This window comes from Comamonas nitrativorans (assembly GCF_042654765.1).
In the GTDB taxonomy this organism is placed as follows: Bacteria; Pseudomonadota; Gammaproteobacteria; order Burkholderiales; family Burkholderiaceae_C; genus Comamonas; species Comamonas nitrativorans.
This window is the reverse complement of sequence record NZ_JBHSEW010000001.1, coordinates 476,530-525,555: the sequence shown is the minus strand read 5'-3', so window position 1 is coordinate 525,555 and position 49,026 is coordinate 476,530. Positions and strand designations below refer to the sequence as shown.

The 49,026-nt window shown below is 63.1% G+C and carries 41 protein-coding genes and 1 pseudogene; 20 read left to right on the top strand and 22 right to left on the bottom strand.

Annotated features, from left to right (window positions below; translation table 11 throughout):
* A pseudogene (locus ACFO3A_RS02525) lies at nt 1-243 on the top strand (integrase core domain-containing protein); the annotation flags it as partial.
* A 3-nt stretch (nt 244-246) separates the two neighbouring features.
* On the opposite strand, the gene miaB reads toward ACFO3A_RS02525, so the two are convergent.
* From miaB to modA, 5 genes are all read right to left on the bottom strand, one after another.
* A complete protein-coding gene (gene miaB / locus ACFO3A_RS02520; RefSeq protein WP_377723686.1) occupies nt 247-1,593 on the bottom strand; it encodes a tRNA (N6-isopentenyl adenosine(37)-C2)-methylthiotransferase MiaB in 1,347 nt (448 codons plus the stop codon).
* 219 nt (nt 1,594-1,812) lie between these two features.
* Nucleotides 1,813-2,679, bottom strand: coding sequence for a formate dehydrogenase accessory sulfurtransferase FdhD (gene fdhD, locus ACFO3A_RS02515; RefSeq protein WP_377723684.1), 867 nt, complete (start codon nt 2,677-2,679; stop codon nt 1,813-1,815).
* A gap of 76 nt (nt 2,680-2,755) precedes the next feature.
* Nucleotides 2,756-3,877: a molybdenum ABC transporter ATP-binding protein gene (gene modC, locus ACFO3A_RS02510; protein ID WP_377723682.1), complete on the bottom strand. Its 1,122-nt coding sequence runs from the start codon at nt 3,875-3,877 to the stop codon at nt 2,756-2,758.
* A complete protein-coding gene (modB, locus tag ACFO3A_RS02505) occupies nt 3,874-4,551 on the bottom strand; it encodes a molybdate ABC transporter permease subunit (RefSeq protein WP_377723680.1) in 678 nt (225 codons plus the stop codon). Before modB ends, modC begins: the two co-directional genes overlap by 4 nt.
* Nucleotides 4,552-4,629: 78 nt before the next feature.
* Complete coding sequence (gene modA, locus ACFO3A_RS02500) at nt 4,630-5,370, bottom strand: molybdate ABC transporter substrate-binding protein (protein WP_377723678.1); 741 nt, start codon at nt 5,368-5,370, stop codon at nt 4,630-4,632.
* Between the two features lie 204 nt (nt 5,371-5,574).
* Between modA and ACFO3A_RS02495 the strand changes: the two genes are divergently transcribed.
* The 6 genes from ACFO3A_RS02495 (at nt 5,575) to ACFO3A_RS02470 (ending at nt 10,742) form a co-directional block, all read left to right on the top strand.
* Entirely contained in the window at nt 5,575-6,039 is a 465-nt protein-coding gene (locus ACFO3A_RS02495; RefSeq protein WP_377723676.1) for a hypothetical protein, read from the top strand.
* Between the two features lie 82 nt (nt 6,040-6,121).
* Nucleotides 6,122-6,940, top strand: coding sequence for a DUF3108 domain-containing protein (locus tag ACFO3A_RS02490; RefSeq protein WP_377723673.1), 819 nt, complete (start codon nt 6,122-6,124; stop codon nt 6,938-6,940).
* 15 nt (nt 6,941-6,955) lie between these two features.
* Entirely contained in the window at nt 6,956-7,252 is a 297-nt protein-coding gene (locus tag ACFO3A_RS02485; protein ID WP_377723672.1) for a BTH_I0359 family protein, read from the top strand.
* A 67-nt stretch (nt 7,253-7,319) separates the two neighbouring features.
* Nucleotides 7,320-8,168, top strand: coding sequence for a formyltetrahydrofolate deformylase (gene purU, locus ACFO3A_RS02480; protein ID WP_377723670.1), 849 nt, complete (start codon nt 7,320-7,322; stop codon nt 8,166-8,168).
* Nucleotides 8,168-9,079 (top strand): LysR substrate-binding domain-containing protein, encoded by a 912-nt coding sequence (locus tag ACFO3A_RS02475; protein ID WP_377723668.1) that lies wholly within the window; start codon nt 8,168-8,170, stop codon nt 9,077-9,079. Before purU ends, ACFO3A_RS02475 begins: the two co-directional genes overlap by 1 nt.
* Nucleotides 9,080-9,245: 166 nt before the next feature.
* Nucleotides 9,246-10,742, top strand: a complete 1,497-nt coding sequence (locus ACFO3A_RS02470; protein WP_377723666.1) for an FAD-linked oxidase C-terminal domain-containing protein — start codon at nt 9,246-9,248, stop codon at nt 10,740-10,742.
* Between the two features lie 78 nt (nt 10,743-10,820).
* On the opposite strand, the gene ACFO3A_RS02465 is transcribed toward ACFO3A_RS02470, so the two are convergent.
* Together ACFO3A_RS02465 and ACFO3A_RS02460 are read right to left on the bottom strand one after the other, a co-directional pair.
* Nucleotides 10,821-12,815 carry a TonB-dependent copper receptor gene (locus ACFO3A_RS02465; RefSeq protein WP_377723664.1) on the bottom strand — a complete coding sequence of 665 codons (1,995 nt, stop codon included), beginning with the start codon at nt 12,813-12,815 and terminating at the stop codon, nt 10,821-10,823.
* A gap of 264 nt (nt 12,816-13,079) precedes the next feature.
* Complete coding sequence (locus tag ACFO3A_RS02460) at nt 13,080-13,508, bottom strand: hypothetical protein (protein ID WP_377723661.1); 429 nt, start codon at nt 13,506-13,508, stop codon at nt 13,080-13,082.
* A 300-nt stretch (nt 13,509-13,808) separates the two neighbouring features.
* Here ACFO3A_RS02460 and ACFO3A_RS02455 point away from each other — a divergent pair, with 300 nt between their 5' ends.
* Complete coding sequence (locus ACFO3A_RS02455) at nt 13,809-16,148, top strand: TonB-dependent receptor domain-containing protein (RefSeq protein ID WP_377723659.1); 2,340 nt, start codon at nt 13,809-13,811, stop codon at nt 16,146-16,148.
* Nucleotides 16,149-16,643: 495 nt separating this feature from the next.
* Here ACFO3A_RS02455 and ACFO3A_RS02450 read toward each other — a convergent pair whose 3' ends face one another.
* From ACFO3A_RS02450 to ACFO3A_RS02425, 6 genes are all read right to left on the bottom strand, one after another.
* On the bottom strand, nt 16,644-18,302 hold the full coding sequence (locus ACFO3A_RS02450) for a P-loop ATPase, Sll1717 family (RefSeq protein WP_377723657.1): 1,659 nt from the start codon (nt 18,300-18,302) through the stop codon (nt 16,644-16,646).
* Nucleotides 18,303-19,249: 947 nt separating this feature from the next.
* Nucleotides 19,250-20,251 (bottom strand): alpha/beta hydrolase, encoded by a 1,002-nt coding sequence (locus ACFO3A_RS02445; protein WP_377723655.1) that lies wholly within the window; start codon nt 20,249-20,251, stop codon nt 19,250-19,252.
* Between the two features lie 71 nt (nt 20,252-20,322).
* Complete coding sequence (locus tag ACFO3A_RS02440; protein ID WP_377723653.1) at nt 20,323-21,948, bottom strand: PepSY-associated TM helix domain-containing protein; 1,626 nt, start codon at nt 21,946-21,948, stop codon at nt 20,323-20,325.
* Nucleotides 21,945-22,292 (bottom strand): hypothetical protein, encoded by a 348-nt coding sequence (locus tag ACFO3A_RS02435; RefSeq protein WP_377723651.1) that lies wholly within the window; start codon nt 22,290-22,292, stop codon nt 21,945-21,947. The genes ACFO3A_RS02440 and ACFO3A_RS02435 overlap by 4 nt, the downstream gene beginning before the upstream one ends.
* Nucleotides 22,273-22,563, bottom strand: coding sequence for a hypothetical protein (locus ACFO3A_RS02430; RefSeq protein ID WP_377723649.1), 291 nt, complete (start codon nt 22,561-22,563; stop codon nt 22,273-22,275). Before ACFO3A_RS02430 ends, ACFO3A_RS02435 begins: the two co-directional genes overlap by 20 nt.
* 97 nt (nt 22,564-22,660) lie before the next feature.
* Nucleotides 22,661-24,817 (bottom strand): TonB-dependent receptor, encoded by a 2,157-nt coding sequence (locus ACFO3A_RS02425; RefSeq protein WP_377723647.1) that lies wholly within the window; start codon nt 24,815-24,817, stop codon nt 22,661-22,663.
* 356 nt (nt 24,818-25,173) lie between these two features.
* Between ACFO3A_RS02425 and putA the strand changes: the two genes are divergently transcribed.
* The 8 genes from putA to tdh all read left to right on the top strand — a co-directional run bounded on the left by putA (nt 25,174) and on the right by tdh (nt 36,359).
* On the top strand, nt 25,174-29,013 hold the full coding sequence (gene putA, locus ACFO3A_RS02420; protein WP_377723642.1) for a trifunctional transcriptional regulator/proline dehydrogenase/L-glutamate gamma-semialdehyde dehydrogenase: 3,840 nt from the start codon (nt 25,174-25,176) through the stop codon (nt 29,011-29,013).
* Between the two features lie 81 nt (nt 29,014-29,094).
* Complete coding sequence (locus tag ACFO3A_RS02415) at nt 29,095-30,255, top strand: branched-chain amino acid ABC transporter substrate-binding protein (RefSeq protein ID WP_377723640.1); 1,161 nt, start codon at nt 29,095-29,097, stop codon at nt 30,253-30,255.
* Between the two features lie 187 nt (nt 30,256-30,442).
* Nucleotides 30,443-31,372, top strand: coding sequence for a branched-chain amino acid ABC transporter permease (locus ACFO3A_RS02410; RefSeq protein WP_377723638.1), 930 nt, complete (start codon nt 30,443-30,445; stop codon nt 31,370-31,372).
* Nucleotides 31,369-32,475, top strand: a complete 1,107-nt coding sequence (locus ACFO3A_RS02405; RefSeq protein ID WP_377723637.1) for an ABC transporter permease subunit — start codon at nt 31,369-31,371, stop codon at nt 32,473-32,475. Before ACFO3A_RS02410 ends, ACFO3A_RS02405 begins: the two co-directional genes overlap by 4 nt.
* Nucleotides 32,472-33,332 carry an ABC transporter ATP-binding protein gene (locus ACFO3A_RS02400; protein ID WP_377723635.1) on the top strand — a complete coding sequence of 287 codons (861 nt, stop codon included), beginning with the start codon at nt 32,472-32,474 and terminating at the stop codon, nt 33,330-33,332. Before ACFO3A_RS02405 ends, ACFO3A_RS02400 begins: the two co-directional genes overlap by 4 nt.
* On the top strand, nt 33,329-34,078 hold the full coding sequence (locus ACFO3A_RS02395; protein ID WP_377723633.1) for an ABC transporter ATP-binding protein: 750 nt from the start codon (nt 33,329-33,331) through the stop codon (nt 34,076-34,078). Before ACFO3A_RS02400 ends, ACFO3A_RS02395 begins: the two co-directional genes overlap by 4 nt.
* A gap of 16 nt (nt 34,079-34,094) precedes the next feature.
* Nucleotides 34,095-35,300 carry a glycine C-acetyltransferase gene (locus ACFO3A_RS02390; RefSeq protein WP_377723631.1) on the top strand — a complete coding sequence of 402 codons (1,206 nt, stop codon included), beginning with the start codon at nt 34,095-34,097 and terminating at the stop codon, nt 35,298-35,300.
* Nucleotides 35,301-35,321: 21 nt separating this feature from the next.
* Nucleotides 35,322-36,359 (top strand): L-threonine 3-dehydrogenase, encoded by a 1,038-nt coding sequence (gene tdh, locus ACFO3A_RS02385; RefSeq protein ID WP_377723630.1) that lies wholly within the window; start codon nt 35,322-35,324, stop codon nt 36,357-36,359.
* Nucleotides 36,360-36,485: 126 nt separating this feature from the next.
* Here tdh and ACFO3A_RS02380 read toward each other — a convergent pair whose 3' ends face one another.
* Together ACFO3A_RS02380 and ACFO3A_RS02375 are read right to left on the bottom strand one after the other, a co-directional pair.
* The gene (locus tag ACFO3A_RS02380; RefSeq protein WP_377723628.1) at nt 36,486-36,893 is read right to left on the bottom strand and encodes an FKBP-type peptidyl-prolyl cis-trans isomerase; all 408 of its coding nucleotides are present in this window, start codon (nt 36,891-36,893) and stop codon (nt 36,486-36,488) included.
* A gap of 50 nt (nt 36,894-36,943) precedes the next feature.
* Complete coding sequence (locus tag ACFO3A_RS02375) at nt 36,944-37,672, bottom strand: YggS family pyridoxal phosphate-dependent enzyme (protein ID WP_377723626.1); 729 nt, start codon at nt 37,670-37,672, stop codon at nt 36,944-36,946.
* A 40-nt stretch (nt 37,673-37,712) separates the two neighbouring features.
* On the opposite strand from ACFO3A_RS02375, the gene ACFO3A_RS02370 reads away from it, so the two are divergent.
* The 3 genes from ACFO3A_RS02370 to ACFO3A_RS02360 all read left to right on the top strand — a co-directional run bounded on the left by ACFO3A_RS02370 (nt 37,713) and on the right by ACFO3A_RS02360 (nt 40,930).
* Entirely contained in the window at nt 37,713-38,756 is a 1,044-nt protein-coding gene (locus ACFO3A_RS02370; protein ID WP_377723624.1) for a type IV pilus twitching motility protein PilT, read from the top strand.
* A 55-nt stretch (nt 38,757-38,811) separates the two neighbouring features.
* Nucleotides 38,812-39,945, top strand: coding sequence for a PilT/PilU family type 4a pilus ATPase (locus ACFO3A_RS02365; protein ID WP_377723622.1), 1,134 nt, complete (start codon nt 38,812-38,814; stop codon nt 39,943-39,945).
* A 61-nt stretch (nt 39,946-40,006) separates the two neighbouring features.
* The gene (locus ACFO3A_RS02360) at nt 40,007-40,930 is read left to right on the top strand and encodes an NAD(P)-dependent oxidoreductase (RefSeq protein WP_377723619.1); all 924 of its coding nucleotides are present in this window, start codon (nt 40,007-40,009) and stop codon (nt 40,928-40,930) included.
* A gap of 14 nt (nt 40,931-40,944) precedes the next feature.
* Here the strand turns inward: ACFO3A_RS02360 and ACFO3A_RS02355 are convergent, their stop codons facing one another.
* Together ACFO3A_RS02355 and lysS are read right to left on the bottom strand one after the other, a co-directional pair.
* Nucleotides 40,945-41,640, bottom strand: coding sequence for a mechanosensitive ion channel family protein (locus tag ACFO3A_RS02355; protein WP_377723617.1), 696 nt, complete (start codon nt 41,638-41,640; stop codon nt 40,945-40,947).
* Between the two features lie 81 nt (nt 41,641-41,721).
* The gene (gene lysS, locus ACFO3A_RS02350) at nt 41,722-43,269 is read right to left on the bottom strand and encodes a lysine--tRNA ligase (RefSeq protein WP_377723615.1); all 1,548 of its coding nucleotides are present in this window, start codon (nt 43,267-43,269) and stop codon (nt 41,722-41,724) included.
* Nucleotides 43,270-43,546: 277 nt separating this feature from the next.
* Here lysS and ACFO3A_RS02345 point away from each other — a divergent pair, with 277 nt between their 5' ends.
* Complete coding sequence (locus ACFO3A_RS02345) at nt 43,547-44,107, top strand: YggT family protein (RefSeq protein WP_377723613.1); 561 nt, start codon at nt 43,547-43,549, stop codon at nt 44,105-44,107.
* Nucleotides 44,108-44,739: 632 nt separating this feature from the next.
* On the opposite strand, the gene ACFO3A_RS02340 is transcribed toward ACFO3A_RS02345, so the two are convergent.
* From ACFO3A_RS02340 to ACFO3A_RS02320, 5 genes are all read right to left on the bottom strand, one after another.
* On the bottom strand, nt 44,740-45,432 hold the full coding sequence (locus ACFO3A_RS02340; RefSeq protein ID WP_377723611.1) for a hypothetical protein: 693 nt from the start codon (nt 45,430-45,432) through the stop codon (nt 44,740-44,742).
* 229 nt (nt 45,433-45,661) lie between these two features.
* Complete coding sequence (locus tag ACFO3A_RS02335; protein ID WP_377723609.1) at nt 45,662-46,570, bottom strand: DUF3944 domain-containing protein; 909 nt, start codon at nt 46,568-46,570, stop codon at nt 45,662-45,664.
* A gap of 36 nt (nt 46,571-46,606) precedes the next feature.
* Nucleotides 46,607-47,566: a GTPase family protein gene (locus ACFO3A_RS02330; protein ID WP_377723607.1), complete on the bottom strand. Its 960-nt coding sequence runs from the start codon at nt 47,564-47,566 to the stop codon at nt 46,607-46,609.
* A 43-nt stretch (nt 47,567-47,609) separates the two neighbouring features.
* The gene (locus ACFO3A_RS02325) at nt 47,610-47,948 is read right to left on the bottom strand and encodes an SHOCT domain-containing protein (protein WP_377723605.1); all 339 of its coding nucleotides are present in this window, start codon (nt 47,946-47,948) and stop codon (nt 47,610-47,612) included.
* A 24-nt stretch (nt 47,949-47,972) separates the two neighbouring features.
* The gene (locus ACFO3A_RS02320) at nt 47,973-48,917 is read right to left on the bottom strand and encodes a helix-turn-helix transcriptional regulator (RefSeq protein ID WP_377723603.1); all 945 of its coding nucleotides are present in this window, start codon (nt 48,915-48,917) and stop codon (nt 47,973-47,975) included.
* Nucleotides 48,918-49,026: the final 109 nt, after the last annotated feature.

The following is a 49,026-nucleotide window of genomic DNA, read 5'->3' as shown; positions in this document are numbered from 1 at the left end:
TGGACTAATGGACAGGTCGAGCGGATGAACAGAACCATCAAGGAAGCCACCGTCAAGCGATTCCACTACGACGACCATGCACAGCTACGCCGACACCTGTGCGACTTCATTGACGCCTACAACTTCGGCCGCCGACTCAAGACGCTCAAGGGCCTGACACCTTACGAATTCATCTGCAAGCAGTGGACAGATGAGCCCGAACGCTTCACGATCAATCCTATCCATCAAATGCCGGGACTGAACATCTTACAACGCAGGCAGCAGCGTCTCGGCGGTGCGCACCTCGCCGCGCAGGGTGTAGGTCATGGCCTCGGTGATGTTCACGTCGATCAGCTGGCCGATCAGGCGTGCGCTGCCGGGGAAGTTGACCACGCGGTTGCACTCGGTGCGGCCCATCAGCTCGCCGTTGTCGCGCTTGGAATAGCCTTCCACCAGCAGGCGCTGGGTGGTGCCCACGCGCTCTTCGCTGATGTCCCTGATGTTCTGGTTGATGACCGCTTGCAGCTCTTGCAGGCGGCGCAGCTTGACCTCGTGCGGCGTGTCGTCGTGCAGGTTGGCGGCGGGCGTGCCGGGGCGCGGGCTGAAGATGAAGCTGAAGCTGTTGTCAAAGCGCACGTCGGCGATCAGCTTCATCATCTTCTGGAAGTCGTCCTCCGTCTCGCCGGGGAAGCCGACGATGAAGTCGCTGCTCATCGCCATGTCGGGGCGGATGGCCCGCAGCTTGCGCACCGTGCTCTTGTATTCCATAGCGGTGTAGCCGCGCTTCATGGCCATCAGGATTTTGTCGCTGCCGTGCTGCACGGGCAGGTGCAGGTGGCTGACCAGCTTGGGGATTTTGGCGTAGGCCTCGATCAGGCGCGGCGTGAACTCGTTGGGGTGGCTGGTGGTAAAGCGCAGGCGCTCGATGCCGGGGATGTCGGCCACGTACTCCAGCAGCAGGGCAAAGTCGGCCACTTCGGCGGTGTCGCCCATGGGGCCACGGTAGGCGTTCACGTTCTGGCCCAGCAGGGTGATTTCTTTCACGCCCTGGTCGGCCAGTCCGGCGATTTCCACCAGCACGTCGTCCAGCGGGCGGCTGACTTCCTCGCCGCGCGTGTAGGGCACCACGCAGTAGCTGCAGTATTTGGAGCAGCCTTCCATGATCGAGACAAAGGCGCTGGCCCCTTCCACCCGCGCCGGAGGCAGGTGGTCGAACTTCTCGATCTCGGGAAAGCTGATGTCCACCTGCGGCTTGCGTGCGTTCTTGCGGGCATTGAGCAGTTCGGGCAGGCGGTGCAGGGTTTGCGGGCCGAACACCACGTCGACGAACGGGGCACGCTGGATGATGGCATCTCCCTCCTGGCTGGCCACGCAGCCGCCTACGCCGATCAGCGTGCCCTTTTCCTTCAGGTGGCGCACGCGGCCCAGGTCGGAAAAGACTTTTTCCTGCGCCTTTTCGCGCACCGAGCAGGTGTTGAACAGGATCAGGTCGGCCTCGTCCGGGTTGTCCGTGGGTTCGTAGCCCTCGGCAGCTTGCAGCACGTCGGCCATCTTGGCGGAGTCGTACTCGTTCATCTGGCAGCCAAAGGTTTTGATAAAGACTTTTTTCGACATAACAGGGGGAAGAATTTTTTAAGAAAAACGGCGTCTGGCGCTTATTGGGCAAGCGCTAGTAGCTATGAAAATGAAATTCAGGCCGCCAGAACACGGCGCAGACAGGGCCGGGACGGCCAGGGACAGCGGGCATGGTGTGTATCCAGGGGCTGAAAAGAGGGGCGAAGGGCGCAATTTTAGGCGCTGCCCGCTGCGGTCGGTCAGAGCGTAAACACGTTCTCAGGCTGGGGGTATGCCGCCGGGGGCGTAGAGCGTGGCCAGGGGGGCGCGGCATTGCCCCCACAGGCGCAGCTGCGCCAGTTGCGCCATGCGCACGCCCATGGCCGTGGGTGCGGAGAGCGTGGCCAGTGCGGCAATGCCCACGCGGGCGCATTTGCGCACCAGCTCGTGGCTGCCCCGGCTGGACAGCAGCACGAAGCCCGGCGTGCCCAGCAGATCGGCCTGGGCCAGTTGGCCGATGAGCTTGTCCAGCGCGTTGTGGCGGCCCACGTCCTCCATCACGCACAGCAGCTCTCCGGCCAGATTGGCCCAGGCGGCGGCGTGGGTGGAGTGGGTTTGCCGGTGCAGCGGCTGGTTGGCGTGCAGTGCCTGCATGCCGTGCAGCACCGTGGTCGCATCGACCTGCGCCAGCCACGGCGGGGCGGGCAGGGGCGGGCAGTCCAGGTCCAGGCCGACAAAGCTTTCCACCCCGCAGATGCCGCAGCCGGTGCGCCCGCTCAGGCTGCGGCGCTTGGTTTGCAGGCGGGTCATGCAGCGGGTGGCGATGTCCAGCGTGACCTGCACGGCGTCGATGCCGTCGGGCAGGCCGGTGCTGCCGCCGGGCAGGGGCTGCACCTGGATGTCGTAGCAATCGGCGGGCTGGTCGATGATGCCTTCGGTCAGGGCAAAGCCCAGGGCCAGGGCGGGCAGGTCGTCCGGCGTGACCATCATCACCGCGTGGCTGATGCCGTTGAACACCAGGGCGACCGGGACTTCGCCGGCCAGCATTTGCAGCATGGACGATTCGATGTGCGGCGCTTGCAGTCCGTACTGGGTGACGGCGGTGTGCATGGTGCTGGGTGGGAGGGCGGGGGCATCGTCGGACATAGGGCGCCGATGATAGGGGGTTCCGCAATCGCCTGCGGCCGCCCAGGCGCTGTGCTGGCTAGAACGTGTTGGCGGTCTAACGCAGCAGTGCCACGCCCTTGACGTGGGCCAGCACGGCCTGCCCCACGGCCAGCTGCAGGGCGCGGGCCGAGCGGCTGCTGACCTGGGCCAGCAGGGCGCTGCCGCCCACGTCCAGCGCCACCAGCACCTGGCCGGGGCCGTCGTCGCGCAGCGCGGTGATGGTGGCGGGCAGGCTGTTGAGCAGGGTGCTGTCCGTCAGCGGCGTCAGGCTCAGGCTCACGTCCCGCGCGGCAATGCACAGGCGCACCGGGCTGCCGATGGGCAGGGGGGCGACTTGCGGCCCCGTCGGCAGCAGCAGCTGCCCGCCGGCAAAGCCGATGGTGCAGAGGTGGTCGCTTTCGTCCTCGTCGTTGTCCCGGGCCAGCAGCACGCCTTCCAGCACCGCCGTGGCGTTGCCGGTCAGGGGCTGGTCGATGTGGCTGAGGATGTCGGTCGCGCTGCCGTGGCGCAGCGCCTGCCCGCGCTCCAGCAGCACGACGTGCTGGGCCAGCCGCAGCACCTCCTCCTGCGCGTGGCTGACGTACAGCACGGGGATTGCCAGCTCGCGCTGCAAGGTTTCCAGATAGGGCAGCACCTCGGCCTTGCGCGAGGCGTCCAGTGCGGACAGGGGTTCGTCCATCAGCAGCAATTGCGGGCTGGTCGCCAGGGCGCGGGCAATGGCCACGCGCTGGCGCTCGCCGCCCGACAAGGTGCTGCTGCTGCGCTGCAAAAGGTGGCCGATGCCCAGCAGCGCCACCACCTGCTCTAGCGCCACCTTGCGCCGTGCGGGCGGCGTGCGCCGCAGGCCGAACTCCAGGTTGCCCTGCACGTTCAGGTGGGCAAACAGGCTGGCCTCCTGAAACACATAGCCCAGGGCGCGGCGGTGCGTGGGCAGCCAGGTCTGCCGGGCATCGTCCTGCCACACCTGGGCGCCGATGCGCACGTGGCCCGCCGCCCGTTCCAGCCCGGCAATGGCCCGCAGCATCGTGGTCTTGCCGCAGCCCGAAGGACCGTACAGCGCGGTGAAGCCCCGGGTGGGCAGTTGCAGTTGCACGTCCAGCGTAAAGCCGTGGCGCGGCAGGCGCAGGGCGATGTCGATGGTGTCCCCGATGGCGTCGTCGTTCATGTTGCTGCTCATGCCCGCTCCTGCCGGGGCTGCAACCAGTGCAGGGCCATCAGCACCACGAAGGCGAACACCAGCATCCCCAGCGCCAGCGCGTGCGCCTGGCCGTACTCCATTGCCTCCACATGGTCGTAAATCTGCACCGACACCACCCGCGTGCTGCCGGGAATGTTGCCGCCCAGCATCAGCACCACGCCGAACTCGCCCACCGTGTGCGCAAAGCACAGCACGGCAGCGGTCATGAAGCCGGGGCGAGCCAGGGGCAGCACGACGTTGCAGAAGGTGTCCCAGCGCCCCGCCCCCAGGGTGGCGGCCACTTCCAGCGGGCGGCGCCCTAGGGTTTCAAAGGCCCGTTGCAGCGGCTGCACGGCAAAGGGCAGGGAATAGACCAGCGAGCCGATCACCAGCCCGCTGAAGGTAAACGGCAGGCGCGGCCAGCCCAGGCGGTCCATCAACCCGCCGATTGGCCCGTGCGGGCCGAGAAACACCAGCAGGTAAAAGCCGATCACCGTGGGCGGCAGCACCAGCGGCAGCGCCACCACGGCCCCGATCGGGCCGCGCCAGCGTGACGGCGTGTGCGCCAGCCACCACGCCAGCGGCGTACACAGCACCAGCAGCAGCACGGTGGTGACGCCGGCCAGCCTGAGCGTGAGGGCGATGGCTTGCCAGTCCTCGGGGCTGAAAATCATATAGCTGTTACCGCTGATGAATAAAGGTTTTCATAATGAAAATACCTTGAAAATCAATCAATACGTGCGTAAGCAGCTTTAAAAAGCATAGCCGTAGGATTGCATGATGGCGCGTGCCTGCGGCCCCTTCAGGTAATCCAGCAGCGCCTGCGCAGCCGGGTTGCTGCTGGCGCGTTGCAGCACGATGGCATCTTGGCGGATGGGCGAATACAGCTCTGCGGGCACGATCCAGGCCGAGCCGGATTGCAGCTTGCCGTCCTTCATCACCTGCGAGGCGGCGACAAAGCCCAGCTCCGCATTGCCCGAGGCAGCGAACTGGTAGGTCTGCCCGATGTTCTCGCCCAGCACGGTGCGCTGCGCGACGCTGTCGGCCAGATTCAGTTTCTGCAAGGTCTCCTGCGCGGCCGCGCCGTAGGGGGCCAGCTTGGGGTTGGCAATGGCAATGTGGCGCCAGGTGCCGGTTTTCAGCACCTCGCCCGCGTTGTCCACGTAACCGGCCTGGGCGCTCCACAGCACCAATTGGCCCTTGGCGTAGGTGAACTGGCTGTCGGCCACGGCCATTTTTTCGTTGGCCAGCTTGGTCGGGGTGCTGGCGTCGGCCGACAGCAGCACGTCGAACGGCGCACCGTTGTTGATCTGGGCGTAGAACTTGCCCGTCGCCCCGAACGAAAGCTGCGCTTCGTGGCCCGTGGCCTTGGCGAACAGGGGCGCAATCTCCTGCATCGGGGCGGTGAAATTGGCGGCGACGGCAACCGCGACGGTATCGGCCTGGGCTGTGCCGAAAATGAGACAAAGAGCCAATCCGGCAAAACGACGCATGACAAACCTTTCCAAGTGAGGATGGGAGGGCAAAGTCTATCGGGTAAACCCCTTGCGCCGGCAGTGGTAGGCTTGGGCGGACTTGCGCTGGATCATTGGCCCTAGTATTTGCCACAATAGCGCCCATATGATGAAAGGCGACAAGCCTCGTTCCGGACAGCCAGCGCCTGCGCTGGACGCCGAAACACAGAAGAAAGCACCCCAGTGAATACCCAAGCATCCATCCCCTCCGAACTCCCGGCTGACCAGGCTCCCCGGCGCTACATGGGGCGCCCCGAAACCGAAGGCGTCGCCGCCAGCGGTCAGGCCGCACGCACCGAAGGCTTTGGCGACGCGGTCGAAATCTGGCTGCACATCCCGCCCAACACCCAGTCCCTGCTGCTGGTCGAGGCGCTGGGGGTTGCCACCGGCCCGGAAATCACCACCCAGCAACGCACCGACATCGAGCGCGTGGGCTGGTGCGAGGAAGTGGCCTACCACGCCGGTTACGACCAGTACTGGAAAATGCCCACTTTCGGCGCCATCCTGAGCATGCCCAAGCACTACAAAATCCCCATGCCCCAGGCGAACCATGTCAAGGTGCAGTCCAAGCTGGTCAAGCAGGGCGAATCCCGGGGGTTCTGGATGCGTGTGCGGCTGCGCGGCAGCGAGGAACTGGCGCAGGAGTAAGCTGCTCAGCCCCCCAACAGGCACCTGCGGGTGCCTTTTTCATGCAGGGATTCCCTGCTTTTTTAAGGAATGGAGTGCCGCCATGCGGGTTTTGACTTCTTGGATGCGGCCCCTGGCCCTGGCTTTGGGGCTGGCTGCCGCCGGGGCGTGCGCTGCCCCCGCCGTGCAGGTGACGACGGCCCAGGGCGCGGAGCAGGGCGGTGCCCCGGCATGGCAGGCGCCGCCCAATGCGCAGTTGCCGTTTGCCGTGACCGGCAAGGCCAAGGGCTTTGCCTTCAACGCCAGCGCCCAGTTGCAGTGGCAAGTGGCGGATGGGCGCTACGAAGCGGTGCAGGAAGTGCGCATGCCACTGCTGGGCGGGCGGCGCCAGTCGAGCGTCGGTCAGGTAACGGAACACGGCCTGCAGCCCGAGGTCTTCATCGACCGCGCCCGCAAGGAATACCGCGTCAGCTTCGATGCCGCTGCCGGGCAGATCGTCTTCAGCCGGGGCAGCGCCCCTGCGCCGTGGGCTGCCCTGACGCAGGACCGGGTCAGCGCGTTCTTCCAGGTTGGCGGGATGCTGGCCGCCGCGCCCCGGGCCTACCCGGGCGGTACGCGCATCACCGTGCAGGCGGCCAGCAACAAAAGCGTCAAGCCCTGGGTGTTTGTCATAGATCGTCAGGAAACCCTGCAATTGCCGGCCGGGCCGGTGGCGGCGCTCAAGCTGCTGCACCTGGATGCCGATAACGCAGAGGCAGGGGCGCAGGCCAGTCACTCGGCCTTGTGGCTGGCACCGCAGTGGGGTTATTTGCCCGTGCGCATCCGTATGGAGGAAAGCGCGAATGACAGCCTCGATCTGCAACTGCAAACTGTGCCGCAGGAACTTCGCGGTATGTCAAGCACCCAACCCGTAACACGATGAAAGGAGGGCCACATCATGCAAATGCTGTACGACTCGGACACTTTCGTGGTCCTGCACATGCAGCCCGACCTGGGGCTGCCGGAAAAGATCATCCTCTCGGACGGCACCACCGAAACCCCGGCCCTGCCGCGCCACGGTTTCGAGATCGTGGACAAACGCTCGGGCAAGGAGGTGTACCTGGACGGCGCCTGGGCCGAACTGTTCCAGCGCCAGATTCACGCCTGGCAGAACGAATCCCCCTCCGAGGAAGAGGTCGAGGCCACGCTGGAGCGCTATGCCAGCCTGGCGCAAAACCCGGTGCTGATCCATTGATCTATCGATTTGACCGCAGCCCCCCAGCGGGGCGCGGCCCCCGCATTGCTGCGACAATTGGCCGGTTATGACCCACGCCTACATCCTGACCCTGTCCTGCCCCGACCGCCTGGGGCTGGTGCATACCGTCTCCGGCTTCCTGCTGGAGCAAAGTGCCAACATCGAAGAAGCGGCCCAATACAACGACCCGGCCACCGGCCTGTTTTTCATGCGCGTGCAGTTCGCCTGCAGTGCGCACGACCTGGCCAGCCTGAAAACGGCGTTCGCCGCCCTGGCCGAGCCGCTGCAGATGCGCTGGAGCATCCACCCCGAGGCCGAGCGCATGAAGACCGTCATCATGGTCAGCCGCCAGGGCCACTGCCTGAACGACCTGCTGTTCCGCTTCAAGTCCGGGCTGCTGCCGGTGGACATCCGCGCCATCATCAGCAACCACCGCGACTTCTACCAGCTGGCGGCCAGCTACAACATCCCCTTCCACCACATCCCCGTCACCGCTGCCACCAAGGCCCAGGCCGAGGCCCGCCAGCTGGAAGTGATCGAGCAGGAGGGCGCAGAGCTGGTCGTGCTGGCCCGCTACATGCAGGTGCTCTCCAACGACCTGTGCCAGCAGCTGCAGGGCCGGGCGATCAACATCCACCACAGCTTTTTGCCCAGCTTCAAGGGCGCCAAGCCCTATTACCAGGCGCACGAGCGCGGCGTGAAGCTGATCGGCGCCACGGCGCACTATGTCACCGCCGACCTGGACGAAGGCCCCATCATCGAGCAGGACGTGGCCCGTGCCGACCACACCGACACGGTGGACGACCTGACCGCCCGTGGCCAGGACACCGAAAGCCAGGTGCTGGCCCGCGCCGTACAGTGGCACAGCGAGCGCCGGGTCATCCTGAACGGCCATAAAACCGTGGTGTTCCGCTGATGACTACGCCCCGCGCCGGCCGCCCCAGTTTCGATAGCCGTGCAGCGCGGCGTATTCCTCCCATCCAATGCCTGCTGACGTTCGAGGCCCTGGCGCGGCTGCGCAGCGTGACGCTGACGGCCGATGAACTCAGCGTCACGCCCAGCGCCGTCAGCCACCGTGTGCGCCAGTTGGAAGAAGTGCTGGGCACCCAGCTCTTTGGCCGCTCCGATTTTTCCCTGACGACCGAGGGCATCAACTACCTGCAACAGGTGCGCGAGGGCTTGGGAGCGCTGCAACGCTTTCCCAACCTGCCGCTGTCGTCCGGGCGCAAGCGCCTGAAAATCGCCGTCACGCCCACCTTTGCCCGGTGCTTGCTGATCCCCAAACTCTCGCAATTCACCGCTGCGTACCCGGAAATCGACATCGCCCTGCAGGTCGCCATTCCGCTGCTGGACGTGGTGGCCGAGGATGCCGACCTGATCGTGCGCTACGGCACCGGCCACTATGCCGACGTGGAACACATGGAAGTGGCCCGCGACGTCTACACCCCCCTGGCCTCGCCCGCCTTCCTGCGCCAGTACGGCCCCATCGATACGCCCGAAGACCTGGACGGCCTGCCCCTGCTGCGCAGCCCGCTGGAGCCGTGGCAGCCCTGGTTCAAGGCGGCGGGCCTGGACTGGGCCGAACCGCTGGAGGGTTCGCAATTCAACGACGTGGGCCTGCTGTGCGACGCCGCCGCCGGCGGCCTGGGCGTGGCCCCGGTGCGCCTGAAACTGGGCACGCCGTGGCTCGATCACGGCACGCTGGTGCGGCTGTTCGACCTGGACGTGCCCAGCGCCAACGCCCATTACCTGTGCTGGCGCACCGGCACCATGGATCGCTGGGAATGCAACGCCTTTGCCGAATGGCTGGTCAAAGCCGTTAATTGAAAACGGGAGCTGCTTGCGCTGATGTTCATTGATTTTCAGGGATAAAAATACCTGAAATCGTTTATTCATCAGCGGAACAAGCTCCTGTTTTGAATACATCCGCTTTCACGGCCTGCTGCAAGAAAGTTCACGCCGGCCTGCAGGGTGCATCGTCTACAGTCACGCCATGATGACCGCTACCGAAACCCCTACGGCGTCCGAGCGCTCGGCCCGCCAGACCGAAGTGGTGCAGGCATTGGGCCAGCACCTGCCGGCGCACACCCTGCTGTGGCAAGCCGAAGACACCACTCCCTACGAATGCGACGGCCTGACCGCCTACCGCCAGCGCCCGCTGGTCGTGGCGCTGCCTGAAACCTATGCGCAGGTGCAGGCCGTGTTGCAGGTCTGCCACCGCCTGCAGGTGCCCGTGGTGGCACGCGGCGCGGGCACCGGCCTGTCCGGCGGGGCCATGCCGCACGCCATGGGCGTGACGCTGTCGCTGGCCAAGTTCAACAAGATTCTCGACCTCGACCCCCTCAGCCGCACCGCCCGCGTGCAGTGCGGCGTGCGCAACCTCGCCATCAGCGACGCCGCTGCGCCCCACGGCCTGTATTACGCCCCCGACCCCAGCAGCCAGATCGCCTGCACCATCGGCGGCAACGTGGCGGAAAACTCCGGCGGCGTGCATTGCCTGAAATACGGCCTGACCGTCCACAACATCCTGAAAGTGGAAGGCTTTACCGTGGCCGGCGAGCCGATCGCGTTCGGCAGCACGGCGCTGGACACGCCCGGCTACGACCTGCTGGCGGTGATGATGGGCAGCGAAGGCATGCTGGCCGTGGTGACGGAAGTCACCGTCAAGCTCGTCCCCAAGCCGCAACTGGCCCGCTGCATCATGGCCAGCTTCGACGACGTGCGCAAAGCCGGTGATGCCGTGGCCGCCGTCATCGCCCAGGGCATCATCCCCGCCGGGCTGGAAATGATGGACAAACCCATGACCGCCGCCGTGGAAGACTTCGTTCACGCCGGTTACGACCTCAGCGCCGAAGCCATCCTGCTGTGCGAAAGCGACGGCACCCCCGAGGAAGTCGAGGAAGAAATCGCCCGCATGAGCGAAGTGCTGCGCGGCGCCGGGGCCACCGCCATTGCCGTCAGCAGCAACGAGGAAGAGCGCCTGCGCTTCTGGAGCGGGCGCAAGAACGCCTTTCCCGCCAGTGGCCGCATCAGCGCCGACTACATGTGCATGGATTCGACCATCCCGCGCAAGCGCCTGGCCGACATCCTGCTGGCGATTCAGGAGATGGAAAAGAAATACCAGTTGCGCTGCGTGAACGTCTTCCACGCGGGCGACGGCAACCTGCACCCGCTGATCCTGTTCGATGCCAACAACGCCGACGAACTGCGCCGCTGCGAGCTGTTCGGCGCGGAGATTCTGGAAACCAGCGTGCAGATGGGCGGCACCATCACCGGCGAGCATGGCGTGGGCGTGGAAAAGCTCAACAGCATGTGCGCCCAGTTCACCGTGGAAGAAAACGCGCAGATGTTCGCCCTGAAAGCCGCTTTCGACCCCGCCGGGCTGCTCAACCCCGGCAAGCTCATTCCCACGCTGAACCGCTGTGCCGAATACGGCAAGATGCTGGTGCGCGGCGGCAAGATGAGCCATCCCGATCTGCCGCGTTTCTGAAATCAATCGATAAAAAAAGAGCTTGCAGCGCTTGTCGAATAAGCGCTGCAAGCTCTTTTTACGCTGGAAAACAGCAGCTTAGAACTGCATGTCCGCCCGCAGCCACAGGGTGCGGCCCGGCTCGCTCACCCGGGTATTGCCGGGGAAGCCGAAACCGGCGTTGCCCGCCAGGTTCAGATGTTCGGCGTAGGCCTTGTCCAGCAGGTTGTCCACGCCAAAGGTCAGCTTCAAGTTCTTTTGCACGCGGTAGCTGGCGTTGAGCGACAGCACGCCAAAGCCGCTGCTGGCCCCCAGGTCGCGGCCCACCACATTGCCCTGGCCTTTGGCGTAGCGGTGCTGCGCCGCCACCAGCCGCCACAGGGCGCCGGCCGTCCACGGGCCTTGGGCGTAATCCAGGCCGAGGCGGGCTTCCAGCGGCGGCATTTGCGGCAGGGCCGTGCCGTCCGTGCGGTTGCGGCCCCAGCTATAGGCCAGGGTGGCCTGGGCCGTCCATGCCGAAGCCAGCTTGTAGCTGCTGCCCAGCTCGAAGCCTGCGGTGCGGGCCTGCACGTTGCGCACCTTGCTCGCGCCCCCGGTGTAGTCGAACAGGATGAAGTCCCGCACCATCCCGGCGTAGGCCGAGGTCCAGAACTGCCAGTTCTCCCCCTTCCAGTTGGCGCCCACGTCCAGCTGGGTGGTTTTTTCCGGCTCCAGCGTGGCAAAGGCATTGCCAGCCGCAGGGGCGCTGTTTTTCGGGGAAATCAGCTCCCAATAGTCGGGGAAGCGCTGCACATGCCCCAGGCCGACGTAGGTGGTGACACCGCTGGCCAGCGTCTTTTCCCAGCGCACGAAGCCGCCGGGCAGGGCGCTTTCGTCGCGCTTGCCGGTGCTGGCGGCGTTGCGGTAGTCCCACGCCTGGGCGCGGTCCAGCCGCAGGCCGCCCACCCACAGGCTGCTGGGGGCGGCCTGCCAGCGCAGCTCGGTGAACAGGCCCAGGTTGGCGAACTTGGCATCGCGCACCCATGGCTTGTTCAGGTAGGTCATGCCGGGGCCATTGCGTCCTTCATGGTCGTTGCGCAGCACGTCCAGGCCGATGTCTGCCGTCAGGCTGGGCGCGGCCTGGATCGTGGCGGCCACGCGGCCACCGGTGACGGTGCGCTTGACGTTGCTGGCCATGGTCATCATGCCGGGCTTGCGCAACTGGAAGTTGTCCATCACGTGATCGGCCTCGTTGCGGTAGACCTGTGCTTCCACCTTGGTCAGCCACGGCGTCAGGTTTTTCTTTTGCAGCCGCAGGCCCAGGCTGTCGCGGCGGAACTGGCTGCCGTCCATGCCACGGGCGGCGTAGCGTGCCCAGCCGTCGCCGGCACCGGCGCTCAACTCCACCAGGGTGTCGGCATCGGGCGTCCAGCCCAGGGCCACGTCGGCATTCCATTTGTCCCAGCCGGAGGGAATGGACTTGCCATTGCCATCCTCATAGTCCTGACCGTGCGAATGGTTGGCGCTGACGCGGGCGTAGAACTGGCTGTTGCCCACCGCCAGATCGGCGTTCTGGTCATTGCGCCCGGCGCTGGCGCCGAGCAGGCTGGCGGTGAAGTTCACCGGCCCGGCGGCAAAGTCGGGGCGCTCGCGCTCGAAGCGCACCACCCCGGCAGAAGCGCCCGGCCCCCAAAGGACGGTTTGCGGCCCCTTGATCAGGGTCAGCACGTCGAACGTCTCCGGCGCGATGTAGGAACTGGGCGCGTCCATGCGGCCCGGACAGGCGCCCAGCATCTGCGTGCCGTTGGCCAGCAGCGGCAGGCGTGAACCGAACTGGCCCCGGAACACCGGGTCGCCATTCGTGCCGCCATTGCGCACGGCGGCAAAGCCGGGGATGGTTTTCAGGTAATCGGCGGCATCGCTGGCCGGGATGGGCTGGCGGGGGATTTTCGGGTCGGTGACCACCTGCACTGCCGACTGGTCGTGTACGGCAGTCACCAGCACCTCGTCCAGCGTTTTTGCCGGGGCGCTTTCCTGTGCGTAGGCCAGCGGGGCGAACAGGGCGGCGCACGCCAGGGCCAAAGGGGTGGTTTTGGGGAGGGAACGGAATTTCATCGGAGAGGACTCCACGCTCCGCCCTGCCGTCGTTGGGGCATGGGGGAACGTTTCAGATTTAAAAAAGGGAAGGGGATAGCCCCAGGTTCGGGAAGCTACGCGCCCAGGCACACTCGCCTTTCTCCTGTCACACCCGCGAAGGCGGGTGTCCAGTAACGGCGTTGGCGAAGGGCGCGGCAATGCCAGTGCCGTTACTGGACGCCCGCCTTCGCGTGAATGACGGGGAAGCCAGGCAGGCTCTTGGCGCGTATCAGCGCAGGAGTTTCAACCGTGGCGCAGCAGCGGCGGCCCCCGCGCGGGCAGCGGGGCCTGGGCCAGCCAGCCCCGGGGTGCGGCACCGGGGTTGCCCGGCAGGCGCAAGCCCGCCAGCAGGGGCGGGCGGTACAGCGTGGAGCGCACCTGCCCCGGCGCAGCCAGGGCGATGCACATCAGACATGCCGGGGTGTGGGCGCTGGCGCCGTGTTCGTCGGGGGTGGCATCTTCCCCCAGCCAGGCCATCAGCTCGCTGGCCTGCGGGGCCATGCCGCAGTACCCCATGTCGGCCATGCCGGTGCCGGTCGCAGCGGCATGGCCCAGCAGGGGCAGCACCATCCGTATCTGGGCGCCGGAGGTCAGGGCCACCAGCCAGAGCGCAGCAAACAGCCCCAGCACCCAGGTCTGGAGGCGGTAGTGGCGGCGTAGACGCTCAAGCATGGGGCGCGATTATGGACAGGATGACCGAGGGTTTACGCGAAAGATGGTGCAAATTTGCCGTGCGTCAAAAACGCACAGGGTGGTGTTGTAAATAAACAAAAAAACCTATATTTGGTAGAAAAATAAGAATGATTATTGTTAATTATCGTAATAATTCGCCCCCATTGGCACCGACGCAGAGGGAGAAACCCTTGTCAGAGGCTGGAGCCGTGAAGCCTTCAGGCCACCCAGCCGCAGCCATGCAGTCATTCTTTTTTTCAACAACAGGAAGGGCCTTTGCCGGCCTTTGGAGGAGTTTTCATGTCCCACCGCACCCCCCCCCCCAACCGTAGCGTCCGCGCCCCGAAGCTGGCGCCTACGCTGCTGGCACTGGCCGCCGCAGCGGCTTGCGCCTCGGTCAACGCCCAGGAGGTTGCCACTACCACCCTGTCGGAAGTGGTGGTGTCGGCAGCGGGGTTTGAGCAGAAGATCACCGATGCGCCGGCCAGTATTTCGGTGATATCCAAAGAGGAACTCGCCAAGCGTCCTTACACCAGCCTGATTGATGCCGTGCGTGACCTGGAAGGTGTGGACATTGGCGAGACTTCCGACAAGACCGGGCAGAAAACGATCAGCTTGCGTGGCATGGGCGCTGACTACACGCTGATCCTGGTCAATGGCAAGCGGCAAAGCAATCACGGTGATATTTACCCCAATAGCTTCTCTGGCAACCAGTTCAACCATATCCCGCCGCTGGATGCTATCGAGCGTATCGAGGTGATTCGTGGCCCGGCATCGACTTTGTACGGGGCGGATGCCATGGGCGGGGTGATCAACATCATCACCAAAAAAGTGACCGACAAGTGGGCTGGATCGGCCACCTTGGGCCGCAGCTTTCAGCAAGACAGTCAGTTTGGCGACGAAACCACGGTGGACTTCGATCTGCGCGGGCCGTTGTCCGATCGTTGGGGATTGGCTATTCGAGGGAGTTTTTACGACAAAGACCCCTCTGATCCTGAATACGATCCCGTCACAGACCCTGCTGGAACCACCCATATTCGTACCTTGGGGTTTGGCGGTGGGGGACGCACGGTCGAGAACCAGAACAAGTCACTGGGCTTCAGCCTTTCTTTCAAACCGGATGCCCGGCAAAGCGTGACCCTGGACTACGATATTTCACGCCAGAAATATGACAACAGCGAAGCACAGCTTGGCACCCTGGATGGCATTGCTTCTGTTTGGCGTGTGAATAAAGGCAAGGTTGAGCCGCGTGTCGGCTACACAGCAAAACAGAAGTTTGAACGCGACAGTTGGGCTTTGACGCATGAAGGCGATTGGGACTTCGGGCGCAGCTATGTGGCGTTGTCTTATGTGGAGACGAGCAACAACGGCCGCTCATTGCCGTTTTCCCCCGATGAACGCAAAGAATTGCAGCAGATGTACGACGGCACTGGTGCCTACGCTGGTATGAGTGAGGCTGATCGTAAAGCGTTGGCAGAAGCTACGTTCTTACCGCGTCCGCTGCGGACTCTGGAAAGCAGCCAATACACGCTGGATGCCAAGTTTGATATTCCCCTGAAAGGCTGGGGTGGCGATCACATGCTGGTTGTGGGCGGTCAATACATTGACGGTAATTTGACCGATGGCGTTTTTGGTCTGGAAGGCAACACCGCTGGTGCCAAGCAGGCATTCAAGATGTATTCGCTGTTTGCCGAGAACAACTGGATGCCTAACGAGGTGTTTACATTGACCACCGGCCTGCGCTACGACCACCACAATATGTTTGGCAGCCATGTCTCGCCTCGTGTTTATGGTGTCTACACGCTGAACCCGCAGTGGACATTCAAGGGCGGCGTCAGCACCGGCTACAAAACCCCCAAGACCACGGATTTGTATGACGGCATCATCGGTTTTGGCGGCCAGGGTGTTTCTCCCTGGGCTGGCAACCCCGACCTCAAGCCTGAAACCAGCGTGAATAGCGAAGTGGCTGTGTACTGGAATCACCCAGACCGCCATAGCTTCAATGCCACCATCTTCAATACACGCTTCAAGGACAAGATCGAAAGCGGTGACGTAGCCCAGACTTGCGATGCGACTGGCGGGGTGCGCCCTTGCGTGAACTTGGGCGGGTACGGTGATTTAGGCTATACCACCTACAGCCAGAAGACCAACGTGGATCGCGCCACCATTCATGGGCTGGAACTGGCCGGACGTTATCAGCTCACATCGGCTTTTGCTGTGCGCGGTAACTACACCTGGACGGACAGCGAGAAGAAATCTGGCAAGTTGGCCGGTCAGCCTTTGACCAATATGGCCAAACATATGGCAAACATGACTTTGGACTGGCAGGTTAACTCAAAATTCAACTCTTTCCTGACGGCAGAATTCCGTTCCAAGCGGTTCCGTGGCACTGATGCTGACACGAACGAATTCCTTTACTACAAAGGCTACAACGTGCTGCACCTGGGCGCTAGTTACCAACTGGCCAAGAACCTTACTTTGACCGGACGGATCAACAACCTGTTGGATAAGAAGTTCACCAGCTACCGTACCAAGTTCACTCAGAACCCGGATGGGACATATACGCCCACCTACACCGATGATTACAACAACAAGGACAAAGCCCGTAGCCTGTGGATTAGCTTGAACGCTCGCTTCTAAGAACCTGCACGCTTGTCACTCCCCAACCCGCGCACGCCTTACCGGCCTGCGCGGGTTTTTTGCGGGTATTGCCTGCCGGATGCGGAGGTTTATTTCCTCCTTGGAGTGTCTGAATTTTTCGCTTGTTTCCTATACGCTTCAAACCTTGGCCGGGGAGCTGGCCGTTTGAGCGTTTGAGAAGGGCATAGTGAGTATTCGCACGAAATCCGCCACAGATTTGCATGTCAAACCCGCCAGTGATTCGTATTCGATACCGCTCTTGTTTGGTGTGATGAAACCATGCAGAAGGCATCGAAGCGGTTAAAGTACATGGCGACGCGGCTGCTGCTATCGACCCGTTGCAGACTTCCGCTTGGCCTGCATCGCAGCACTAAAGCAGTCGCTCAACGCCCAGGTTAACCGGCACCGGAGCTAAAGGCGGAGAGCACCCAAACTGGCCATGAAAAACCGAAGGCATGGCCAGTTTTGGCGTCCGCATTGAGCCGAAAGCTAGCCCTAGCGCCGGCTCTTGTTTCCCCTATGAAGTTGATGTTTCCCGCGCCGTTGTGGCTCTGCTTCGATTGATGTTGCAAACTTTTTCCCTACATCCAAAGCTTTGGCAATTCCGGGGTTGATGATGAGAGAGCCTGTCGTCTTAACCTGAGGGGAGATGTTGTTTGCAGACCGCTCCCTGTAGGACCAATGGTAGTACGTTTCCCCGCTGCCTTCTACCGCCTCAGAATAGCCAATTACATTTACGTCATAGAATAGCTGCAAAAGAGATTCGGCATCCCTTAGGTATTCTGTTGCGTGAAATTTCTCGCCGTTAGCCCAACTCTTGAATTTTAGAAATGCGTCGGAGAATGCATCAAATTTAAAGCTTTGATGACCGTTAAGGAACTGAAAAAATTTTAAATACTTTGGGAAATCGTCACTATGCATATAAAACGCAGTGTAGTTCCTAACTTCACCAAGCAAATAGTCAGAAAACTCGCGACTAACAGCGGGGTCGCTTGATATTTTTTCATGAAATTGAACTTGATTTTTCGATTTTCCGCGGGTTGAGCTCTTTTTTGTGATTTTGATATATGTGAGTATATCTCGCGGTTTATGAAATGAAATCTTCAGCAACCTTTTGAAGGTGTACCCCGGGCTTTGAGGAGTAAAATAATATTGCTCCCAAGCTTCACTTGGCTCAACCTTAAATGGTTGTTGCGCAGAAAAGTAGCGGCCACTCAGTTCAAATAGAGGGGATTCAGCATATTCCTTCTCTGTTGTGGCCCAATCAAGAAAAACGCAGTTATCTTGGAGGCGTGAGTTTGAATTATAAAGGTTGAGGGCGTGAAATACATCAGGTCGAATGAGAAGCACTATTTTAATTCTTCCCTTGCTATCCCGAATTCCATTAAAGAATTCTGTGTTGAGTTGCCAAACTGCCTCGCCCAGCCCCTTCACGCATTCAATGTATTCTTGATATTGAATCGACTCGGGGCGGTAGTCGATTCCGTCAATGAATAGTATGTGATCATCCGATAATTTAAGGGAGGAGAGTGCTTCTTTGAATGAATTTTCCGTTTCAAGCAGGTGATGCCTTAGGATGGATTTTTTTTCAGTTTGTTGATTTTTTATTTCCCCCGCAAATCCACCAACCTTCTCAGCCTCTAGTTTTGCATTCAGCGCCTCGCTGCTTACTGCTTCGAATGCGCTCTCAACCTCGGGATTGAGAGCATTCTTTGACCAACGCTGTATCTCTTTCTCCACTTTACTGAACTTTCCGGTCAAGTAGTGAAATGGATTTTTCGATTTTTCAACTAGCATTCGCCCCACGACAAACAGCAGCATTGAGCGCCAAATGTTCGCATAGTCGCTATATGCCAGCTTGCCTTGACGCTTTAACTCCACGAAACGCCGGTATTGCGTTTCCGTCATGGTTGTCAGTTTGCAACGATGATCGTTGGTCTTGTGGGTCTCCAGGTATGTGGCATATGCGGTTTTGCCTGAGCCCTTTTCGCCCATAAGGAAAAATACTTGAGGCTCAAGTATTTTTGTTAGCGCATCAGTTTGCAGAAAAATTCTTTGGAAGAACTCCCGTTGCGTTCGGCTGCGATAATTTACTGCATCGTTATAAGGCTCGCGCAATTGAGAGAGCGGCAGCCAGTTCTTTTCTTGATTCATTAATGCTTCTCTTTTTGATAAAAGCTAACGTATTGTGTGAGGATCGTTAACGATCCTCACACCGTCCTGCGCATGCTCAGACGCCCGACTAAGGCAGCCCAAGGACTGCCGACTCGCCGACGCCAATGGCCAACGCCGGTAAGGTGGAACCGTCCATTGGACGGCCCCCAGAGTTGCCGCGCGATCCTCGGCAGTCTTTCGATTCGATCTTTCATTTGGCGGGGTGTCTTGGTATTTGCACTTCGAGCCGAGCCCTCAGGATGTGCGCCAGTGGCGTGTCTATCGGAATGATGTTTGCTGGTTTGGAGCGAGTATGGCGTACCACGCAGAAGGAAATGGTCCCAGTATTGGGGTGCAGACACTGGTGCTAACCCTGCATTGCATGAACGCCCGCCAGGGTCAGATCGGTCACCCCGAAGCGGTCTCTGGCATTGGTCCGCTACTGGTCGTAAGAGGCCGGTCATTGAACTTGCCAATGTGGCTGGTGTTATGGCGCGGTTGGGCAGTGGATTGGCGATGCGAACGCATGACGAGTACTCATTTGACAACGTGACGGACTGTATCTCCAAAGAAACAACGGCTGTGCTGGATGCGTCCATCTGGCGTTGCCATGGTAGCGCCTTGTCGGTCATGCGGTGTCAGGCATGGCCTGTGTGCGTTTTTCCGGGTATTACCTGCCGGAAACAGAGGTTTACCCGGTGCGCACAGCTTCTTTACAACGGCCCTGCACCATGCAGGCACCGATTACGAAGGAGTTGCGCCATGGAAAACATCGCTACATTTCTGGCCCTTGAACTTGCCACTCTGGCACTGCTGTACGGCTGGCATGTTCATCGCAGCGGTCTATGAATTTATCTAAAGAAAGAGCTGCTACCGCTTGTTATTTATGGATTTCAGACTGTTTTGTCTTTGAAATCCATTGAATGAGAGCGGTAGCAGCTCTTTTTTCAATAGTGTTTTGGCCATGTGCCCAGGGCCACGCGCACGGCCTGGATGCAGACGAACGGCATGGCTCCGCCATGGTCGGCGCCGGGCCAGACGGTGTAGTCGCACGCCAGGTTCGGCACCGGTGCCAACAGGGCGGGCAGGTCGGCGGCGCTGCCGGTTTGCGGGGTGTGGCGCAGGGTGGCCTGGCGTTCGGGGTTGGCGGGGCGGTTGGCGCTGCGGCGCTGTTCTTCGCTGCCCTGGCTCAGATGCAGGGCCAGCGGCCCCGGCAGGCGCTGGCCCGGTGGCGTATGGCGGGCGACGAAGGCGGCGCAGGTGTCCAGAATCCGGCCTTCTTCCCACCACAGCGACGGGCTGCCTGCCACGTAGCGCTGGAACATGGCGGGCCGGGTAAACAGCGCGTGCAGTACGCACAGGCCGCCAAAGGAGTGGCCCACCAGCGTCTGCCGTCCCATGTCGGCCGGTAGCTGGCCGGCCACCAGCGGCTGCACCCGGGTGGCGATGAAGTCGAGGAAGGCGTCCGCCCCGCCTTGGGCCAGTCCCTGGCTGGTGGGGCCGATACCGGAGTAGGGCGGGGTGTAGTCGTAGGTGCGGGCGGTGCGGTCATGCACTTCGCCGCTGCCCGGCGGCAGGGTGTGGCCCAGGCCGACCACGATGGCGCTTTCGCCCCGCAGCGCTAGCCCGCGTGCGCCCCGGTTGTGCAGCAACTGGGTGACCAGGGGGAACATGAGGTTGCCGTCCAGCACGTAAATCACCGGAAAGCCGCCTGCGGGTGCCTCCCCTTCGGGCCGGTAGACCATGAGGCGGTGCTGTCGCGCCGCCGTGCTGCCGGGCAGGGGGGCGGCAGGCATATCCAGGTAGAACGTGCCGGGCATGGCCCAGGGCCGGGCGGATGCGAGGGGGGCATCCTGGCGGGGTGTGGCGCAGCCGGGCAGCGCCAGGGCGGTGGCGGCGGCCAGGGTGCCGGTCAGCCAGGTGCGGCGGGTGGGGGGATGAGGGGGCATGGCAAGGATTCTTTGAAGAAATAAAGGGCGTGCGGCCCGTCATCTGGCACGCACGCCCAGGTGGGTCTGACCTATGCAGAGGGCTGCGGCAGCTTGCGCGGCACGGCCCAGACGCTATCTGCCGGGCCGTGGTGCGTGCGCCGCGCCGTGGCTTTGGCCATCCACACCAGCGCCAGGCTGCCGGCCAGGGCGGTGGCATCCACGGCCAGGGTGGCGTTGTCGGCCCAGGCGCCCGCAGCGGGCAGAAGCCAGCCCAGCAGGGTCGAGAGCGGAATGGTCAGGGTGCAGGCTGCGGCCAGCCATAGCAGGGGGGCGGCAGCCCGCGCTGCGCCGCGCCAGAAGGCCCAGGCCACGCTGGCCAGGAAGACGGTGTAGTAGATGCCGACATGCCAGGACGCCAGATGTTCCACCCTGCCGGGCAGCCATTTGGCGGCGGCAATCGTCAGCGAGATACCGGCCACGCAGCCCAGGCAGACGCCCACGGTGGCCGCTGCCATGATGGCGGTGTCGCGCCGCTGGGTGGGCATTGCGCCGCCTTTGCGCTGCGCCTTGCGCCGGGCTTCGACCCACAGCAGGTTGCCGCCGTAGAACAGCCAGGCGCCGGCCAGCCCCAGCAGGAAATACAGCCAGAGTACCGCCGTGCCGCCGAACGAGGCCATGTGCAGGGCGAAGAAGCTGCTGATGAACAGGTTGGGCGTGCTTTGCTGGCCGGACAGGTAGTCGGTGGACAGCAGCTTGCCGCTGTAGGGGTCGAGCGCGGCAAACCCGCCCAGGGCGCGGGGCGAGACGGCCTGCGGGTCTTTGCCCCACACGCGCACTATGGGCCGGGGGCCGGTGACTTGCGTGTATTGCAGGCCGTTGGGTTCAAAGCCCGGCGCGGCCTGTTGGACGATCTGCACGAGCTGCGAGGGCAGGAGCATGTCCGCAGGGTTGCGGGCGGGCGCAGCGACGGGCTTGCTGCCCTGGGCGCTGGCGGGCGGTTGCGCCCACTGGCCCTGGTGGATCATCCTGTCCTGCACGGCGTAAATCTGGTCGTGGTAGGCAAAGACCACGGCGCTCAGGGCCATGACGATGTGAAACGGCAGGCTGACGATGCCCACCACGTTGTGCGCGTCCAGCCACATGCGCTTGAGGTTCTTGCCCACGCGCAGCGCGAAGAAGTCCTTGACCAGCGAGGGCAGCAGCACGATCACGCCCGAGACCAGGGCCACGAAATACAGGGCGGCAATCACGCCCATGACCCAGCGGTAGGGGTCGATGTCCGCAGGCAGGCCCACCACGCGGTGCAGCACGTCGATGAACTCGACCAGTTGGGACGGGTGTTCTTCGCTGACCTGCACGCTGCCATCGGCAGCCAGCGTGGCGGCGTAGTAGTGCGTGTTCCGGTCGTCGTGGTCGTCGGCCTGGGGGTCGCGCACTTGCCATTCCAGGCGCGGGATGGCCTGGCCGTTTTCCACCTTCATCGTCACGCCGCGCGGGGCGGCAGGCTGGGTGGCCAGGGTCTGTGCGATCAGCGGCTGCGCGGCATCGAGCGGCACCGGTTGCAGGATGGCCGAGGGCGGGGTGGCCCAGCGCCGCAGCGGTTCCTTGAACACGGTGAGCGCCCCGGCGTAGAAGGCGATGAACAACGCCAGGCCGCTCAGGATGCCCGTCCAGGTGTGGACGGATTTGTAGTTGCGGATGAAATCGGCCCTCATGCGCCGCCTCCCTGGCGGGCCAGCCACCACAGGCCCAGTGCCAGCACGTTGGCCCCGGACAGCCAGGCCCAGGCACGCCAGCCCGAGGCAAAGAAATACACCAGCGACAGCGTGCCCAGCCAGACCGGCGGCACCAGCCACATGGCGAGCTGGCCGCTGACGGCCAGGGGCAGATCGGCCAGCGGCACCATCAGGATGGCGCTGGCCGTCAGCGCCAGCGTCAGGCCCAGCACCAGCCCGGCCAGGGTTTTCGAGAGCCAGTCCGCGCGGATGGGCACGGACGGCGTGCGCCCGGCGGGCCGGGATGCAGGGGATTGGGCAGATTCAGCGGGTACGGCGGACATGCAGTAACGCTCCGATATAAGGCCAGACAACCAGCACCAGCATCAGCATGGTGCAGAACATGAAGGTGGCCGTCAGCCGCTGCATGTCCTGGGCAAAGGCCAGCCAGCTAGCCAGGAACAGGGCGGCGCTGGCCAGACGGGCAGGCCGTTGCGGCCAGTTGGTGGCCCACAGGCGCTGGTGGGGCGAGGCGGCATACAGGCACAGGCCCGCCAGGGTGGCGGCCAGCAGGCCGAGAAGGGTGAACAGGGGCATAACGGACAGCAATGGCATGAAAGGCAATACCTCCAGCCGAACGGCTGGGGTGCGGCTGGAGGCAGGAAGGCTGACGGCCCGGAACACGTTCTCAGGCGTCAGCCCTGGTCACGCATCAGAACGAGATGGTGCTGGAGAGCTTGAAGGTGCGCGGCGCACCGGGCATCACGAAACCGTCGCCAAACGTGCCGATCCAGTAGCGCTTGTTGGCCGCGTTCTCCATGCTGGCGTTGAAGCGCACGGGGGTGTTGGCGATCTTGGTGGCGTAGCTGGCGTTCAGGTCCAGGCGGTTCCAGGACGGGGCACGCAGCACGTTGCCCGAGTCGACCCATTGCGAGCTGGTGTGGATGATGCGGCCACCCACCTTCAGGCCCTGCACGGGGGTTGCCCAGTCCAGGCCGATGCGGGCACGCCACTCGGGCACGCCGAAGGTGTCCTTGCCGGTGTTGCGCTGCTCGGACTTGATGTGGGTGATGCCGCCCAGCAGGGAGATCGTCCTGGTCAGGTTGCCGAACACGCTCCACTCCAGGCCGCGCAGGCGCTGTTCGCCGTCGGAGGTGTAGTTGTTGGCGCTGTCGGCGATGAAGGAGGGGCGCTTGATCTCATAGGTGCTGAAGGTGTGCGTCAGCTCGCCGGCCTGCAGCTTCAGGCCCAGCTCCATCTGCTTGGTGACCTTGGGCGGCAGGGCTTCGCCGGTGTTGGCATAGCCGACGCCCACCACCTGGCCCGGCTCCAGCCCTTCGGTGTAGTTGCCGAACAGCGTAATGTTCTCGCCCCAGGGGCGCACCACCGCCGCCAGCATGGGCGAGAAGCGGCTTTCGCTGTAGTTGGAGTCCTTGCCGCTTACCAGCGGGGTTTTGACGGTCTGGTGGCGCCCGCCCACGGTCAGCTGCACCTTGTCGTTGGCAAAGCCCATGGTGTCGGCCACGGCCAGCGAGCGGAACTCGTTCTCCGTGGTGTAGCCCTTCCAGGCCGGTGCGGCGGGGAAGACCGGCGTTACCGGGTCGTACATGTTGGTGGTGTAGCAGTAGGCGCAGGCCGTGTTGTACGAGCCTTCCTTGTGCTTGAGGATGTTGGCCGACAGTTGCAGGCGGTGCTGCACGCTGCCGGTGGCGAACTTGCCGATCACCCCGGCCTCGGCGGTGCGGCGCTCGGACTGGGTATGGACGTTGTAGATCGCGCCGCGCGTGGTGCCGTCCGCATCGGTGACGACGGCGCGGGTGCCGAACAGCAGGCCCTTGCCTTCGGCCTCGGAGCCGCCGACGGCCAGATACCCCTGCCAGTTTTCAGTGAAGTCGAACTCGGCACGCGCCAGCAGGCCGCTGTTGTCGTATTCGCCGTGGGTGCCACGGAACATGTTGGTGTCGCCCTTCGGTGGGTCGAGCAGATAGCTCACACCGGGAATCTGATAACTCCCGTCGGGACGTTTGTTGATACCGAGGAAGTTGAACATGCCGGGGCTGCCGCCGTCGATCTTGTTCACGCTGCTGTACACGTCCAGGGAGAAGCGTGCCCGGTCGCCCAGGTAGTCCAGGCCCAGCGCGGCCACCTGGCGTTTTTGCTTCTCGTCCTTGGCGCCCATCTCGCCGTCGCCATAGACGCCGTTGAAGCGCAGGCCCAGGCGCTGTTCCTTGCCGAAGCGCTGGCCCAGATCGACATGCACCTGGCCGTAGGAGTGCGAACCGTAGGTGAAGGTCATTTCCGCCATCGGCTGGGCCAGTGCCCGCTTGGTCACCATATTGACGGTGCCCGCCACGCTGGACAGCGGCGGCATCCCCGACAGCAGCACGTTCGGGCCGCGCAGCACTTCCACGCGCTCGAACATTTCGATGGGCACCGAGTTGGCCGGGGCAATGCCGTACAGGCCGTTGGTGGCGATGTCCATCGCCGTCATGTCCAGGCCGCGCAGGTTGAAGTTCTGCAGCAGGTGGTTCTTGTTGGTGGTGAAGACGATGGCGGAGTCGTTCTCCAGCACGTCCTGCAGCGTCAGGGCCGACCAGTCTTCGGCCAGCTCGCGTGTGTAGGCGTTCACATGTACGGGGGCATCGACGATGGACGTGGCGCCCAGAATGCCCAGGCGGGCGCCCTTGGCCGCCTTGCGGCCCGGGGCCAGGGTGGGCAGGTCTTCGCGCTCGTATTTGTCGCGTACCGTGACCTGGGGCAGGGTCGCATCCCCCGTGGTTTGGGCCAGGATGGAACTGCTGCCGCTGGCCGCCAGCAAGGCCAGAACGATCAGGTTGGGGCGCAACCTGCGTGCCGAATGTGTTGGCATTCTCTGCTCTCCGTTTTTCAGTAAAGATAACAAGAACGATTCTAAATTAAGTTCACATGCTCTTTACATGGGCCATGCGCGAATGGCTGCGGGATGAGATGGTTTTGCTCCTGAAAGTATTGCTTCTTCCGATGGATATATATGTATTTCAGATAGATTTATCTATGAAAACAAGTGATAACAATCGGTAAATGCTCTTGTTTTTGGTTTTCTGCGGCATTTCTGCTCTGTTTCCCTGGTGTGGGTTAACCGACGATGGGGATAGGAAAACCCCAATACCTGGTCTGGTTACACCTCCCTAGAATCGCGCCACTTTTTCAAACGGTGTGCAGGTTCTTCAGGGAGCTAGGCGGAATATGGCAACAACAACCATCGGCATCAAGGTAGACGAGCTGATGCGTGACCGGCTCAAGGCGGCAGCCCAGCAACTGGGCTGCACGCCCCATTGGTTGCACAAGCAGGCGCTGCACAGCTACCTGGATGCCATCGAGCAAGGTAAACCGCTGCCGGAGCTGCAGCACCTCGTTGCGGTAAACCCCGTGGGTGAACCGGTAGAACCCGAAACCCTGGTGGATAACCAGCCCGTCTACACCCCGTTCTATGCCCTGGCCCAGGACGTGCAGCCGCAAAGCGTGCTGCGGGCTGCCATTACCGCCGCCTACCGCCGCCCGGAAACCGAATGCCTGCCACTGCTGATGGCCTTTGCCGCCAGTGCCCAGCCCCAGGAGGTGCAGGCCCTGGCCACGCGGCTGGTGCAGGCGCTGCGTGGCAAGCGCCAGAAAAAGACCTCGGGCGTGGAAGCGCTGGTGCAGGAGTATTCGCTGTCCAGCCAGGAAGGGGTGGCGCTGATGTGTCTGGCCGAGGCGCTGCTGCGCATCCCCGACCGCGCCACACGCGATGCGCTGATCCGCGACAAGGTGAGCAAGGGCGACTGGCGGGCGCATACCGATTCGCCCAGCCTGTTCGTCAATGCCGCCACCTGGGGGCTGATGATTACCGGCAAGCTGGTGGGCGTGCATAGTGAACAGAAGCTGGGCGGCGCCCTGACGCGGCTGATTGCCCGGGGCGGCGAGCCGCTGATCCGCCAGGGCGTGAACACCGCCATGCGCATGATGGGCGAGCAGTTCGTCACCGGCCAGACGATTGCCGCTGCGCTGGCCAACAGCCGCAAGCTGGAAGAAAAGGGCTTTCGCTACTCCTACGACATGCTGGGCGAGGCCGCCACGACCGAGGCCGACGCGCAGCGCTACCTGCAGGCCTACGAGCAGGCCATCCACGCCATCGGCCATGCGGCGCAGGGGCGCGGCATTTACGAGGGGCCGGGCATTTCCATCAAGCTGTCGGCCCTGCACCCGCGCTACAGCCGCGCCCAGCGCGAGCGCGTGATGCAGGAGCTGTACCCGCGCCTGCTGCAACTGGCCGAGCTGGCCCGGCAGTACGACATCGGCCTGAACATCGACGCCGAGGAGGCCGACCGCCTGGAGATCTCGCTCGACCTGCTGGAGCAGCTGTGCTTTGCGCCCACGCTGGCGGGCTGGAACGGCATCGGCTTCGTGGTGCAGGCCTACCAGCGCCGCGCCTTCTTCGTGCTGGACTGGATCATCGATCTGGCCCGGCGCAGCAAGCACCGCCTGATGGTGCGGCTGGTCAAGGGTGCGTACTGGGACAGCGAGATCAAACGCGCCCAGGTGGACGGGCTGGAGGACTACCCGGTCTACACCCGCAAGATCCATACCGACGTGTCCTATCTGGCCTGCGCCCGCAAGCTGCTGGAGGCGCCCGAGGCGGTCTTCCCCCAGTTCGCCACGCACAACGCCCACACGCTGGCCAGCATCTACCATATGGCGGGCAACAACTACTACCGGGGCCAGTACGAGTTTCAATGCCTGCACGGCATGGGCGAGGGCCTGTACGAGGAAGTGGTGGGCGACACCGCCCAGGGCAAGCTGGCCCGCCCCTGCCGCATCTACGCCCCGGTGGGCACGCACGAAACCCTGCTGGCCTATCTGGTGCGCCGTCTGCTGGAAAACGGCGCGAACAGCTCCTTCGTGCATCAGATCGGCGATGAGCGCATCGCCATCGCCGAGCTGGTGGCCGACCCGGTGGCCGCTGCCCAGGCGCTGCTGCCGCTGGGCCGCCCGCACGACCTGATTCCGGCCCCCGTGGCCCTGTATGCCGCCCAGGGGCGCAGCAATTCCGCCGGGCTGGACCTGAGCAACGAGCAGCGTCTGGCCTCGCTGTCGGCGGCGCTGCTGGGCAGCGTCACGCCGCTGACGGCCCAGCCTGCCTGCGGTACGCCGTCGAATGCCCAGGCGGTTTGCAACCCGGCCAATGCCCAGGACGTGCTGGGCGAAGTGCGGCTGGCCGATGCCGACGCCGTGGCCCAGGCCATGGCGCAGGCGCAGCACGCCGCCCTGATCTGGCCCGCCACGCCGGTGGACGCCCGGGCCGAAGCTCTGCACCGCGCCGCCGACCTGTTGCAGGCGCGGCTGCAGCCGCTGCTGGGCCTGCTGTGCCGCGAAGCGGGCAAGACCCTGCCCAATGCCATTGCCGAAGTGCGCGAGGCCATCGACTTTCTGCGCTACTACGCCGAGCAGGCCCGCCTGCTGCTGAACAACGGCAGCCACCGCCCCCTGGGCGTGGTGGTGTGCATCAGCCCCTGGAATTTTCCGCTGGCCATCTTCACCGGCCAGATCGCTGCCGCGCTGGCGGCGGGCAACGTGGTCATCGCCAAGCCTGCGGAGCAGACCAATCTGGTCGCCGCGCAGGCCGTGGCCCTGCTGCATCAGGCGGGCATTCCGGCCCACGCCCTGCAATTGCTGCCGGGCGAGGGCGAAACGGTGGGCGAGGCCCTGGTCAGCCACCCGGGCACCGACGGCGTGGTGTTCACCGGCTCGCACCCCGTGGCGCAGCACATTCACCGCCGTCTGGCCCAGCGCCTGGGTCGCGACGGCAAGCCGGTGCCGCTGATTGCGGAAACCGGCGGCATCAACGCCCTGGTGGTCGATTCGTCCGCCCTGCCGGAGCAGGTGGTGGGCGACGTGCTGGCCTCGGCTTACGACTCGGCGGGCCAGCGCTGCTCGGCCCTGCGCCTGCTGTGCCTGCAGGAAGACAGCGCCGACCACGTACTGCACATGCTGCGCGGCGCCATGCAGGAGCTGCGCGTGGGCAACCCCGACCAGCTGGCAACCGACGTCGGCCCGGTGATCGACGCCCAGGCCCGGGCCGACATCGAAAGCTATATCGACCACATGCGCAGCCAGGGCCATGCCGTCACGCGCCTGACGCTGCCCGCCGAGTGCCGCCACGGCCACTTCGTCGCCCCCACGCTGATCGAGGTGGGCCGGGTGGCCGACCTGCGGCGCGAAGTCTTCGGCCCCGTGCTGCACGTGCTGCGCTACGCCCGCAAGGATGTGGACGCCCTGCTGGAGCAGATCAACGCCCTGGGCTTCGGCCTGACCTTCGGCGTGCATACGCGCCTGGACGAAACTGTGGCCCACGTCTCGCAGCGCGTGCAGGCCGGCAATATCTACGTGAACCGCAACATCGTCGGCGCCGTGGTGGGCGTGCAGCCGTTTGGCGGCGAAGGGCTTTCGGGCACCGGCCCCAAGGCGGGCGGGCCGCTGTACCTGCTGCGCCTGCTGGCGCAGGCGCCGGTACTGGCGCAGGTGCCCGTCGTCACGGCCCGGGGCACGCAGCAGTTGCCGCTGGCCGCCGGGCAGCAGGTGCTGCTGGACGGCCCCACGGGCGAAACCAATCAATACGGCCTGCAGCCGCGTGGCCCGGTCGCCTGCCTGCCGCTGACCGTGGACGGCCTGCAGGCCCAATGGCAGGCCTGCCAGGCCACGGGCAACACCATGCTGCTGGCCGACAGCCCGGCGCTGCGCACCCTGGTGGCCCAGTGGCAGCAGCAGGCGCCGGCGGCGCAGCAGGCGGCCCTGCAATGGGCCACGGCGCAGCAATGGGCGCAACTGCCCCTGCAGGCCGCCCTGGTCGAAAGCGATACCGATGCCCTGCTGCCTTTGCAGCAACAGTTCAGCGCCCGCCCGGGGCCGCTGCTGCTGGCCCAGGGCCTGACCACCGAAGAAATCCGCAGCGGCGAGCGCTACCGCCCCGAGCGCCTGCTGCGCGAAGTGAGCATCAGCACCAACACCACGGCAGCGGGCGGCAACGCCAGTCTGATGATGGTGGGTTAAACCCGTCTTTGCGGTTACCTGCGACCTTTCTACAGTCCCTTTTCCCTTCCCTTTCCCCACACCAACCAAGGAGCAACCAGCATGAAAACCTCTCCATCCTTCAAGACCCTGGCCACCAGTGCGGCCCTGGCCTGCGCCTTTGGCGGCCTGATGAGCGCCGCCCACGCAGAAACCACCGTGCGCCTGGGTTTTGCCGCGCCGCTGACCGGCCCCCAGGCCCACTACGGCGAAGACATGCGCAACGGCCTGACGCTGGCGCTGGAAGAGGCCAACGCCAAGGGCATCAAGCTGGATGGCGACACGGCCAAGTTCGTGCTGGTGTCCAAGGACGACCAGGCCGACCCGCGCACCGCCGTGCAGGTGGCGCAGCAGATTGCCGATGCCAAGGTGCATGGCATGTTGGGCCACTTCAACTCGGGCACCACCATCCCCGCTTCGAGCGTCTACAACGACGCGGGCATCCCCCAGATCGCCATGGCGACCTCGCCCGAATACACGCTGCAAGGCTATGACACCACCTTCCGCATGATGACCAGCGACACCCAGCAGGGCGCTGCCGTGGGCGTGTTCATCGTCAACGACCTCAAAGCCAAGAAAGTGGCCGTGATCGACGACCGCACCGCCTACGGCCAGGGGCTGACCGACCAGGTGATCGCCGCCGTGAAGCGGGCAGGCGGCACCATCGTGGCGCGTGAATACACCACCGACAAGGCCACCGACTTCACCGCCATCCTGACCAGCATCAAGGCCAAGGGCGCAGACGCCATCTTCTTCGGCGGCCTGGACGCGCAATCCGGCCCGATGCGCCGCCAGATGCAGACCCTGGGCATCACCCAGCCCCTGGTGTCCGGCGAAATGACGCGCAGCGACACCTTCCTGAAACTGGCCGGTGAAGCCGCCAACGGCACCTACGCCTCGCTGGCCGGCGTGCCGCTGAAAACCATGGCCCAGGGCGAGAAGTTCGCCGCTGCCTACAAGGCCCGCTTCAAGGTGGACCCGGGCGTGTACGCCCCCTACGCCTACGACGGTGCCTGGAACATGATCACCGCCATGGAGCAGGCCGGTTCGACCAAGGCCGACAAATACCTGCCCAAGCTGGCCGGTCTGAAGCGCAGCGGCGCCACCAGCACCAACATCAGCTACGACAAGAATGGCGACCTGAACGAAGTGTCCGTGACCATCTACACCGTCAAGGGCGGCAAGTGGGAAGAGGTCAAGACCATCGTCGATTCGGGCAAGTAATCCGTAATGGCCTTGTCGCGGCCCTGCGAACAGCGTTCCGGGGCCGTGGCGGCTTTCTCTCTGCTTGAACGCAGAGCCGGTTGCGGCAGTGCCGCAATTTCTTCGGACTTGTTGTGAGCGCGTGCCTGCACGCCCTCGGCCAAGTCCATTTTTCCCCCGACTGCCCACGCCGCACGGCGCGACCGTCATGGATATTTTTCTGCAACAAATCATCAACGGCCTGACTGCCGGCAGCGTGTATGCGCTGGTGGCGTTGGGCTACACCATGGTCTACGGCATCATCGGCCTGATCAACTTCGCCCATGGCGACGTGGTCATGGTCGGCGCCATGATCGCCACCAGCGTCGTGCTGGCGCTGGTCGGCCACTATGGTGACGTTTCCGTTTTCGTGGCCATCGGCGCAGCGCTGGTGGTGTCGATCCCCGTGTGCATGGCGCTGGGCTGGACGGCCGAGCGCATCGCCTACCGCCCGTTGCGCCGTGCGCCCCGGCTGGCGGCGCTGATCACGGCCATCGGCGTGTCCATCATCATCCAGAACGTCGCCATGATGTTCTGGGGCCGCAACTACCTGAATTTCCCGCACATCATCGAGCCTTCGGTGCTGCAGATCGGCGATGCCCGCCTGAGCATGCTGCAACTGGCGATCATGCTCGGCTCGGCCCTCATCATGGTGGCGCTGCTGCTGCTGGTGCATAAAACCCGCCTGGGCATGGCCATGCGGGCCACGGCCCAGAACCGCGAGGTGGCGGGGCTGATGGGGGTGAACATCAACACCGTCATCTCGGCAGCCTTCCTGGTCGGCTCGGCCCTGGCGGCCGTGGCGGGCGTGATGATCGCCAGCTACTACGGCGTGGCCCAGTACACCATGGGCTTCATGCTGGGCCTGAAAGCCTTCACCGCCGCCGTGCTGGGCGGCATCGGCAACCTGGGCGGCGCCATGCTCGGCGGCCTGCTGCTGGGGCTGATCGAGGCGCTGGGCTCCGGCTACGTCGGCAACCTGACCAACGGCGTGTTCGGCAGCCATTACCAGGACGTGTTCAGCTTCATCGTATTGGTGGTCGTGCTGATCTTCCGCCCCTCGGGCCTCCTGGGTGAACGTTCGGGAGACCGCGCATGAACCACACCACTTCTACTTCCGTTTCCACTTCCAGGAACCGCACCCCGGCCAAAGTCTGGCTGGGCGCCTTTGCCATCGGCGCGGTGCTGCTGGCGCTGCCCTTCCTGCTGGGCGCAACCGCCGGGCAGGGCTGGATCCGCATCCTGAACTTTGCCCTGCTGTACGTGATGCTGGCCCTGGGGCTGAACATCGTCGTCGGCTTTGCCGGGCTGCTCGACCTGGGCTACATCGCCTTCTACGCCGTGGGCGCGTATGTGTGGGCGCTGCTGGCTTCGCCGCACTTCGACCTGCACCTGCCGTTCTGGATCGTGCTGCCCATCGGGGTGGCGCTGGCGGCGGCAGCGGGGATTGCGCTGGGCTTTCCGGTGCTGAAGCTGCGCGGGGACTACCTGGCCATCGTGACGCTGGGCTTTGGCGAGATCATCCGCATCTTCATGAACAACCTGGATGCGCCGGTGAACATCACCAACGGCCCCCAGGGCATCAACCGCATCGACACCTTCAAGGTGGGCGAGTGGGCGCTGGGCCGGCCCGAAACCATTTTCGGCTTCCGCATCACCGGGCCGGAAAAGTACTACTACCTGCTGATGGCGCTGGTGATTCTCATCATCTTCGTCTGCATCCGCCTGCAAAACTCCCGCGTGGGCCGCGCCTGGGAAGCCGTGCGCGAGGACGAGGTGGCCGCCAAGGCCATGGGCATCAACACCCGCAGCATCAAGCTGATGGCCTTCGGCATGGGTGCCAGCTTTGGCGGCGTGGCCGGGTGCCTGTTTGCCTCGATGCAGGGCTTCGTCAGCCCCGAGAGCTTCGGCCTGAGCGAGTCCATCGCCATCCTGTGCATGGTGGTGCTGGGCGGCATGGGCCATGTGCCGGGCGTGGTGGCCGGGGCGCTGCTGCTGTCCATCTTCCCCGAGGTGCTGCGCAACGTGGTGGTGCCCATCCAGGAGACGCTGTTCGGCGAAGTGCTGATCGACCCCGACGCCATCCGCATGTTGCTGTTCGGCGTGGCGCTGGTTGCCGTCATGATTTTCCGGCCCGAAGGGCTGTGGCCTTCGCAGACCCGCAAGCGTGAACTCAACCGTGGCAAGGAGCAGCAGGCATGAGCGTCCCCGCATTGACCTTAAAAACCGGCGAACCCTTGCTGATTGCCAAGGGCTTGAGCAAGCGCTTCGGCGGCCTGCAGGCCCTGAAGGACGTGAGCTTCGAGATCCGCAAGGGCGAAATCTTCGGCCTCATCGGCCCCAACGGCGCGGGCAAGACGACGCTGTTCAACGTGATGACGGCGCTGTACATCCCCGAATCCGGGAGCTGCAACTTCCAGGGCGTGGAGCTGACCCGGCTCAAGCCCCACCAGATCGCCGAGCAGGGGCTGGCGCGGACGTTCCAGAACATCCGCCTGTTCGCCGCGCTGACGGCGCTGGAGAACGTGATGATCGGCCAGCACCTGCGCACCAAGGCCGGCCTGTGGGGCGCGGTGGTGCGCAACAAGGCCACCCGCGAGGAAGAGGCCCGCACCGAGGCCCGCGCCCTGGAGCTGCTGGAGTACGTGGGCATCGGCCACGTCGCCAACGAGGTGGCCTCGTCCCTGTCCTACGGCGACCAGCGCCGCCTGGAAATCGCCCGCGCCCTGGCCACCGGCCCGGCGCTGCTGGCGCTGGACGAACCGGCGGCGGGCATGAATCCGTCGGAGACGGTGGTGCTGCGGGCGCTGATCGAAAAAATCCGCGACGACGGCATCACCGTGCTGCTGATCGAGCATGACATGAAGCTGGTCATGAACATGTGCGACCGCGTGCTGGCGCTGGAGTACGGGCAGGTGCTGTCCTACGGCCTGCCGCACGAGGTGCAGAGCGACCCGCGCGTGATCGAAGCCTATCTGGGCAAGGGCGCGGCGCAAGACCTGCAGCCGCCGCCTGCCGCCGCCACCGACAACCCGCCAGAAGAAAGCGCCGCGCCATGACCGAAGCCCAGGCCAATACCAACACCCAGGCCCAAACTCCCATGCTCGACATTCGCGGCATCGACGTTGCCTACGGCGGCATCCGTGCCGTGCGCCACCTGAACCTGCACGTGCAGCCCGGCGAACTGGTGGCCCTCATCGGCGCCAACGGCGCGGGCAAAAGCACCACGCTGCGGGCCATCTGCGGTCTGGTGCCGCTGGCCGCCGGCGCCATCCACTACAAGGGCCACAGTCTGGCCGGCCAGCCCGTACACGCCATGGTGCGCCAGGGGCTGGTGATGGTGCCCGAAGGGCGCGGCATCTTCCCGCAGCTGACCATCGAGGAAAACCTGCACATGGGTTCCTACAGCCGCAAGGACGCGATCAACGTCGCCCAGGAACTGGAACAGGTCTACCAGCGCTTCCCGCGCCTGGCCGAGCGCCGCCTGCAAACCGCAGGCACGCTCTCCGGCGGCGAGCAGCAGATGCTGGCCATGGGCCGCGCCATTCTGTCCCGGCCGCAACTGCTGCTGCTGGACGAGCCGACGATGGGGCTGGCCCCGATCATGGTGGACAAAATCTTCGAGGTGATCGAGGACATCTCCAGGCAGGGCGTGACGATTCTGCTGATCGAGCAGAACGCCCGCCTGGCCCTGGAAGTAAGCCAGCGCGGCTACGTGCTGGAGTCCGGCGAGCTGACCCTGCAAGGCCCGGCCGGCGAACTGCTGCACGACCCCAAGGTGCGGGCGGCTTACCTGGGCGAATAAGGACAAGGAGCATCCCATGCGTGAACGCTTTCTGGCCCATTTGAGTACCACCCTCGACCACATCCGTGCCGATGGCTTCTACAAGGCCGAGCGCGTCATCGCCAGCCCGCAGGCGGCCCGCATCCAGCTGGCCGACGGGGCGGACGTGCTGAACTTCTGCGCCAACAACTACCTGGGCCTGGCCGACGATGCGCGGCTGCTGCGGGCGGCGCAGGACGGGCTGGAGCGCTACGGCTTCGGCATGGCCTCGGTGCGCTTCATCTGCGGCACCCAGTCGGTCCACAAGGCGCTGGAGGCGGCGATTTCCGGCTTCCTGGGCACCGAGGACACCATCCTCTACGGCAGTTGCTTCGACGCCAACGGCGGCCTGTTCGAGACGCTGCTGACCGAGGAGGACGCCATCATCTCCGACGCGCTCAACCACGCCTCCATCATCGACGGCGTGCGCCTGAGCAAGGCCCGGCGCTTGCGCTACAACAACAACGACATGGCCGACCTGGAAGCGCAATTGCAGGCCGCCGATGCCGCAGGCGCACGCTTCAAGCTGATTGCCACGGACGGCGTTTTCTCGATGGACGGCATCATTGCCGACCTGCGCTCCATCTGCGATCTGGCCGACAAATACGGCGCCCTGGTGATGGTGGACGATTCACACGCCGTCGGCTTCGTCGGCGCCGATGGCCGGGGCACGCCGCAGTATTGCGGGGTGGAAGGGCGCGTGGACATCATCACCGGCACGCTGGGCAAGGCGCTGGGCGGCGCATCCGGCGGCTACACCTCGGGCCGCAAGGAAATTATCGAGCTGCTGCGCCAGCGCTCGCGTCCCTATCTGTTTTCCAACACCCTGGCGCCGTCGATTGCCGCCGCGTCGCTGCAAGTGCTGGAGCTGCTGGCCAGCGCCGAAGGCGCAGCGCTGCGCCAGCGCGTGCGCGACAACGGCGAGCATTTCCGCCGTGCGATGGGCGCCCTGGGCTTCACCCTGGCAGGCAAGGATCACCCCATCATCCCCGTCATGCTGGGCGACGCGCAGACCGCCTCGCGCATGGCCGACGCGCTGCTGGCCGACGGCATCTACGTCATCGGCTTCTCGTTCCCCGTCGTGCCCAAGGGGCAGGCACGCATCCGCACGCAGATGAGCGCGGCGCATACCCCGGAGCAGATCGACCGCGCCGTGGCCGCCTTTGCCAAGGCCGGCAAGGCCATCGGCGCCATCCGACATTGAACACGCCCCAAGGATCGCCCCATGAAAGCACTGGCCAAACTCCAGCCCGCCGTCGGCCTGACGCTGACCGAGGTTGAGAAACCGGACGTCGGCCCCAACGACGTTCTGATCAAAATCCGCAAAACCGCCATCTGCGGCACCGACATCCACATCTGGAAGTGGGACGACTGGGCGCAGAAAACCATCCCCGTGCCCATGCACGTCGGCCACGAATACGTGGGCGAGATCGTCGCCCTGGGCCAGGAAGTGCGCGGCTTCCAGGTGGGCGACCGGGTTTCCGGCGAGGGGCACATCACCTGCGGCTTCTGCCGCAACTGCCGTGCGGGCCGCCGCCACCTGTGCCGCAACACCGTCGGCGTGGGCGTGAACCGGCCCGGCGCGTTTGCGCAGTATCTGGTGATACCGGCCTTCAACGCCTTCAAGATTCCGCACGGCATTTCCGACGAGCTGGCCGCCATCTTCGACCCCTTCGGCAACGCCACGCACACGGCGCTGTCCTTCGATCTGGTGGGCGAGGACGTGCTGATCACCGGCGCCGGCCCCATCGGCATCATGGCCGTGGCCATTGCCCGCCACGTCGGGGCACGCAACGTCGTCATCACCGATGTGAACGACTACCGCCTGGAGCTGGCCCGCAAAATGGGCGCAACCCGGGCCGTCAACGTCAGCCGCGAAAGCCTGCGCGGCGTGATGGAAGATTTGCACATGAGCGAGGGCTTCGACGTGGGCCTGGAAATGTCCGGCGTGCCCACCGCCTTCACCGCCATGCTGGAACACATGAACCACGGCGGCAAGATCGCGCTGCTGGGCATTCCGCCCGCCAACACCGCCATCGACTGGAACCAGGTGATCTTCAAGGGGCTGGAAATCAAGGGCATCTATGGCCGCGAGATGTTCGAGACCTGGTACAAGATGGTCGCCATGCTGCAAAGCGGGCTGGACTTGAGCCCCATCGTCACGCACCGCTTTGCGGTGGAAGATTTCGAGGCCGGGTTCGACGCCATGCTCTCCGGCCAGAGCGGCAAGGTGATTCTGGACTGGGACAGCCTGCCGGATTGAGGCGGGCAGGCACGCTCTTATAAAAAGAGCTTCTTGCGCTGGTATTGATTGGATTTCAAGGATAAAACACTCTGAAATCCAGCAATACCAAGCGGAAGAAGCTCTTTTTTTAATGGAAAGTGATTCTCAGGGCTTGCCGATGCCCAGCAGCTCCACTTCGAAGTTCAGCGTCGCATTGGGCGGAATCACCCCGCCCGCACCCCGGCTGCCGTAGGCGATGGCGGGCGGGCAGGTCAGCCTGGCCTTGCCGCCGACTTTCATCTTCTGCACCGCTTCCGTCCAGCAGGGGATGACCATGTCCAGCCCGAACACGGCGGGCTGGCCCCGGGCGATCGAGCTGTCGAAATCCTTGTCGCTGCCCGGCAGCCAGCCCCGGTAATGCACCTGCACCATGTCGCTGGCCCTGGGGCTGGGGCCGCTGCCCTGGGTGATGGTTTCAAACACCAGACCGCTGGCGGTGGTTTCGGGGGCGGCCTGGGCGGCGCTGGCGGTCAGCAGCGCGGCGGCTGCGGCCAGATGCAAAAGTTTTTTCATGGGCTGAGAGCTTTCGTTGGAATCAATGCGCGTGGCGCGAGGGGAAAAAGTCATGCCCGCCCGGAATAGTCGCGGGCGCCGAAAATGCCGCTGCCCACGCGCACCAGGGTGCTGCCGGCGGCAATGGCGCTGTCCATGTCGGCGGTCATGCCCAGGCTGACGGTATCCAGGCCGTCCAGCCCCGGCAGGCGGCGCAGGGCGTCGAACACGGCCACCACCTGCCGATGCACGGCCAGCATGGCGGCGGCATCGGGCTGCGGGTCGGGGATGCTCATCACGCCGCGCAGCTGCAGGCGCGGCAGGCGGGCGATGGCCTGGGCCAGTTCGGCGGCTTCGGCAGGGGTGCAGCCGGCCTTGGTGGCGCCGCCGTCCACGTTCACCTGCAGGCACACCTGCAGCGGCGGCAGGTGCGCCGGGCGCTGGTCGGACAGGCGCTGGGCGATCTTCAGGCGGTCGATGGTGTGCGCCCAGTCGAAGTGTTCCGCCACCAGCCGGGTTTTGTTGCTCTGGATGGGGCCGATGCAGTGCCAGGTGAGCGGTGGGATCAGCGGCGCAATGTCGGTCATGGCCCGCAGGGCGGCGATTTTTTCCACGCCTTCCTGGAGGTAGTTTTCGCCGAAATCGCGCTGTCCGGCCAGGGCGGCTTCGCGCACGGCGGCGGCGGGGAAGGTCTTGGAGACGGCCAGCAGCCGCACTGCTGCGGGCGGGCGGCCTGCCTGCGCGGCAGCGGCGGCAATTTGCGCCTGGACGTGGTGAAGCTGGTCGGCAATCGTGGTCATAATCCCTGCGAGCGTACCAAACCTGATAAGGAGAAATCACGTGGACATCACGAGTTTGCTGGCCTTCGGCGTGAAAAACAAAGCTTCGGACTTGCACTTGTCCGCCGGGCTGCCACCCATGATCCGCGTGCATGGCGACGTGCGGCGCATCAACGTCGATCCGCTGGACCACAAGACGGTGCACAGCATGGTGTACGACATCATGACCGACGGCCAGCGCAAGGCCTACGAGGAAGACCTGGAGGTGGACTTCTCCTTCGAGATCGCCGGGCTGGCCCGCTTCCGGGTGAACGCCTTCAACCAGTACCGGGGCGCGGCGGCGGTGTTCCGTACCATTCCCAGCAAAATCCTGACGCTGGAGGATTTGAACGCGCCCAAGATTTTTGCCGACCTGGCCCTGAAACCGCGCGGCCTGGTGCTGGTCACCGGCCCGACGGGTTCCGGCAAATCGACCACCCTGGCGGCCATGATCGACTACCTCAACAGCAACGAGCAGGGGCACATCCTGACGGTGGAAGACCCGATCGAATTCGTCCACCAGTCGAAAAAATGCCTGGTGAACCAGCGTGAGGTGGGGCCGATGACCAAGACCTTCTCCGCCGCGCTGCGCTCGGCCCTGCGCGAAGACCCGGACTGCATCCTGGTGGGGGAAATGCGCGACCTGGAAACCATCCGTCTGGCGATGACGGCCGCCGAAACCGGCCACCTGGTGTTCGGCACGCTGCACACCTCCAGCGCCGCCAAAACCATCGACCGGATTATCGACGTCTTCCCGGCAGAAGAGAAGGAAATGGTGCGGGCCATGCTCTCCGAATCGCTGCAGGCGGTGATTTCGCAGACCCTGTGCAAGACCAAGGACGGCAATGGCCGCGTGGCCGCGCACGAGATCATGATCGGCACCAGCGCCATCCGCAACCTGATCCGCGAGGCCAAGGTGGCGCAGATGTATTCGGCCATCCAGACCGGCTCGAACTTCGGCATGCAGACGCTCGACCAGAACCTGACCGAGCTGGTGCGCCGCAACCTCGTCAGCGCCGCCGAGGCCCGCTCCAAGGCCAAGACGCCGGAAAACTTCCCCGGGTAAGGCCAACCGGCAAACGCGGTGCAAAAAATTTTTCTTTTGAAGGGACGCTTGGCATATGGAACGCGATCAGGCCAGTAAATTCATCAACGACCTGCTGCAGCTGATGGTCAACCGCAAGGGCAGCGACCTGTTCCTGACGGCGGAGTTTCCGCCCGCGATCAAGGTCGATGGCGCGGTGGCCCGGGTGTCGCAGCAGCCGCTGTCGGCCAACCACACCATGGCGCTGGCGCGTTCCATCATGAGCGACCGGCAGATGGCCGAGTTCGAGCGCACCAAGGAGTGCAACTTCGCCATCTCCCCCGCCGGGATCGGACGCTTCCGGGTGAACGCCTTCATCCAGCAGGGGCGCGTGGGCATGGTGCTGCGGACGATTCCGGCCGACATCCCCACCATCGACCAGCTCGGCCTGCCACAGGTGCTGAAAGACGTGGCCATGACCAAGCGCGGGCTGTGCATCTTCGTGGGCGCAACCGGCTCGGGCAAATCGACCTCGCTGGCGGCCATGGTCGATTGGCGCAACCAGAACTCGCACGGCCACATCATCACGGTGGAAGACCCGATCGAGTTCGTGCATCCGCACAAGAACTGCATCATCACCCAGCGCGAAGTGGGGCTGGACACCGACAGCTGGGAAGCGGCCCTGAAAAACACCCTGCGCCAGGCGCCCGACGTGATTCTGATGGGCGAAATCCGCGACCGCGAAACGATGGAGCACGCCATCGTCTTCTCCGAAACCGGCCACCTGTGCATGGCCACCCTGCACGCCAACAGCGCCAACCAGGCGCTGGACCGCATCCTGAACTTCTTCCCCGAAGAGCGGCGCGAGCAGCTGCTGCTGGACTTGTCGCTGAACCTGCGCGGCATGATCTCGCAGCGCCTGATGCCGCGCCTGGGCACCAAGGGCCGCATTGCCGCGCTGGAGGTGCTGCTCAACACCCCGCTGGTGTCCGACATGATCGCTAAGGGTGACGTGGTGGAGATCAAGGAAATCATGCAGAAAAGCCGCGAGCTGGGGATGCAGACCTTCGACCAGGCGCTGTTCGACCTGTTCGAGGCCAACGCCATCACCTATGAAGACGCGCTGCGCAATGCCGACTCGGTGAACAACCTGCGCCTGCAGATCAAGCTGCACAGCCAGCGGGCCAAGTCCGACCTGATGGCCGGCACCGAGCATTTCAAGGTGATGTAACCCTCTCCGCAGCCCTCGCCCCGATTCCCGTTTTTTCCCTCCATCTTCCATAAGGCTTCCCATGACTGCCCAGCAGCAAACCAACCCCCGCAGCTACGCCCCGACCACCGCCCGCAAGGTCGCCTTCATCGGCTTGGGCGTGATGGGCTGGCCCATGGCCGGGCATCTGGCCCTGGCCGGGCATACGGTGACGGTGTTCAACCGCACGGCGCAGAAGGCGCAGGACTGGGCCGCCGCCTTTGCCGCCACGGGCCGCGTGGCCCACGCCGCCACGCCGCGCCAAGCTGCCCAGGGGGCGGACATCGTCTTTACCTGCGTGGGCAACGACGACGACCTGCGCAGCGTGGTGCTGGGTGGCGATGGCGCCCTGGCCGGAATGCGGTCCGGCAGCGTGCTGGTCGATCACACCACCGCCTCGGCGGAAGTGGCCCGCCAGCTGGCGGCCAATGCCCAGGCGCAGGGGGCGGCGTTTATCGACGCGCCGGTCTCCGGCGGGCAGGCCGGGGCGCAGAACGGGCAGCTCACCGTGATGTGCGGGGGCGACCCCGCCGCGTTCGAGGCCGTAGCCCCGGCGATCGACAGCTTTGCCCGGGCCGTGACGCTGATGGGCCCCAGCGGCAGCGGGCAACTGACCAAGATGGTCAATCAGATCTGCATTGCCGGGCTGGTGCAGGGGCTGTCCGAGGCGATTGCCTTCGGCCAGAAAGCCGGGTTGGACATGCAGGCCGCGCTGCAGGTCATCGGCAAGGGCGCAGCGCAAAGCTGGCAACTGGACAACCGGGGCGGCACCATGGTGCGCGACGAGTTCAACTTCGGCTTTGCCGTCGATTGGATGCGCAAGGATCTGGGGCTGGTGCTGCAGGAAGCGCAGCGCAACGGCGCCCGCCTGCCGGTGACGGCCCTGGTCGATCAGTTCTACGCCGACGTGCAGGCCCAGGGCGGCGGGCGCTGGGATACCTCCAGCCTGATTACCCGCCTGCGCTAGTCGTTAGTTAGGTGCTAGACCGGCGGCGCGGCAGCGTCCGGGTCGCGCCCGGCGGCCGAGCCGCCCGGCACGGGCAGGGCTGTAGGCGGCGGGGCGCTGCTGGCCGGGCTGTGCATTTTTCCGGCCGGGACTTCGCTACCAACCCGCCAGCGGCGCAGCACGCGCTGGAAGACCAGGGCGTTGGGGATTTGCACCAGGGCACCGGCGTTGGCCTCGGTCACGTCCTGCAGGGTGGTGTAGAGCAGGTTGATGTCCACCACCTTGCCCAGGGCGCCGGGCTTTTCGGCGTTGTCCAGCAGCTCGATATGGTCGCCCACGGTGAACGGGCGGCCCGTAAAGATCAGGAAGGCGCAGAACAGGTTGGACAGCACGCTCCAGGCCGCGAAGAACGCCACCGCGCCCACCGTGGCAAAGCCGGTGAAGGCCGACCACAGCACCGTGGCCGAGACGCCCAGGCGCTCCAGCACCAGCAGCACCGCCCCGCTGACGATGAGCCAGCGGATGACGACGTTGATCGGCATCAGCAGCTCGTGCGGCAACTGGTAATGCGTGCTGGCGCGGCGCAGCACACGGCGTACCAGCCGGTGCAGCAGCCAGGCGCAAAAAACGATCAGCACGATCTGTAGCAGCGGAACCATCACGTCCAGCCACTCCTGGAGCCAGTCGGGCAGGTGGGTGTGCCAGCGTTGCAAGCGTTGTAGAGGTTTCATGGCAAAAAATAAAAAGGGCACTGCGCGAGTGCCCTGAAATGGTAAGTGAAGCGGCGCTGCGGCTAAAGCCTGTTCACATGCTTACGGCTGCTCGCGGCGCAGCGCGGGGAACAGGATTACGTCGCGGATGCTGGCGCTGTCGGTCAGCAGCATCATCAGCCGGTCGATGCCGATGCCGCAGCCGCCGGTGGGCGGCAGGCCGTATTCCAGCGCCCGCACGAAGTCGTGGTCGAAATACATGGCCTCGTCGTCGCCGCTGTCCTTGGCCTCGACCTGGGCGTTGAAGCGTTCCACCTGGTCTTCGGCATCATTCAGTTCCGAGAAGCCGTTGCCGAACTCGCGCCCGGTGATGTACAGCTCGAAGCGTTCGGTCACTTCCGGGCGCTCGTCGTTGGCGCGGGCCAGCGGGCTGATCTCGGTCGGGTGTTCCATGATGAAGGTGGGGTTCCAGAGCTTTTCCTCGACCACTTCCTCGAAGTACAGCACCTGTAGGCCCGCCAGGGTGCGGCTGGAGAGCTTGTCTTTTTCCTCGTTCATGCCCAGCTTGCGCAGGGCGTTGATGAGCCAGTCGCGGTTGGTGACGTTCTCGCCCGCGTCGGTGTATTTGACGATGGCCTGGGGAATCGTCAGCCGCTCGAACGGCGCAGCCAGATCGACGGGCTTGCCCGCATAGGTGCAGGCCAGCGTGCCGACGGCCTTCATGGCCGCGTCGCGGATGAGCTGCTCGGTGTAGTCCATCAGATCGCGGTAGTTCCACCACGCGGCGTAGAACTCCATCATCGTGAACTCGGGGTTGTGGCGCACCGACACCCCTTCGTTGCGGAAGTTGCGGTTGATCTCGAACACGCGCTCGAAACCGCCCACCACCAGGCGCTTCAGGTACAGCTCCGGCGCAATGCGCAGGTACATCTCCTGGTCGAGCGCGTTGTGATGCGTGACGAAAGGCTTGGCATTCGCCCCGCCGGGAATGGGGTGCAGCATGGGCGTTTCCACTTCCAGGAAACCATGCTCCACCATGAAGTCGCGGATGCCCGCCACCGCCTTGCTGCGGGCGATGAAGCGGGCGCGGGTGTCCTCGTTCATCATCAGATCGACGTAGCGCTGGCGCACCTTCTGCTCCAGGTCGGCCATGCCGTGGAACTTGTCGGGCATGGGCCGCAGGCTCTTGGTCAGCAGGCGAATCTTCGTGGCCTTGATGGACAGCTCGCCCGTCTTGGTCTTCATCAGCGTGCCCTCGGCGCCGACGATGTCGCCCAGGTCCCACTTCTTGAAGTCGGCGTACACCTCTTCCCCCACGGCATCGCGCGTGATGTAGAGCTGGATGCGGCCCGTGGCGTCCTGCACGGTGGCAAAGCTGGCCTTGCCCATCACGCGCTTGAGCATCATGCGCCCGCCCACGCTGACCGTAAGGGCCTGCGCCTCCAGCGCCTCGGCGTCCAGCTCGGCGTATTGCCCGGTCAGCGCAGCGGCGCGGTGCGCGGGCTTGAAGTCGTTGGGGAAGGCGGCCACACCCTGGGCCTTGGCCTGCGCACGCAGGGCCTTGAGCTTTTCACGCCGCTCGGCAATGAGTTTGTTTTCGTCTTGGGGCGCGGCCTGTTCGGCCACCTGAAGGGGGGTGTTGTCGGACATGGGGGCAAAGCAAGCCCGTAAGGGCTGAAGGCTGAGGGAGGGAGTAAGTGAAACTGAAACGGACGGCAGGCCCGGCCTGAAAAAACCGGCCAAAGCCAGCGATTCTAATTTTTTTGCGCCCGGTGCTGGCAAGCATGGCTTAATCTTGGCACTCTTGCGGATCAAATGCTATGTTAAAAGTAGCTTTTTCCGCTTGTAAACATTGATTTTTAGATATGAATGATGCTGTAATCGTTTAGATTCAATCGCAAACAGCTATCGTTTCACAAAATCTGCCATGCTTTATCAAATCCTGGAATTTTTACTGGAAGTGGCCAGCGGCTTGGTCGCCGGAGCCTGCCTGCTGCGCCTGTATATGCAATTGTTGCGCGTGCCGTTCGGCAATCCGGTCGGGCAACTGGTGTTCGCCCTGTCCGACTGGCTCATCCTGCCGCTGCGCCGCGTCCTGCGGCCCAAGGGCAAGATCGACGCCTCCTGCCTGCTCGGCGCCGTGCTGGTCGAGCTGGCGCACTACCTCGTCCTGTGGCTGCTCGGCGGCGCGGCGGGCAGCGTCACGCTGGTGCCGCTGCTGGCCGCCTTCGGCCTGCTGCGCATGGTGCTGACGGGCTTCATCGGCATCCTGCTGATCCACGCCATCCTGTCCTGGGTGCAGCCCCACGCCCCGGTGGCCGCCATCCTGGCGCGGCTGTCCGAACCCGTGCTGCGCCCCCTGCGCCGCATCATCCCCCTGGTCGGCAGCGTAGACCTGTCGCCCCTGGTGGCGCTGATCGTCCTGCAAGTGCTGATGATGGTGCTGGCCAACGTGCAGTTCAACCTGCTGGCGCTGTGGGTGCGGTAGGGGCATAAAAAAGTCTTGTCGCATCACAGGCGTCACCACCTGTCGCACCCTCTGCTTAAGCTGGCGCCAGCGCTGGCATTGCAGCGCATAGCACAGGGAAGACAAGATGCGCCAACCATTTGCCACGCTGCTGACTTGCCAGCACTACGAACTGCTGGCCTGGGCTTGCCAGGCCGAATCGCAGGCCCGGCACATCGCCGAAGCGGCCTGGAGTATCCAGCAACACAGGCAGACAAGCGCCTGGTGGGCCCCGACGGACGCAGCCGCCCCGCATACGCGGATGCGATCCTGCCTGGCCCTGGCGTTTGAAGCGGCATACGACCAAACCGTCACACAACGCATCAGCCGCATGGCCCATACCGTGCAGGCGGCCTGCGCCGGCACTTGGCACTGGAACCCCGGCTACGTATGCTTGCCGTGGCACCAACTGCCGGCAGGGCTGCGGTGCAGCATCGATATCCTGGACAGCGCCCAGTCCCCTGCGCAATGGCAGGCCGTCCGTACAGACGCGGTGCATACCCTCTTGCCATCGCGTTGGAACACTTGCAATGCAGCATCCTGGATTACCAGCAGGCGCTGGCGGAATTGCGGGCGGCACCAGCCCCGTGCCCGGCAGGCCGCGCGTCTGGCGCCTATTCCTGCACCACTGGGTAAAACGGCCTGCCCTCGAACCGGGCCGGGTTGTCCATCATCACCCCCAGCATCACCGGCAGCACCCGCGCCAGCAGCGCCCGCCCGTCGCGCAACTGGGCGCGGTTGACCGAGCTGTTCCATGTCGCCCCGCCGTGCATGAGCTGGTTGCGCAGCGTGTACAGGCGCACAAAAACCTCGTACAGCACCCGCTCCGTATCCTGCCGTTTTAATGCCCGTTGAACCCGATTCTTCGCGTCCTCGAACGCCTCGCGCCAGTGATCGGAAATGCTGCCGTCGCTGCGCGGGTTGTTCAGCGCGTCCCAGAACGGCTGGAACACGTACTGGTTGTCCAGCAGCACACGGATGGGGCCGGGGAAGACTTGCCAGATGAGGGCGGAAAGGGTTTGGGCTTTGTCCAGCGCACATAACTCGCCCATGAAATTGCGAAACGCCTGCCGCTCCGAAGTCATCGTGCCTGCCCCCTGGCCCATGTCCTGCGCGTAGGCGGCGTTGAAGCCAATCCACAGGCAGATAAAGGCCACATCGTCGTCATCGCCCGCCGCCTCGGCCCGTTGCAGCCAACTCAAGGCGCGGTGCATCCGCAGGGTAAAGGGTGTGCGCTGCTGGGCGATTTGGGTTTGGTGGCGTTGGGCCAGGGTGGTCAAGGAGGAATTGCTGGGGTTTTCAGTCATTTTCAGGGTGAGGCATGTCAGGGAATAGCTTTCAATTGAGCAGCAGCCTGCTGCTGGGTCACTGCTCCAGAGGCGATGCCAGCTTGGTATTAGCAGCAACGGCCGCTTTGGGCGGCACTTGCTAAAAGCGTGTTTTGAGCTGGCACAGCCATTTGCGGTAGTCGCCGGTTGGGGCTTGACTGGATAAAGGAATGATCCCTCTGCGGAGCAGGCCGCAGAGGAGATTTTTTTACGACAGATTCACAAACCATTGATGGCGGCAAGACGGGCATGTGACCTGAAAGCTGCCTTGGGTAGGAATGCGAAGCTTTTGGGCGCAATTTTCGCATTCGATGATGGGATTTATAACTGCATCCATCGCTTCATCATCTGCATTCATGGCTGTCTCAATATCACTGAATAACTTATCTTTTTCTGCTTGATATTGTTTGCGAAGCAACGCAACATGCAGCACTGCGGGCAGAGTGACTCGAAATGCAGGACTGGCAATATCAAAGGCTGTCCATACGCCTGTCAGTGTCCAACCGATAGGGCCGCTAAGAACCCCCAAAGTGCGGGCGAGTGCTGCGTTTCCTGCGAATGCCAAGCCACGGCCCAATAAAGCTTTACTGATAGCATTGACCACCATCAGCGTAATCTGGTATGACTTAAATCCTCCCGCAGCAAAAATTACTTGGGCCGCAGCAGTTAGTCCTTCTGGAGTCATCATTTTGGCTGCGTTGATGCCCGTTATTTTGGAAAATTCTGCACGGGCAGCTTCGGTCATATTGGCGGTTGCATCACCAAGAAGCTTTATGAGAAGTTGATCTTCAAGGGATGCGATGGATTGATCTTCCTTATAATTGACTTTTAATTTTTTGCATACATCTATGAGTATTTCTCGGTATAGAACACCTTCTCCACGACGGAAAACAGTTATGATGGTATTGGCGCCAAAGCATTGAATTTCTGCAGCAATGTCTTTCCAATATTTTGAATGGTCAGGATAGTATTTTTTATAAATATCTTTATTCGTTAGTTCTTCGGTAAACCGCGTACTGCCATCTTTGTCTTTGATGATGACATCCACAAGGTTGTTAAGGTCAGCGCTTTTCATTTCGCCTAGAAAGGCGAGGTCTTTGTCGGAACGGTATGCCATTTAAAATCTTTCTGAAATGGATGTTCTTGCGAGGAGTTATTTTTTGAAGATATTCTTCAATATGCCGAAGCTCACATCAAATAAAAATTTCTTTACTTGAGGTTCTCGGAAAAAATCAGAAATGGCATCTGCTGATTTCTTTAGAGTATCTGCGGCAATCTCTTTGAGGGATTCAAAAAAAGATTTTTCAATCTTTTCTTTATAATTGCCTTTGTTGTCGTTGGATTGAAAATTTTCTTGGTTTTCATTCAGATCATTTACAACGGCTGCTCTTTTCTTTTTTGGAAGCTTCTCTATAATGAAACTGAGAAGTTTCATAAGATTGTATGGGGCTTGCAGTTGTTCTTCATTATGACGTTCTCCTGCTACGTAGTAAATTACATCAGGATTGAATCCAGTGTCTTGTTGTATGCGCTTTTTGACAGTATTAACTTGCTCATTTAGTTGTTTGAGTAATTCTTCCGATGGTTGATTATCAACTTGGTTCCAGAATTTATGGTGCATCACTTTATCAGCCTTATTGATGCCGATAAGTAGGCGATCTTTTTCATCTACATGTAGATTTGGTGCAACCACATCTTTGATAAGCTTGTAAGTAGAGCTAAAATCGCGACTGGCACCATCAATTACCAAAAATATCAGATCAATTAGAGGATTGTTTTTTTTGTCTTTGCGTTGAAGTAACTCAACGATTTTTTTCTGATGCTGTTGATCTTTTTCCTCACTGTCACCAAGACCTGGAGAGTCCCAGATCACGATGTTATTGAGAGGATAACGTTTGATGTCCATTGTTTCTGGCTCGGCACCTTTCCCTACCTTAGCTTGAGGTTCGCTGTGGCCGTTAGTAGAGAAAAGAGCATTAATGGTAGAACTTTTTCCAGCTCCTGTGCTGCCAATCAATAAAACATTGATCTCTGTATTGTTAATTTTCTCCAGTAATTTTTCTAGTTCTTGCTTGCTCAGGCCGCTGTTGCGCAATGCTTCGTCAATATTCATAGTAATTCCCATAAAGAGTGGAGTGGAGTGGAGGGGGTAAGGGTTATTTAATCAATTGTTCTTTAAGCCTGGAAAATTCTTCGTCTGTCAAAGAACCGTCCTTGTGCAATTGACTAAGTTTTTCAAGATGTTCCAGGATATGGTTCATGGATTTTTTTTCATCAGCCATGGCTACATCAGCGCCATCTTTCGTTGGAAAATTCCCAGGAGCAGGGGAGTGAGACGAGGTCGGTTCTGATTTGTGTGGCATAAAGGATTTTATTTTTTTGCTTTTGGCTTGTACTTTTTCACGGGCGCCACCTACGACAGAAGCAATTCCCCAGATAAAGCAAAAGAATAGAAAAATAAAAATGACCAGCGCCACAATGCCTCCGCCTTTCATGCTTTTCTCCTTGGAATCCTGCTGTTAATCCAGCGCCGTGGAACGAGTGCCACGCGGTGTTTCCCATTGCACCAATACCTCCCGCAACCCCCGCACCAATTCCTCCTGCCACGCCACCGGCTGAACAATCCGCACATGCGGCAGCCAGTAGCGCACCACGGGCAACAGTTGGTGGATGTGGTTGATATGGGTGGTGACGAGCAGCGAGCCGTCGCTGTCTTGGCGGTGCTGTTGCTGGGGCAGCAAGGGGCGGCGGGCGAAGTAGTGGGCCACTTCCGGGGCGACGCGCAGCAGCACTTCGGTGGTTTTATCGGTAAACCACACGTCGTCTTTGGCGGCGATGTAGTCCAGGTGGCTGCGTTGGGGGGTGAAGCGGGCGGCGGTGTCCACCTCCAGTTGTTCAATCAGCGCGACGCTGAAGTTTTTCAGGCGGGCGGCTTCTTCGGCGGCCAGGTACCACACGCCGTTTTTGTGGATCAGGCGGTAGGGCTGGGCGTGGCGGGCCTTGCCTTTGTAGGTGAAGCGGCAGGGGTGGTGCTGTTCGATGGCCGTTTGCAGCGCGGTGAAGGTGTGGGTGCTGCCGTCCAGGTCTTCATGCGGTACGGGCTGGACGTGGGTGGCGCGGCGCTGCTCGGGGGTGTCCAGTTGTTCCAGCAGGTAGGGCAGGCTGCTGTTCGGAAACAGATGCTCGGTGCCGGCCATGCGGGCGTAGTTGTGCAGGTGTTTGGCGGGGATGGTGCTGCGGGCTTTCAGAGCCAGTTGCCATTGGCCTTGGGCATTGCGTTCGGCGATGCCTTGCAGGCGTTGGTGCAGGTCGCGCTCGATGGTGCGGATGTTGGCGCCAAATTCAGCGACCAGTTGGTGCTTGTCGATGGTTTCGCCCTGGTGCAGCCGGGCGATGATGCTGGACAGGCGTTGGGTGAATTTTCCTCCTTTGGTGTCGGAGGCGGTGCGTGGTGTGGCGGGCATGGGCAGCAAAACGTGGGTGGCAAGGTGTGGTGCGATAGCGCGAATGTAGGCTGTGGGTGCGGCATGGCGTGTCGCTGCTGGTAATGAATCCTTATGTCATGAGTGTGAT

Coding starts and splice junctions, on each gene's coding strand:
- ACFO3A_RS02410 (WP_377723638.1), top strand. CDS start 30,443: ATGGATATTTTTCTGCAACAAATCATCAACGGCCTGACTGCCGGCAGC.
- ACFO3A_RS02440 (WP_377723653.1), bottom strand. CDS start 21,948: ATGAGGGCCGATTTCATCCGCAACTACAAATCCGTCCACACCTGGACG.
- modB (WP_377723680.1), bottom strand. CDS start 4,551: ATGATTTTCAGCCCCGAGGACTGGCAAGCCATCGCCCTCACGCTCAGG.
- tdh (WP_377723630.1), top strand. CDS start 35,322: ATGAAAGCACTGGCCAAACTCCAGCCCGCCGTCGGCCTGACGCTGACC.
- ACFO3A_RS02400 (WP_377723635.1), top strand. CDS start 32,472: ATGAGCGTCCCCGCATTGACCTTAAAAACCGGCGAACCCTTGCTGATT.
- ACFO3A_RS02415 (WP_377723640.1), top strand. CDS start 29,095: ATGAAAACCTCTCCATCCTTCAAGACCCTGGCCACCAGTGCGGCCCTG.
- ACFO3A_RS02405 (WP_377723637.1), top strand. CDS start 31,369: ATGAACCACACCACTTCTACTTCCGTTTCCACTTCCAGGAACCGCACC.
- lysS (WP_377723615.1), bottom strand. CDS start 43,269: ATGTCCGACAACACCCCCCTTCAGGTGGCCGAACAGGCCGCGCCCCAA.
- ACFO3A_RS02380 (WP_377723628.1), bottom strand. CDS start 36,893: ATGAAAAAACTTTTGCATCTGGCCGCAGCCGCCGCGCTGCTGACCGCC.
- ACFO3A_RS02435 (WP_377723651.1), bottom strand. CDS start 22,292: ATGTCCGCCGTACCCGCTGAATCTGCCCAATCCCCTGCATCCCGGCCC.
- ACFO3A_RS02470 (WP_377723666.1), top strand. CDS start 9,246: ATGATGACCGCTACCGAAACCCCTACGGCGTCCGAGCGCTCGGCCCGC.
- ACFO3A_RS02490 (WP_377723673.1), top strand. CDS start 6,122: ATGCGGGTTTTGACTTCTTGGATGCGGCCCCTGGCCCTGGCTTTGGGG.
- ACFO3A_RS02475 (WP_377723668.1), top strand. CDS start 8,168: ATGACTACGCCCCGCGCCGGCCGCCCCAGTTTCGATAGCCGTGCAGCG.
- purU (WP_377723670.1), top strand. CDS start 7,320: ATGACCCACGCCTACATCCTGACCCTGTCCTGCCCCGACCGCCTGGGG.
- fdhD (WP_377723684.1), bottom strand. CDS start 2,679: ATGTCCGACGATGCCCCCGCCCTCCCACCCAGCACCATGCACACCGCC.
- ACFO3A_RS02330 (WP_377723607.1), bottom strand. CDS start 47,566: ATGAATATTGACGAAGCATTGCGCAACAGCGGCCTGAGCAAGCAAGAA.
- ACFO3A_RS02375 (WP_377723626.1), bottom strand. CDS start 37,672: ATGACCACGATTGCCGACCAGCTTCACCACGTCCAGGCGCAAATTGCC.
- ACFO3A_RS02390 (WP_377723631.1), top strand. CDS start 34,095: ATGCGTGAACGCTTTCTGGCCCATTTGAGTACCACCCTCGACCACATC.
- ACFO3A_RS02345 (WP_377723613.1), top strand. CDS start 43,547: ATGCTTTATCAAATCCTGGAATTTTTACTGGAAGTGGCCAGCGGCTTG.
- ACFO3A_RS02320 (WP_377723603.1), bottom strand. CDS start 48,917: ATGCCCGCCACACCACGCACCGCCTCCGACACCAAAGGAGGAAAATTC.
- ACFO3A_RS02355 (WP_377723617.1), bottom strand. CDS start 41,640: ATGAAACCTCTACAACGCTTGCAACGCTGGCACACCCACCTGCCCGAC.
- ACFO3A_RS02455 (WP_377723659.1), top strand. CDS start 13,809: ATGTCCCACCGCACCCCCCCCCCCAACCGTAGCGTCCGCGCCCCGAAG.
- ACFO3A_RS02450 (WP_377723657.1), bottom strand. CDS start 18,302: ATGAATCAAGAAAAGAACTGGCTGCCGCTCTCTCAATTGCGCGAGCCT.
- ACFO3A_RS02430 (WP_377723649.1), bottom strand. CDS start 22,563: ATGCCATTGCTGTCCGTTATGCCCCTGTTCACCCTTCTCGGCCTGCTG.
- ACFO3A_RS02360 (WP_377723619.1), top strand. CDS start 40,007: ATGACTGCCCAGCAGCAAACCAACCCCCGCAGCTACGCCCCGACCACC.
- miaB (WP_377723686.1), bottom strand. CDS start 1,593: ATGTCGAAAAAAGTCTTTATCAAAACCTTTGGCTGCCAGATGAACGAG.
- ACFO3A_RS02445 (WP_377723655.1), bottom strand. CDS start 20,251: ATGCCCCCTCATCCCCCCACCCGCCGCACCTGGCTGACCGGCACCCTG.
- ACFO3A_RS02340 (WP_377723611.1), bottom strand. CDS start 45,432: ATGACTGAAAACCCCAGCAATTCCTCCTTGACCACCCTGGCCCAACGC.
- ACFO3A_RS02365 (WP_377723622.1), top strand. CDS start 38,812: ATGGAACGCGATCAGGCCAGTAAATTCATCAACGACCTGCTGCAGCTG.
- ACFO3A_RS02460 (WP_377723661.1), bottom strand. CDS start 13,508: ATGCTTGAGCGTCTACGCCGCCACTACCGCCTCCAGACCTGGGTGCTG.
- ACFO3A_RS02425 (WP_377723647.1), bottom strand. CDS start 24,817: ATGCCAACACATTCGGCACGCAGGTTGCGCCCCAACCTGATCGTTCTG.
- putA (WP_377723642.1), top strand. CDS start 25,174: ATGGCAACAACAACCATCGGCATCAAGGTAGACGAGCTGATGCGTGAC.
- ACFO3A_RS02325 (WP_377723605.1), bottom strand. CDS start 47,948: ATGAAAGGCGGAGGCATTGTGGCGCTGGTCATTTTTATTTTTCTATTC.
- ACFO3A_RS02335 (WP_377723609.1), bottom strand. CDS start 46,570: ATGGCATACCGTTCCGACAAAGACCTCGCCTTTCTAGGCGAAATGAAA.
- modC (WP_377723682.1), bottom strand. CDS start 3,877: ATGAGCAGCAACATGAACGACGACGCCATCGGGGACACCATCGACATC.
- ACFO3A_RS02485 (WP_377723672.1), top strand. CDS start 6,956: ATGCAAATGCTGTACGACTCGGACACTTTCGTGGTCCTGCACATGCAG.
- ACFO3A_RS02395 (WP_377723633.1), top strand. CDS start 33,329: ATGACCGAAGCCCAGGCCAATACCAACACCCAGGCCCAAACTCCCATG.
- ACFO3A_RS02465 (WP_377723664.1), bottom strand. CDS start 12,815: ATGAAATTCCGTTCCCTCCCCAAAACCACCCCTTTGGCCCTGGCGTGC.
- modA (WP_377723678.1), bottom strand. CDS start 5,370: ATGCGTCGTTTTGCCGGATTGGCTCTTTGTCTCATTTTCGGCACAGCC.